Here is a 56,511-nt window from a genome sequence, read left to right as displayed (position 1 = left end):
GCCGTGCAGCGCGGCGTCGAAGTACTCGCATCGCTGCGCAAGCCGCTGCAGGATGACAAGGCGCGCGAAATGCTGTTCGGTGCGACGCAATACGCGAAGCACTGACGAACCACGCACCAAGCGACGCGGCGGCATCCGTCGATGCCGCCGCGCGCATCAGAAATAGTGCAGCGTAATGAATTCCGCCGCGCAAACGAGCAACGGCACGTCCGGACGCTCGACCTGCATCGACACCGACCACGTCACCTGCACACCGCCCTGAGCCGCCTCTGCGGCTTCCTTCACCGCGAACAGCGCGCGCACGCGTGCGCCGACCGGCACCGGCTTCAGGAATCGCACGCGGTTCAGTCCGTAGTTCACACCCATCTTCTGCTCGAAGCGCATCGCTTCGATCATCAGCGCGGGAATCAGCGACAGCGTCAGGAATCCGTGCGTGATCGGGCCGCCGAATGGCGACTCGCGCCGCGCCCGCTCGGGATCGACGTGAATCCACTGATGATCGCCGGTGGCGTCGGCAAAACCATCGACGCGACGCTGGTCGATCTCGACCCAGCCGCTCGCGAGCGGCTCCGCACCGACCCGCTCGTGCAGCGCTTGCGCCGACGCGATAAGCGGCACTGTCACGTCGGTCATACGCCGACTCCTTGCGGATGACGCAGTCCGAAGATCACCTTGGTATGCACGCTGATCACCGTGTCGCCGGCACCGTTGACGCCGATCCACTCCGTCGACACGATGCCGCGATCGGGCTTGCTCGCCGACACGCGCTTGTCGTGGACCTTCTGGTACATCGTGATCGTGTCGCCGGCACGCACGGGCTTGAGCCAGCGGATCGAGTCGATGCCGGGCGAGCCCATGCTGGTCGAATCCGGCCCCAGCTTCTTGACGAGCAGGCTCATGAACACCGAGCACGTATGCCAGCCGCTCGCAACCAGTCCACCGAACGGCGATGCCTTGCCGGCCGCTTCGTCGAGGTGGAACGGTTGCGGATCGTAGCGTTGCGCGAATGCCTTGATATCGTCCGATTCGAACGTATAGCGGCCGATTTCGGTCGTACTGCCGACTTCCAGATCTTCGTAACTGATACCCACTGTCTATCTCCTCTGGCGCGCGCACGCGCCGCCGTCATGCCGCTTCGGTTTGCGCGAAATCCGGCAGGGCCGCAATGCGCGCAAGATGATGATCGGTGTCGCCGAGTGTCGTCTCGATGATCGACAGCCGCTTGAACAGGTGTGCGGCGGCAACCTCATTGGTCACGCCCATGCCGCCGTGCAGCTGCACCGCTTGCTGCCCGACGAAGCGCGCGGCCGCGCCGACCCGCGCCTTCGCGGCCGACACCGCCTTGCGACGCGCATCGGCATCGCCGCCCGCGTAACGCACCGCAGCCAGGTAAGTCAGCGAGCGCGCCTGTTCCGCATGAATCAGCATGTCGACCATTCGGTGCTGCAGTGCCTGGAAACGTGCAATCGGTACGCCGAACTGTTCGCGCGTCTTCGTGTATTCGACCGTCGCGCGGTTCAGCTCGTCGAGTGCGCCGACCGCTTCGGCGCAAAGCAGGAAGGTCGCGTAATCGGCAATCTGCTCGAGTGCGGCCGCATCGCGTGCGCCGCCCGTCAGCTGCCGCGCAGGCGTGTCACGCAGTTCGATCGTCGCGGCGCGCTGGCCGTCGATCGTCCGGTAGTCGACGAGTTTCGCCCCTGCGGCATCGCGCTCGACGACGAACAGGCCGATGCCGCCGCCGTCGACCCGAGCGGGTACGATCCACGCATGCGCCTGCGCGCCGTGCTGAACGACCGACTTGGTTCCGGTCAGTCGGTACGTGCCGCCCTGCTCACGCGCGTGTGTATCGAGTGCGTACAGGTCGTAGCGCGCCCGCGGTTCGTGGAATGCAACGGCCACGCGCTTCTGCCCTTGTGCGACCGCTTCCAGCAGCGCGGCATCGTCGCCCGTGCCGGACCCGGCGACACGCAGCGCCTCGATGCCGACCGCCGTCGCCCAGTACGGCTCGACCACGAGTGCACGGCCGAGCTCCTGCATCGCGACCAGCATGTCGACCGGGCCGCCGCCGAAACCGCCCTGTGCATCCGGCACGGGCAGCGCGGTCAGGCCCAGCTCCGCGAATGCGCTCCATTGCGCGTCCGACACGCCGGCATCGCTTCGCACGATGGCCTGGCGCGCGTCGAAACCGTATTGCTCGCCGAGATAACGGCGCAGCGCGTCGGCAAACTGTTGCTGCTCATCGGTAAAGCTGAAATCCATGGTTGTCTCCGTTCCCTGATCACAGCCCCAGGATCATCTGCGCGATGATGTTCTTCTGAATCTCGTTCGAACCGCCGTAGATCGACGTCTTGCGGTAATTGAAGTAGTAGGCGGCGAGCGGCGCGGCATCGTCGTCGCCCGCGCTGCTGTGTTCGCGTTCGCCCTCGAGGAACGGGACGTCGAACGGCGCGGCGAGCGGCCCGATCGCTTCGAACATCAGCTCGGTAAGCGCCTGCTGCACCTCGGTGCCCTTGATCTTCAACATCGATGCCTCGGGGCCCGGCCCCTTGCCGCTCGTCTCGCGGCTCACGACACGCAGCACCGTCACCTCTAGCGCTATCAGCTCAACTTCGAGCGCGGCGACCTTCGCGGCAAACACGGGATCGGCGAGCAACGGCTTGCCGTTCTTGCGCTGGTTCGACGCCACGCGTTTCAGGAATGCGAGCTCGCGCTTCGACGCGCCGACGCGTGCGATGCCGGTGCGCTCGTGGCCCAACAGGTATTTCGCGTAAGTCCAGCCGCGGTTTTCATCGCCGACGAGATTCTCGACGGGCACCTTCACGTCCTCGAAGAACACCTCGTTGACTTCGTGATCCTCGTCGAGCGTGATGATCGGACGCACCGTGATGCCGGGCGTCTTCATGTCGATCAGCAGGAACGAGATGCCCTCCTGTTTCTTCGCCGCCGGATCGGTGCGCACGAGACAGAACATCATGTCCGCGTACTGACCCAGCGTCGTCCACGTCTTCTGGCCGTTGACGACGTAGTGGTCGCCGTGACGTTCGGCACGCGTGCGCAGCGATGCGAGATCCGACCCGGAGCCCGGCTCCGAATAACCCTGGCACCACCAGTCGGTGCCGTCGAGAATGCGCGGCAGATAGTGGCGCTTCTGCGCTTCGCTGCCGTATTTCATCAGCACCGGCGCGACCATCGATACGCCGAACGGCAGCACGGTCGGCGCGCCGATGCGTGCGCACTCCTCATCCCAGATGTGGCGCTGCGTCGCGTTCCATTCCGGACCGCCATATTCGGCCGGCCACGCGGGCGCGGACCAGCCGCGCTGGCCGAGAATCCGGTGCCAGCTCGCGAAATCCTCGCGGTCTAGTCGTTTGTGATTGAGTACCTTGGCGCGCAGTGCATGAGGCAGGTTGGCCTCGAGCCAGACGCGGACGTCGACGCGGAACGCGTCGTCGGCGGGGGAGTAATCCAGATCCATGCGCAGTGTCTCCTGGCCGCGGCCGTCCGGCCCGGCAAGGACACACTGCGTACGTCATTGCAGCGGTTCTTTCAGCGCGGCAGGAATCGGTAGCGGCATCACGTCGATGCCTTCTTCGACCAAGGATTGCGCATCCTCCGGCGTCGTGACGCCACGAATGCTGCGCGCCGGCGCCTCGTTGTAATGAATGCGCCGCGCTTCCTCGGCGAAGCGCTCGCCCACGTTCTCGGTCTTCTCCAGCACCTCGCGCAGTGCGCGCATCACCTGCGCCTGCAACGCACGCGGATCGGCCGGCGGCGCCTGCGTCGCGCCCGACAGGTTCAGGCGCGGCGCCGACGGCATCCGGTTGATCTCGGTCGTCCCGCATACCGGACATTCGACCAGCTTGCGGGACAACTGCGCTTCGAACTCATCGGCGGAAGCGAACCAGCCTTCGAACCGATGACCGTGCGGGCACTGTAAATCGAGGACCTTCATGCTGAATCAGGGCGTGTGGCGAGTGTAGCGCAAAACGCGCTTTTGTGAACGATCGTGCTAAACGAGGATCGCGCGGCCGGACAGCGGCCGCATCACAGAATTGTAACGCGGCGCCCCACTCGCCGCTGACGCGCCGTCAGGGCTTCTCGACCGGGCCGAGCGGCCAGGTGCCGGACAGCACCTTGTCGAGCCACATCGCGCCGATGATCGTCTTCACGTCAGTGATCTGGCCTGTGCGCACCCACTCCTGCAGGTCGGGCAGCGTCGCCGTGAAGGTTTCGAGGAATTCGCCTTCGTCGAGCTTACGCTCGCCGGCCGTCAGGCCGCGCGCGAGATACAGGTCGATGAATTCGGTCGAATACGAAATGATCGGGTGAATCCGGGCCAGGAACACGTATTCGTGCGCCGTGTAGCCCGTTTCCTCGCGCAGTTCGCGCACCGCGCAGGCGAGCGCGCCCTCGTTCGGATCAAGTTTGCCGGCGGGGAATTCGGCCATGACCTTGCCGATCGGATAGCGATACTGGCTTTCCATCAGCACGCGGCCGTCGTCGAACAGCGGGATCACCATCACCGCGCCGGGGTGCTGGACGTATTCGCGGGTGGCCTGCTTGCCGTCGGGCAAACGAACGGTATCGCGCTTCAGCTTGAGGAACGAGCCGTCGAAAATCGCCTCGCTCTCGAGGCATGTTTCGGTCAGTGCGGCGTCGTGATTGGGTAGTTCGGCCATCGGCGGGCTCCGGAGGAATGAGCACGCGACGGCCGAAGCCGTCAGCGTCGTTTGACGAGATACTGGAACGTGAAGCCGGGAAACGCGAATACAACGAAGAGACTGAACGTGATCGCGTAGAACTGCCAGCCCTGTTCGAAGCGGTTGCCGGCGCGCGACTCGAGCCAGAAGCCGAGCGCACCGACGACGAAATACAGCACGATCAGTTCGCCGATCCGAACCCACGCGTTCTTCTTCGTCGCACCGATCGGCACGACGGCGAAAAGGCGTTGGTTCAGGAACGGTACGTTGGCGCATACGAGCGCCAACAGCACGATGAACCAGCCGGCTGCCGACATTACAGCGGCAGCGTGTGACGGATCGCCTGCAGGCAGGCGGTCAGCAGCGGGCTCGGGATCAGGCCGAGCACCACGACTGCAATACCGTTCAGCACGAGGATCGTGCGCTTGCAGAAATCGCCGGTGACCGGGGTCGCGTCCTGCGGTGCATCGAAGTACATCAGCTTGACAATGCGCAGGTAGTAGAACGCGCCGAACAGCGACGTGATCACGGCCAGCACGGCCAGCCACGTGAGACCCGCGTTGACGGTCGCCTCGAGCACCGCGAGCTTCGCGTAGAAGCCGACGGTCGGCGGGATACCGGCCAGCGAGAACATCATGACCATCATCACGAACGCGAACACCGGGCTGCGCTTGTTCAGGCCCTTGAAGTCGTCGATCGTTTCCGCTTCGAAATCGCGGCGTGCGAGCAGCATCACCACGCCGAACGAGCCGAGCGTCGTGATCAGGTAGACGATCGCGTAGAACATCGCCGAGCTGTACGCGTTCGCCGGCGCGGCCGCGTCGCCCTTCACGATGCCGGCGAGCAGGCCGAGCAGCACGAAGCCCATGTTCGAGATCGCCGAGTACGCGAGCATCCGCTTGATGTTGCGCTGGACGATACCGGTGATGTTACCGACGATCAGCGACAGCGCGGCGAGGATCACGAGCGCGGTCTGCCAGTTCTGAGCGAGCGGCAGCAGGCCCATCACCAGGAAGCGCAGGCCCCACGCGAACGCGGCAACCTTCGGGCCGCCGCCGACGAACAGCGTCATCGCGGTCGGTGCGCCCTGGTAGACATCCGGCACCCACATGTGGAACGGCACGGCGCCGAGCTTGAACGCGATACCGGCGACGATGAAGACCACGCCGAACATCAGCACGGCCGCGTCGGTGTTGCCGCCGACCGCCTTGTACACCTCGCCCAGCTCGAGCGAGCCGGTCGCGCCGTAGAGCATCGAAATGCCGTACAGCACGAAGCCCGACGCGAGCGCGCCCAGCACGTAGTACTTCATCGCGGCTTCGCTCGACTGAGCGGCATCGCGGCGCAGCGCGATGACGGCGTACAGCGACAGCGACATCAGTTCGAGGCCGAGGTACAGCGTCAGGAAGTTGTTGCCCGACACCATCACCAGTTGACCGAGCAGCGAGAACATGCCCAGCAGGAACACGTCGCCGCGGAACATGTCGCGGTCTTCGAGGTACTTGCGCGAATAGACGAGCGAGACCGCGAAGCCGAACGACACGACGGCCTTCATCATGCTCGCGAACGAGTCGACGACGACCATCCGCGAGAAGAAGTAATACTGCTGCGGGTCCAGCGCCTGAACCGCGAACCACACGCCGGCAACGACCGACGAAACCACCGCGATCAGATAGGTCAGGCGGCGGCCAGCAGCACCGGTAAAGGTGTCGTTCAGCCATGCGACGACGATGGCGACCATCACCAGCGCGTCAGGCAACAGGACATTCATAGGAGCGTTCATGATCTTGATTTCCTCCGCTCGCGATTACTGGGCCAGCGGCAGCTTGGACTGCGCGACGTGGGAGAGGAGGTTTTCCACGGAAACGTGCATCACGTCGGTGAAAGGCTTCGGATACAGACCCATCAGCAGCGTGAACGCGGCGAGCACGGCCAGCATCACGAATTCGCGACGGCCGATGTCCTTCAGCTTTGCAACGTGATCGTTCGCGACCGCGCCGAAGTACACGCGCTTGTACATCCACAGCGTGTAGGCGGCGCCGAGGATCAGCGTGAATGCCGCGCCGAATGCGATCCAGAAGTTGTACTGGACAGCCGCGAGAATCACCATGAACTCACCGACGAAACCGGAGGTACCCGGCAGGCCGCAGTTGGCCATCGAGAACAGCATCGCAAATGCCGCGAACTTCGGCATCACGTTCACGACGCCGCCGTAATCGGCGATCTGGCGCGAGTGCACGCGGTCGTACAGCACGCCGATGCACAGGAACATCGCGCCCGACACGAAGCCGTGCGAGATCATCTGGACGATCGCGCCTTCGACGCCGAGCTGATTGAAGATGAAGAAGCCGAGCGTGACGAAGCCCATGTGCGCGATCGACGAATACGCGACCAGCTTCTTCATGTCGGCCTGCACCATCGCGACGAGGCCGATGTAGATCACCGCGATCAGCGACAACGTGATCACGACCGGTGCCAGGAAGTGGCTTGCGTCAGGCGTGATAGGCAGCGAGAAACGCAGGAAACCGTACGCGCCGAGCTTCAGCATGATTGCCGCCAGCACGACCGAACCGCCCGTCGGCGCTTCCACGTGTGCGTCCGGCAGCCAGGTGTGCACCGGCCACATCGGCACCTTCACCGCGAACGCGAGGAAGAACGCGATGAACAGCAGGATCTGCGGCGTCATCGCGATCTTGGCGTTCTGCCACGTCGCGAGGTCGAACGAATGCGTTTCCGTGTACAGGTAGATCAGCGCGACCAGCATCAACAGCGAGCCGGCCAGCGTGTACAGGAAGAACTTGAACGCCGCGTACACGCGGTTCGGGCCACCCCATACGCCGATGATGATGTACATCGGAATCAGGGTCGCTTCGAAGAACACGTAGAACAGCAGGCCATCGGCTGCCGAGAATACGCCGATCATGATCCCGGACAGGATCAGGAACGCCGCGAGATACTGCGCGACGTTCTCGGTGATCACTTCCCATGCGGCGATCACGACGATCACCGTGATCAGCGCGGTCAGCACGACGAACCACATCGAGATGCCGTCGACGCCGAGGTGATACGCGATGTCGAAGCGCTCGATCCAGGTCGACTTCTCGACGAACTGCAGCGCAGCCGTACTCGAGTCGAAGCCCGTGATCAGCGGAATCGTGACCGCGAGACCGAGCAGCGAACCAATCAGCGCGACCCAGCGGGCCATCCCCGGATTTTTGTCGTTACCCACCGCGAGCACGAGGAGGCCGAAAACGATCGGCAACCAGATCGCGGTACTGAGAATCGGAAAAGCGTGCATTAGTGTTGTCCCCCCGCCTTATTTGCCGCCGAGCGTTACAAACAGGGTCAGGAGCCCCAGCATGCCGATGATCATGGCGAACGCGTAGTGATAGATGTAACCGGATTGGAGGAAGCGGATCACGCCGGCGAACCAGCCGATGAACCGCGCGCTGCCGTTGACGAGACCGTCGATCACGACGACGTCGCCTTCCTTCCACAGGCCGCGGCCGATCGCCACCGAACCACGGGCGAACACCACTTCGTTGATCTTGTCCATGTAGTACTTGTTGTCCAGCAGCGTGTAGATCGGACCGAACGCGCGGCGGATCGACGCCGGCAACTCCGGACGCTTCAGGTACAGGAACCACGCGACGACGACACCGGTGAGCGCCAGCCAAACCGGCAGGCCCGACACCGAGTGCAGGCCCATGCCCACCCAGCCGTGGAACTCTTCGGCCATCTCGGCCAGGGCCGGATGGTTTTCACCGATGAAGATCACCTTGTCGAACGCGACGCCGTGCTGGAAGAAGTCGCCGAACAGCATCGGGCCGATCGCGATCGCACCGATGATCACCGACGGAATTGCCAGCAGGACCAGCGGCACCCACACGACCCACGGGGTCTCGTGCGGCTCGTGCGCGTGGTCGTCATGACCGTGGCCATGGCCGTGATCGTCGTGGCCATGCGCTGCCGCCATGCCCATCGGCGATTCCGGATGCTTCGGCTTGCGGAAGCGCTCTTCGCCGTGGAACACCAGGAAGTACATGCGGAACGAGTAGAGCGCCGTGACGAACACGCTCGCGACGACCGCGAAGTATGCGAAGCCCGAACCCGGCAGGTGCGACAGCTTCACCGCGTCGATGATCGAGTCTTTCGAGTAGAAGCCCGAGAAGAACGGCGTACCGATCAGCGCCAGCGAACCGACGAGCGACGTGATCCACGTGATCGGCATGTACTTGCGCAGGCCGCCCATGTTGCGCATGTCCTGGTCGTGGTGCATGCCCATGATCACCGAACCGGCGCCAAGGAACAGCAGCGCCTTGAAGAACGCGTGCGTCATCAGGTGGAACACGGCGACCGGGTAAGCGGACACGCCGAGCGCGACGGTCATGTAGCCGAGCTGCGACAGCGTCGAGTACGCGACGACACGCTTGATGTCGTTCTGGACGATCCCGAGAAAGCCCATGAACAGTGCCGTGATCGCGCCGATCACCGTGATGAACGACAGCGCGGTATCCGACAGTTCGAACAGCGGCGACATGCGCGACACCATGAAGATGCCGGCCGTCACCATCGTCGCCGCGTGAATCAGCGCGGAGATCGGGGTCGGGCCTTCCATCGAGTCGGGCAGCCAAACGTGCAGCGGGAACTGCGCCGATTTACCCATCGCGCCGATGAACAGGCAGATGCAGGCGACGGTCAGCAGGCCCCAGTCGGTGCCTGGGAAGTGCAGGCTTGCGAGCTCGGCACGCTTCGCGAACACTTCGCCGTAGTTCATCGAACCCGCGAACGCTAGCAGCAGGCCGATACCCAGCAGGAAGCCGAAGTCGCCCACGCGGTTCACGAGGAACGCCTTCATGTTCGCGTAGATCGCGCTCTCACGCGTGAAGTAGAAGCCGATCAGCAGGTACGACACCAGACCCACCGCTTCCCAGCCGAAGAACAGCTGCAGGAAGTTGTTGCTCATCACGAGCATCAGCATCGAGAACGTGAACAGCGAGATGTACGAGAAGAAGCGCTGGTAGCCGTCTTCTTCCGACATGTAGCCGATCGTGTACACGTGCACCATCAGCGAGACGAAGGTCACGACGACGATCATCATCGCGGTCAGCGAATCGACGAGGAAGCCGACTTCGAGTTTCAGCGAACCGACGTTCATCCATTCGTAGACGGTCGCGTTGAAGCTCGCGCCGCCCATTACGTCGAGGAAGACTTTCGCCGACAGGAGGAACGCGATCAATACGCCGAGGATCGTGATCCGGTGTGCGCCCTTGCGCCCGACTGCGTTCCCGAACAGCCCCGCAATCAGCGAGCCGGCCAGCGGAGCGAGCGGAATCGCCAGCAGCAGGTTTTCATTGAGTGTCGTTGACATAACAGCGTTGCCTGAAATTAACCTTTGAGCTGATCGAGATCCTCGACATTGATCGTGTCGAGCTTACGGAACAGGGTCACCAGAATCGCGAGACCGATCGCGGCTTCCGCTGCGGCGACGGTCAGCACGAAGAACACGAATATCTGGCCGTGCACATCGCCGAGGTAGTGCGAAAACGCGACGAAGTTGGTGTTCACCGCCAGCAGCATCAGTTCGATCGCCATCAGGATGATGATGATGTTGCGGCGGTTCAGGAAGATCCCGACGATCGCGATCGCAAAGAGGATCGCGCCGAGCACAAGGTAATGAGCAAGAGTCAGCATGGTTTTCTTTTCCTCCGCTTAGCCGTTGGTGCTCGTACCGGCTTCGCTCTGCGCCGTTTCCGGCTGCGGCTTGTCCGCTTCCATCTTCACGAGGCGCACGCGGTCGTCGCGGCGCACCTTGACCTGATCCGACACGCGCTGCCGCTTGCTGTCCTTGCCCTTGCGCTCGGTCAGCCCGATCGCGGCGATGATCGCGACCAGCAGCACCAGGCCTGCGATTTCAAACGCGAAGATGTAGTCGGTGTAGATCACCTTGCCGATCAGGCGCGTGTTCGACCAGTCGGCCATCGCGCCCGTCGCCATCGCGTGCACCGTGTGCGTGTCGCCGTAGCCGCGCCACAGGATCAGCGCGGTCTCGACCACGATGATCGCGCCGACGACGGTCGCCATCGGCACGAAGCGCTTGAAGTCGCGGCGCAGGTAATCGATGTTGATGTCCAGCATCATCACGACGAACAGGAACAGCACCATCACGGCGCCCACGTACACCAGCACCAGCAGGATCGCGAGGAACTCCGCTTCCAGCAGCATCCAGATCGCGGCGGCGTTGAAGAACGCCAGCACAAGGAAAAGCGCAGACGCCACCGGGTTGCGCGAAGTGATCACCTTCAGCCCTGATACCACCAGGAGCAGCGCGAAGATGTAGAACAGTACGGTCGTGAATTCCATGATTACCGGTTCATCGTTAGGCCATAGTCAGGCGCGGCTTGCGGGACGCTCTCGCGTGCCGCACCCGTCGCGGCGGCTCGGCCCGTTCCTGCCGGGCCGGCACTGCAAACACAATCAACGATACGGCGCGTCGGCGGCCTTCGCCGCAGCGATGTCCTTCTCGTAGCGATCGCCCACCGCGAGCAGCATTTCCTTCGTGAAATACAGGTCGCCGCGCTTTTCGCCGTGGTACTCGAGAATCTGCGTCTCGACGATCGAATCGACCGGGCAGCTTTCCTCGCAGAAACCACAGAAGATGCACTTCGTCAGGTCGATGTCGTAGCGCGTCGTGCGGCGCGTGTTGTCCGCGCGCGTTTCCGATTCGATCGTGATCGCCATCGCGGGGCACACTGCCTCGCAGAGTTTGCACGCGATGCAGCGCTCTTCGCCGTTTTCATAGCGGCGCAGCGCATGCAGCCCGCGAAAACGCGGCGAAATCGGAGTCTTTTCTTCCGGGAACTGCACGGTGAACTTGCGCTTGAACGTGTAACGACCGGTCAGCGCGAGCCCCTTCAGCAGCTCCGTCAGGAAGAAGGTCTTAAAGAAGTGTTGGATTGCCGTCATGATTTCGTCCGATTACTTCACCCAGATGTTGAGCGGCGACATCATCCAGAAGCCGACCACGACCACCCAGATCACCGTGACAGGCAGGAACACCTTCCAGCCCAGACGCATGATCTGGTCGTAACGGTAGCGCGGGAACGTCGCGCGCACCCAGATGAACACCGACAGCAGCGCGAATACCTTCAGCACCAGCCAGAAGATGCCCGGAATGAACGACAGGAATTCGAACGGTGCGTCCCAGCCGCCGAGGAACAGCGTCGAGGCCAGCGCCGAGATCACGATCATGTTGATGTACTCGGCGAGGAAGAACAGCGCGAACGCCATGCCCGAGTAATCGATCATGTGACCTGCGACAATCTCCGACTCCCCTTCCACCACGTCGAACGGGTGGCGGTTCGTTTCGGCGATGCCGGACACGAAGTAGACGACGAAGGCCGGCAGCAACGGCAGCCAGTTCCACGACAGGAAGTTCACGCCGTGGCCGGCGAAGAAGCCGTGCTGTTGCGAGCCGACGATTTCCGACAGGTTCAGGCTGCCGGCCGTCATCAGCACGAGCACCAGCGCGAAGCCCATCGAGATTTCGTACGACACCATCTGCGCAGCGGCGCGCATCGCGCCGAGGAACGCGTACTTCGAGTTCGACGCCCAGCCGGCGAGAATCACCGCGTACACGCCGATCGACGAGATCGCCATCGCATACAGCAGGCCTGCGTTCACGTTCGCGAGCACGGCTTCGGCCTGGAACGGGATCACCGCCCACACGGCGAACGCCGGCACGACGGTCATGACCGGTGCGATCAGGTACAGCCAACGGCTGGCGGCGCTCGGCTGAATCACTTCCTTGAGCAGCAGCTTCAGCACGTCGGCGATCGGCTGCAGCAGGCCGCCGGGGCCGACGCGGTTCGGGCCGAGACGCACGTGCATCCAGCCGATCAGCTTGCGTTCCCACAGAATCAGGTACGCGACGCACAGCAGGATCACGACGGCGACGACGAGGATGCGCACAACGGCCCACACCGTCGGCCACGCGACGCCGAGAAGCTGGGCTCCGCCCGCGTTGATCGTATCGAACAAGCTCATTTACGCCTTCTCCACCACCAGTTCACCGGACAGGCTGCCGAGCGCTGCGCCGGCAGGCGTCGCCGCCGACACGCGAACGACCGTCTCCGCAAGATTCGCGTCGCGCACGGCCGGCAACTGCACCGCACGCTCGCCCTGGCGCACGCGCACTGCGTCGCCTTCCTTCAAGCCCAGCTTGTCGAACAGCGCGGCCGGCAGGGCTGCGGCATTCGCTGCCTTCGCGGCAGCCGTCAGATGCAGCGCACCTGCGCGGCGCACCAGCGCGTCGGCGTGATAGATCGGCACATCGGCCAGGCGCTCGAAGCCGCCGTTCGCGGCATTCGCCGCGGCGCGCGCCGGAGCGACCGACGTCTGGTTCGACAGGCGGCCCGCGACGCCTGCGTCGCCGAGCGCCGCGAGACGCACTTCTTCCGCCGTCTCGTATTCGAAGTTCGGCAGGCCAAGCAGGCTGCCGAGCACGCGCAGCACCTTCCACGCCGGACGCGTGTCGCCGAGCGGGCGCACGACGCCGTTGAAGCTTTGCACGGTGCCTTCCGCGTTGACGAACGTGCCGGACGTTTCCGTGAACGGCGCGATCGGCAGCAGCACGTCGGCGTAATCGAGGCCGTGCTTGAACGGCGACATCACGACGACCATCTCCGCCTGGTTCAGCGCGGCAAGCGCCTGCGCCGGATCGGCGGTGTCGAATTCCGGTTCGACGTTCAGCAGCACGTAACCCTTGCGCGGCTGTGCGAACGCTTCGCGTGCATTCAGGCCGCCTTCGCCCGGCAGCGCGCCGACGACGTGCGCACCGACCGTGTTCGCCGCTTCCGTCAGGAAGCCGAACGTCGCGCCGGTGTTGTCGGCGATCCACTGGGCGACCGCGTGCAGCTTCGCGAATTCCGGATGGCGGACCGCGACGTTGCCGAGCAGCACGGCGCGGCGTTCGCCGTTCGCGAGCGACTGCGCGACCGCCTGTGCGGCCGGCGATGCCGTGACGCCCGCGAGCGTGTCGGGCAGCGCGACGCCGCGCAGTTGCGCGACGGCCGCGGCAATGCCGGCCAGCTCGTCGAGCCATGCCGACGGCGCGGCGACGATGCGCTGCGCGGTCGGGATCAGCGAGTCGTCGGCGGTCGCGTGCAGGAAGTGCAGCTTCGCGCCGTTCTTCGCGGCCTGGCGCAGGCGCGCGGCGAGCAGCGGGTGGTCGCGGCGCAGGAACGAACCGACGACGAACGCGGCATCCACGCTCGACAGGTCGGCGATCGGCATGCCGAGCCACGGTGCGCCCTGGACCGGCGCCGAGAAATCCTGCTGCCGCAGACGGAAGTCGACGTTCGGCGTTTTCAGTTCGCTGGCGAGCTGCTTAACGAGGAACAACTCTTCAGCGGTGCTGTGCGCGCTCGCGAGCATTGCCAGCGCGTTCGCGCCGTGATCCGCGGCGATGCCCTTCAGGCCCTTCGCGACATACTCGAGCGCGGTCTGCCAGTCGGTCTCGATCCACTGGCCGCCCTGCTTCAGCATCGGCTTCGTCAGGCGCTCTTCACTGTTCAGGCCTTCGTACGAGAATCGATCCTTGTCCGAGATCCAGCATTCGTTGATCGCTTCGTTCTCGAACGGCAACACGCGCATCACGCGGTTGTTCTTGACCTGCACGACGAGGTTCGCACCGACTGAATCGTGCGGACTCACCGACTTGCGGCGCGACAGTTCCCACGTACGGGCGCTGTAGCGGAACGGCTTGCTGGTCAGCGCGCCGACCGGGCACAGGTCGATCATGTTGCCCGACAGTTCGGAGTCGACCGTCTTGCCGACGAACGTCGTGATTTCCGAGTGCTCGCCGCGACCCAGCATGCCGAGCTCCATCACGCCGGCGATTTCCTGGCCGAAGCGGACGCAGCGCGTGCAGTGGATGCAGCGCGACATTTCTTCCATCGAGATCAGCGGGCCCACGTTCTTGTGGAACACCACGCGCTTTTCTTCCGAGTAGCGCGACGACGACTTGCCGTAGCCGACCGCCAGATCCTGCAGCTGGCATTCGCCGCCCTGATCGCAGATCGGGCAGTCGAGCGGGTGGTTGATGAGGAGGAATTCCATCACCGACTGCTGCGCCTTCACGGCCTTGTCGGACTGCGTGCGCACGATCATGCCGGCCGACACGGGCGTCGCGCAGGCAGGTACGGCCTTCGGCATCTTCTCGACTTCGACGAGACACATCCGGCAGTTGGCCGCGACCGACAGTTTCTTGTGATAGCAGAAGTGAGGAATGTACGTATCCGCCTTGTGCGCAGCCTGGATCACCATGCTGCCTTCGGGCACCTCGACCTTCTTGCCGTCTATTTCAAGTTCAACCATGATGGTGAATGGTCCTTAACCTATTTCCGCCCGTTCGCGCCTTCGCCCGACCGTGCGCTCAAATTCCGCAACCGGTGCTTCGCTTCAGGCTGCCGCCGCGTGCGCGTGGCCGCCGACCATGCAGTGCTTATGCTCGACGTGGTACGCGAATTCGTCCCAGTAATGCTTGAGCATCCCGCGTACCGGCATCGCCGCCGCATCGCCGAGCGCGCAGATCGTGCGGCCCATGATGTTCTCGGCAACCGAGTTCAGCAGGTCCAGATCTTCCTGGCGGCCTTCGCCGTGCTCGATACGATTCACGACGCGATACAGCCAGCCGGTGCCTTCACGGCACGGCGTGCACTGGCCGCACGATTCCTCGTAGTAGAAGTACGACAGGCGCAACAGCGAACGCACCATGCAACGCGTCTCGTCCATCACGATCACCGCGCCGGAGCCGAGCATCGAGCCCGCCTTCGCGATCGAGTCGTAATCGAGATCGGTCTGCATCATGATGTCGCCCGGGATCACCGGTGCCGACGAACCGCCCGGAATCACGGCCTTGATCTTCTTGCCACCGCGCATCCCGCCGGCCAGCTCCATCAGCGTCGCGAACGGCGTGCCGAGCGGCACTTCGTAGTTGCCCGGACGCTCGACGTCGCCCGACACCGAGAAGATCTTCGTGCCGCCGTTGTTCGGCTTGCCGATCTCGAGGTAATTCTGCGGCCCGATGGACAGCAGGAACGGCACCGCGGCAAACGTCTCGGTGTTGTTGATCGTGGTCGGCTTGCCGTACACACCGAAGCTCGCCGGGAACGGCGGCTTGAAGCGCGGCTGGCCCTTCTTGCCTTCGAGCGACTCGAGCAGCGCCGTTTCCTCGCCGCAGATGTACGCGCCGTAACCATGGTGCGCGTGCAGCTGGAACGAGAATTCCGAGCCCATGATGTTATCGCCGAGGAAACCCGCGGCACGCGCTTCATCGAGCGCGGCCTCGAAGCGTCGATACACTTCGAAGATTTCCCCGTGGATGTAGTTGTAGCCGACGGTGATGCCCATCGCGTACGCGCCGATGGCCATGCCTTCGATCAGTGCATGCGGGTTCCAGCGCAGGATGTCGCGATCCTTGAACGTGCCCGGCTCGCCTTCGTCCGAGTTGCAGACGAGGTACTTCTGCCCCGGGAACTGGCGCGGCATGAAGCTCCACTTCAGGCCGGTCGGGAAGCCCGCACCGCCACGGCCACGCAGGCCCGACGCCTTCACGTCGGCGATCACCTGCTCCGGCGGAATCTTTTCTTCGAGAATGCGGCGCAGCTGCTTGTAGCCGCCGCGCGCGACGTAGTCTTCGAGATGCCAGTTCTCGCCGTTCAGACCAGCGAGGATCAGCGGTTTGATGTGACGGTCGTGGAGGGACGTCATTTCGAGAGCTCCTCAAGCAGCTGGTCGATCTTCTCGCGGCTCATGAAGCTGCACATTCTGTGATTGTTCACCAGCAGCACCGGCGCATCGCCGCACGAGCCCATGCATTCGCCTTCCTTCAGCGTGAACTTGCCGTCGGGCGTGGTCTCGCCGAAGCCGATGCCCAGCTTCTGTTTCAGGTAGTCGGCAGTCGCTTCCGCGCCGCCGTGCGGGCCAAGCTGGCACGGCAGGTTCGTGCAGAGCGTGATCTTGTGCTTGCCGACCGGTTTGAGCTCGTACATCGTGTAGAACGTCGCGACTTCCTGCACGGCGACGGCCGGCATGCCGAGATAGTCCGCAACGAACTGCATCAGTTCGGGCGACAGCCAGCCGTGCTCTTCCTGAGCAACGGCCAACGCCGACATCACGGCGGACTGTTTCTGATCGGCGGGATACTTCGTCAACGCTCGATCGATTTCCTTCAGGCCTTCAGCTGAGATCATTTTCAGACACGACTCTTTCAATTCCTACCGAACGAACAACCTGCCGCACTGCTGTGCAAGGACGGCAGACCTGGCGCTCACTGTTGACAGCTTGCGAAGCCGCGCCGGTTCAGCGCGCATCGCGTGTGACTGACTGCTCGCCGCCCGCTCGCGCGGGCGGCGCAACCATTAGCGATCGATTTCGCCGAACACGATGTCCTGCGTACCGATGATCGTGACGGCGTCGGCAATCATGTGGCCGCGCGCCATTTCGTCGAGCGACGCGAGGTGCGCGAAGCCCGGTGCGCGGATCTTGAGACGATACGGCTTGTTGGCACCGTCCGACACGAGGTAGATGCCGAATTCACCCTTCGGATGCTCGACCGCCGCGTACGCTTCGCCTTCCGGCACATGGAAACCTTCGGTGAAGAGCTTGAAGTGGTGAATCAAGTCTTCCATGTTGGTCTTCATGCCGACGCGCGACGGCGGTGCAACCTTGTGATTGTCCGTCATCACCGGGCCCGGATTCTTGCGGAGCCACTCAATACACTGTTTCGCGATGCGGACCGACTGGCGCATTTCTTCGACACGCACCAGATAGCGGTCGTAGCAATCGCCGTTCACGCCGACCGGCACGTCGAAATCCATGCGGTCGTACACTTCGTACGGCTGCTTCTTGCGCAGGTCCCACGCGATACCCGAACCGCGCAGCATCGGGCCCGTCAGGCCCATCTGCAGCGCACGCTCCGGGCTCACCACGCCGATCCCGACCAGACGCTGTTTCCAGATCCGGTTGTCGGTCAGCAGCGTTTCGTATTCGTCGACGCACTTCGGGAAGCGCGTGAAGAAGTCGTCGATGAAGTCGAGCACCGAGCCGCTGCGCGCTTCGTTCATCTTCGCGAGCGCCTTCTCGTTGCGAATCTTCGACGCCTTGTATTGCGGCATTGCGTCAGGCAGGTCGCGGTAGACGCCGCCCGGACGATAGTACGCCGCGTGCATCCGGGCACCGGACACCGCTTCGTACACGTCCATCAGGTCTTCGCGCTCGCGGAATGCGTACAGGAACACGGCCATCGCGCCGACGTCGAGCGCGTGCGCGCCGATCCACATCAGGTGGTTCAGCACACGCGTGATTTCGTCGAACAGCACGCGGATGTACTGCGCGCGCTCCGGCACGTCGATGCCGAGCAGCTTTTCGATCGCGAGCACGTAGCCGTGCTCGTTGACCATCATCGACACGTAGTCGAGACGGTCCATGTACGGCACGGACTGGATGAAGGTCTTGCTTTCCGCGAGCTTTTCAGTCGCGCGATGCAGCAGGCCGATATGCGGATCGGCGCGCTGGATGACTTCGCCGTCGAGCTCGAGCACGAGACGCAGCACGCCGTGCGCTGCCGGGTGCTGCGGGCCGAAGTTGAGGGTGTAGTTCTTGATTTCTGCCATGACGCCCCCTTAATGTTTCAGACCGCCATAGCGATCCTCGCGGATCACGCGCGGCGTGATTTCGCGCGGCTCGATCGTCACCGGCTGGTAGACGACCCGCTTCTCTTCCGGGTCGTAACGCATTTCGACATAACCCGACACCGGGAAGTCCTTTCGGAACGGGTGGCCGATGAAGCCGTAGTCGGTGAGGATGCGGCGCAGATCGGGGTGACCCTCGAACACGAGGCCGTACAGGTCGAACGCCTCGCGCTCGTACCAGTTTGCGGAGGCCCAGATGTCGACGAGCGATGCCACGATCGGCAGATCGTCGTCCGGAGCGAACACGCGCAGGCGCAGGCGCCAGTTGTTCGTGACCGACAGCAACTGCGACACGGCCGCGAAACGCGGGCCGTCGTAGGCACCGTCGCCGTAGGTCTGGTAGTCGATGCCGCAGAGGTCGATCAGTTGCTCGAAACGGAGCTTCGGATCGTCGCGCAGCATCTTTGCGACTTCGAGGTAATCGCTTGCCTTCACGACGAGCGTCAGTTCACCGATCGCTTCGGTGAGGCTCACCACGCGCGCGCCGAGCGCTGCTTCGAGGTTTGCCTTGAGGGTCTCGATTTTGCTTGCCATATTGAGGGGACGCTCGGGACTTTATTGACGGGCGATGGTGTTGGTGCGGCGGATCTTCGCCTGCAGCTGGATCACGCCGTAGACCAGCGCCTCGGCCGTGGGCGGACAGCCCGGCACGTAGACGTCAACGGGCACGATCCGGTCGCAACCGCGAACCACCGAGTACGAGTAGTGGTAGTAACCGCCACCGTTCGCGCACGACCCCATCGAGATCACCCAGCGCGGCTCGGCCATCTGGTCGTACACGCGGCGCAGTGCGGGCGCCATCTTGTTGCACAGCGTGCCGGCGACGATCATCACGTCCGACTGACGCGGGCTCGGACGGAACACGACCCCGAACCGGTCCAGGTCATAACGGGCCGCGCCCGCATGCATCATCTCGACGGCGCAACACGCGAGCCCGAACGTCATCGGCCACAGCGAGCCGGTACGCGTCCAGTTGATCAGCTTGTCAGCCGTCGTGGTGACAAACCCTTCCTTCAAGACCCCTTCGATACTCATTTGCTTTCCACTCCAGACGAGCGACCCAGCGTGGCCGCCCATGCAAACCGGCGATTAACCCATCACTCCCAATCGAGGCCGCCTTTCTTCCAGATATAGGCAAAGCCCAGCAGGAATTCGAGCAGAAAAATCATCATTGCGATGAAACCCGGCCAGCCGATGTCCCGGAGCGCGACGCCCCACGGAAACAGGAATGCGGTTTCGAGATCGAAGATGATGAACAGGATGGCGACGAGGTAGTACCGGACGTCGAATTTCATCCGGGCGTCTTCAAAGGCTTCGAAGCCGCACTCGTACGGTGCGTTCTTCTCGACGTCCGGCTTGTTGGGACCAAGGAGCTTGCCGATGCTGACCAGCGCTATACCTAAACCAGTGCCCACGAGGAGGAACAACAAGACGGGGTAATAGGCTGCGAGGTTCAAGGCAATCCTCTATCGGTTGGTTCTGAGCGTCCGGAGAATACCACTTCCGGCGGAAGGAATCATTTCGGAGTGCATGCGATCACAAGACAATCGCAAGGCACACCCCAGAAATGAAAAATGCCAGCCACTAGAAGCGGCTGGCATTGAGTAACTTTGGTGCCGACGGCGAGACTCGAACTCGCACAGCTTTCGCCACTACCCCCTCAAGATAGCGTGTCTACCAATTTCACCACGTCGGCACTGCATGCAACTCGGGTTGTGCTGCTTGTTTCCCGCGAATCGCTTCAAGAATTAAATTCTAACCCGAGTTCCAGATTTGTTCAACGCACAAACGCAAAAATTTTGACTTTTTATTTCGGGACATCCTGGCCAGGCGCGCTCGCTGCCGAACCCGCGGCAGCGGACACCGCGACGGCCGGCGCCGACGCTGCGGGCGCCGATGCCGGCGCGGTCGCGGCGCCGCCGAGCACGCCTGCCGACGGCGTCGACTTGTACGAACCGAGGTACGTCAGCGCGAGCGTCGCAACGAAGAAAATCGTCGCGAGAATGCCCGTCGTGCGCGACAGGAAGTTGGCGGAGCCCGTTGCACCGAACAGGCTGCCCGACGCGCCGCTGCCGAATGCAGCGCCCATGTCCGCCCCCTTGCCGTGCTGCAGCAGCACGAGTCCGATCACACCGAGTGCAGACAGCACCTGCACGACAATAATCAGCGTCTTGAATAACAGCATCACACCCACCCGATTGGATCAGGCAACCGGACCAACCGGCCGCCATCATGGTTCAATTCGATCCCGGACCGCTCAACGTGCGGCCCGGCAGATCGCCAGGAAATCTTCCGCCTTCAGCGACGCGCCGCCGATCAGGCCGCCGTCGATGTCGGGCTGCGCGAACAGCTCTTCCGCGTTGTCCGGCTTCACGCTGCCGCCGTACAGCACCGATACGTCCGCCGCCCCCTTCGCCGCCAGACGCGCCCGCAGGAATGCGTGCACGTCCTGCGCCTGCGCCGACGTCGCGCTCTTGCCCGTGCCGATCGCCCAGACCGGCTCGTATGCGACGACGATGCGGGCGGCCTCGTCAGCCGTCAGCACGGCCAGCACGGCGTCGAGCTGCGCACCGACTACCTGCTCGGTCGCGCCCGCTTCGCGCTCGTCGAGCGTTTCACCGACGCACACGACGGGCGTGAGGCCCGCCGCGAGCGCGCGCTGCGTCTTCGCGGCAACGGTTTCGTTGCGCTCGCCGTGATACGCGCGACGCTCCGAGTGACCGACGATCGCATACTGCGCGCCGAACTCCGCCACCATCGCGGCCGCCACTTCACCGGTGAACGCGCCCTGCTCGTGCGCGGACACGTCCTGCGCGCCGAACGCGACACGGCCACCGCCGAGCTGCGCCTGAACCTGCGCGAGGTACGGGAACGGCACGCACACGCCGACCGACGTCTCGGCCGGCACCGCGCCCGCGCCCTGCATCACTTCGTTCAGCAATGCCTGGTTGCCGGCCAGCCGGCCGTGCATCTTCCAGTTGCCGATCACTCGCTTCGTTCGTTGTTTCGACATCGTGTCTGTCTCGTCACTATCTTGTCATTAACGCACCGGAAACCGGCCCGTCAGGTTGGATCTGGCGAAGCAAACCCGCGATTTTACTGCGCGCGGCTTGAACCGGTCAAACCACACATGTCAAGCCCGTCGCACGGGCCGTCACGCGTTCGCGCCCCAATCGAGCACGATCTTGCCGATGTGCTCGCCGCTTTCCATCAGCGCATGCGCCTGCGCGGCCTCCCCTGCCGGCAGCACGCGGTAGATGACGGGCTTGATGCGACCGTCCGCGAGCAGTGGCCAGACACGCGCCTTCAGTTGCGCGGCGATGCGCGCCTTGAACTCGACCGGCCGCGGACGCAGCGTCGAGCCCGTCACCGTCAACCGGCGGCGCAGGATTTCATTCAGGTTGACCTCGGCCTTCGCGCCGCCGAGCAGCGCGATCAGCACGAGGCGGCCGCCGTCCGCGAGCGCGGACAGTTCGCGCGGCACGTACGAGCCCGCGACCATGTCGAGGATCACGTCGACGCCGCGATCGTGCGTCAGCGACTTGACGACCTCGACGAAGTCTTCGGTCTTGTAGTTGATCGCACGCTCGGCGCCGAGCGCCTCGCATGCACGGCATTTATCGGCACTCCCGGCCGTCGCGAAGACACGAAAGCCGAGCGCGTGCGCGATCTGGATCGCCGTCACGCCGATCCCGCTCGAGCCGCCCTGCACGAGCAGCGTTTCCTGCTCGCCGCCCTCGCCCGCGCCGAGCAGCGCGCGGTCGAACACGTTGCTCCACACCGTGAAGAAGGTTTCGGGCAGCGATGCGACCTCGATGTCAGTCAGCCCGTCGGGCACCGGCAGGCATTGCGGCAGCGGCGCGACCGCATATTCGGCGTAACCGCCGCCCGCGAGCAGCGCGCAGACGCGATCGCCCATCTTCAGGCCGAACGGGTTCAGTGCCGCATCCGACAGGTCGCCGCCGACAATCTCGCCCGCGACCTCGAGGCCCGGCAGATCCGACGCACCCGGCGGCGGCGCATACGCGCCCTTGCGCTGAAATACGTCCGGCCGGTTCACGCCGGAAGCCGCCACCTTGATCAGCACTTCGCCGCGCTTCGGTTCGGGGCGCGGACGCTCCGCGAGCTTCAGCACGTCGGGGGCGCCGAATTCGGTGATTTCGATGGCTTTCATGGTGGTCGCTCCTGGATCTGTCGGGGGCACACCCGCGCACGGCACGGGCGCCTCGCCGGCGCTGCTGCGCCGCACAACGATGCTACAGAAAAAACGGCCGGCACGCTTTCGCACTGCCGGCCGCTCTCACGCCTGTCCGCTTACTGCTGCGGCGGCGTATCCGACTGCGACGCTGCCGCTGCTTCGTTCAGCAGCGCCTTCGCCGACAGACGCACGCGACCCTTCTCGTCCGTCTGGATCACCTTGACCTTCACCTGCTGACCTTCCTTCAGGTAGTCGTTGATGTCCTTCACGCGCTCGTTGACGATTTCCGAGATGTGCAGCAGGCCGTCCTTGCCCGGCAGCAGGTTCACGATCGCGCCGAAATCGAGCAGCTTGAGCACCGTGCCTTCGTACACCTGGCCGACTTCGATCTCGGCCGTGATGTTCTCGATGCGCTTCTTCGCTTCGGCCATGCCTTCGCTGCTCGTGCTCGCGATCGTCACGACGCCGTCATCCGAGATGTCGATGGTCGTGCCGGTTTCTTCCGTCAGCGCGCGGATCACCGAACCGCCCTTGCCGATCACGTCGCGGATCTTTTCCGGGTTGATCTTGATCGTGATCATGCGCGGCGCGAATTCCGACAGTTGCGTGTTCGCACCCGAGACTGCCGACGTCATCTTGCCGAGGATGTGCATGCGGCCTTCCTTCGCCTGCGCGAGCGCGACCTGCATGATTTCCTTCGTGATGCCCTGGATCTTGATGTCCATCTGCAGCGCCGTCACGCCTTGCTCCGTGCCGGCCACCTTGAAGTCCATGTCGCCGAGGTGATCCTCGTCGCCGAGGATGTCGGTCAGCACCGCGAACTTGTTGCCTTCGAGGATCAGGCCCATCGCGATACCCGCGACGTGCGCCTTCATCGGCACGCCGGCGTCCATCAGCGCGAGGCAGCCGCCGCACACCGACGCCATCGACGACGAACCGTTCGATTCGGTGATTTCCGACACGACGCGGATCGAGTAGCCGAATTCGTCGGCGCTCGGCAGGCACTTGACCAGCGCACGCTTCGCGAGACGGCCGTGGCCGATTTCACGACGCTTCGGCGAGCCGACGCGCCCCGTTTCGCCGGTCGCGAACGGAGGCATGTTGTAGTGGAGCATGAAGCGCTCGCGGTATTCGCCTTCGAGCGCGTCGATGATCTGCTCGTCACCCTTCGTGCCGAGCGTCGCGACGACGAGCGCCTGCGTTTCGCCACGGGTGAACAACGCCGAACCGTGGGTGCGCGGCAGCACACCGGTGCGGATCTCGATCGGACGCACGGTGCGCGTGTCGCGACCGTCGATGCGCGGCTCGCCGTTCAGGATCTGCGAACGGACGATCTTCGCTTCGATGTCGAACAGGATGTTGCCGACGGTAGCCTTGTCGGCCGCGACCGTGCCGGCCGCCAGCGCGTCTTCCTCGAGCTTCGCCGACGTCGCCGCGTAGACTTCCTTCAGCTTCGTCGAACGCGCCTGCTTGTCGCGCAGCTGGTAAGCGGCGAGCAGATCGCCGTGCGCCAGTTCCGTCACACGCGCGATCAGCGCCTCGTTCTTCGGTGCCGGCTGCCAGTCCCACTCGGGCTTGCCGCCTTCGCGCACGAGTTCGTGGATCGCGTCGATCGCCGTCTGCATCTGCTCGTGACCGAACACGACCGCGCCCAGCATCACGTCTTCCGGCAGCTGGTCGGCTTCCGATTCGACCATCAGCACCGCGCGCTCCGTACCGGCGACGACGAGATCGAGGCTCGATGCCTTGATCTGGTCACGCGTCGGGTTCAGCACGTATGCGTTGTCGATGTACGCGACGCGCGCGGCACCGACCGGACCGTTGAACGGCAGGCCCGACACGGCGAGCGCAGCCGATGCACCGATCAGCGCGGGGATGTCCGCCGGGATTTCCGGGTTCACGGACAGCACGTGGATCACGACCTGCACTTCGTTGTAGAAGCCTTCCGGGAACAGCGGGCGCAGCGGACGGTCGATCAGGCGCGACGTCAGCGTCTCGTGTTCCGACGGACGGCCTTCGCGGCGGAAGAAGCCGCCCGGGATCTTGCCGGCCGAGTAGGTCTTTTCGAGGTAGTCGACGGTCAGCGGGAAGAAATCCTGGCCCGGCTTTGCCGACTTCGCGCCGACGACGGTCGCCAGCACGACGGTGTCTTCCACGTCGACGATCACGGCACCGCTCGCCTGGCGAGCGACTTCACCGGTTTCGAGGCGCACCTTGTGCTGGCCCCACTGGAATTCCTTCACGACCTTGTTGAACATGGACATGGTTGCTCCTTTGAATTCATTCATTTCATTCGCCGCCCGGGTCATCCCGTGCGGCGGCGTCGCGACCGAATCACCCGGAGCAAGGTGTGTTTTTTATGCCATTCCAGCGCGGCGCTCGTCGAGCGACGCGCTGGAATGACACAAATCCCGACCCCGGTATCAGCCGTTCCGGCAGCCGGCACTCACGTGCCGGACAACCTGCGGTGCGCGTGACGCTACGCACCGCGCAAAAACAAAATGCCTGCATCAGCGGACTGACACAGGCATCTTGCTGGCGGCAATCGCCTCGATTACTTACGCAGACCCAGCTTCTCGATCAGCGCGCGGTAACGGTCGGCATCCTTGCCCTTGAGGTAGTCGAGCAGCTTGCGGCGGCGGCTCACCATGCGCAGCAGGCCGCGGCGGCTGTGGTGGTCCTTCGCGTGGGTCTTGAAGTGACCCGTCAGTTCGACGATACGTGCGGTCAGCAGTGCGACCTGGACTTCGGGCGAACCCGTGTCGTTGGTACCGCGGGCGAACTGAGCAACGACTTCCGACTTCTTGATATCTGCAACAGACATGTGATTTCCTTTCTAACTGAACAGGCGGACACGGAAGAATGGCCGTGCCGTGACTTACAACCGGCGGGCATTGTAGCACAACTCCCCGCCGTTCTTACCGCCTCCTGTCACGGACGCGTCATGGAGCACGCCGACGGCATCTCCGTGCGCTGCGCCGGCACCGCCAGCACCGTCCGGAAGCCATAGCCCGACCCCTCGTTGTCGAAGCGCACGCCAGGCGTGCCGGCCTTGTCCATCTCCATCACGTAAAGGGGCTGGATCAGCTGGTGATCCTGCGCGCGCATCCGCGACGCATGGAAACCGTCGTCGAACGACAGGCCCTCGAGCGAGCGCGCGACCGCCACGGGGTCCGCCGACCCCGCTCGGTTCATCGCTGCGGCCAGCATCTCGATCATCAGGCTCATCCGCCGCACCGGATAGTCGTCCTGCGCGGCCGGGAAACGGGTCCGGAACGCGCGGTAGAACGCGTCGGATTTCGCACCGCCCGCGTTCGGGTGCCAGTCGGCCACGGCCACGACGCGCCCGACCCCGGCATCGCCCAGGGCGGCCGGCGCGCCGAGGCTGTTGCCGTAGAACGTATAGAACTTCGCGTTCAGCCCCTGCTCGCGCGCCGCCTTCACGAGCAGCGTGAGGTCGTTGCCCCAGTTGCCGGTCACGACGGCATCCGCGCCGCTCGCGCGGATTTTCGCGATGTACGGCGAGAAATCCTTGATCCGGCCGATCGGGTGAAATTCGTCGCCAGCGATCGCCACGTCCGGGCGCCGCGCGGCCAGCGCCTGCCGCGCGAGCGTGCTGACGTCGTGACCAAAGCTATAGTCCTGGTTCAGCAGATAGACCTTGCGCAGCGCGCGGTCACGCGCCATCACGTCCGCGAGCGCGGCCATCCGCATGCCCGCGTGCGCGTCGAAGCGGAAATGCCAGAAGCTGCAGCGCGCGCCGGTGAGCGCGGGATCGTCGGCCGAATAGTTCAGGAACAGCATCCGGTTGTCCGGGTCGCGCGCGTTCAGCTTGTCGAGCGCCGCGACGAGCGCGGCCGCGACGGCCGAACTGTTGCCCTGCGTAACGATGCCGATACGGCGGTCCGCGGCCGCGCGCAGTTGCACGAGCGCCTCCTCCGGGCTGCCTTTGCTGTCGAGCACGACGAGTTCGAGCGGGTGCGCACCGTCGCGCAGCTTCACGCCGCCCGCCGCGTTGACCTGCTCGACGCCGAAGCGCAGGTTGCGCTCGACCGCCGCGCCCGCGTTCGCGAACGGGCCCGACATCCCCTCGATCAGCGCGATCCGCACCGGCTCGCTGCCGGCAAACGCGGACGACACCAGCATCCATCCTGCGCTCAACGCGAGCGCGCACCGTTTCCACCCCTGCATCGGCCACCTGCCCTTCGATCTGCCCGAGAAGCGCGGATCATAGGCCGGCGCGCCCACCGCCCGCAAGCGCAGCCACGCCGCCGATCCGCACCGATTTTTTCCGCGCGATGCACTGGCGCGCGCCGTCCGTGATACAACGGGGCCTGTTTCCGTGTTCTGGAGGATCCCATGCGCATTCGTATTCCCGCGCGCCTGCCGGTGCTGGTCGCCGGCGCCGCCGCACTGCTGGCCGGTTGTGCACAACCGTGGCAGCAATACCAGGCCGGCCAGGACGAGTCGGCGATCGTCGCGCGCATGGGTCCGCCGCGCGAAATCTACGACCTTCCCGGCGGCGGCAAGCGGCTGATGTGGCCGACCCAGCCGATGGGCGAAATCACGATCGCGGCCGACGTCGACGCAGCCCACCGGATCGTCAACGTGCGCCAGGTGCTGCAGCCGAGCGAGTTCTATCGCGCGGAGATCGGCCAGTGGACGAAGACCGACGTGCTCGTCAATTTCGGCCGCCCGGTCGAGACGTCCTACTTCCCGCTGATGAAGCGCGAGGTGTGGACGTACCGGTATCTCGAGGACAACGTCTGGTACATGATGTACAGCTTCTATTTCGATCCGCAGGGCATCCTGCGCACCACGCAGAAAACACCGGACCCGCTGCACGATCCCGATCGCCGCAATCTGTTCTGACCGATTGCGCATTTACGCGCAATTTTCACAATGGCCATTCACGAATTATTGCGTGAATGGCCATTTCGTTTTTTCCGCTACGTTATTCAATGAACGGGATATGGTGGGAAACTTTTCCGATCGATGACATCCCGATGGCCATCCGCTGAACGCCCCGTCATGCGGCCCTCTGCGCGGAAACCGGTATGCGCGATGCATGTCATGCGTCGGGTTGGTGCGCGCAATGCACTGCGCCAAATCAATTTGAAACAATTTGTTTCAATGCCCCCGGAGTGCTAGGGCATACCCCTAATATCAGTCGAAATCCAACCTTTCAATTTAGAAAGAATGGAGCCACGTCATTTCGTCGATATTTATTTGCTTTTATCAGAAAGGAGTCCTCATGAATCGCCCCAAGAGCATGCTGGTTGCCAACATTGCCTGGGCCCGCGAGACGCGTGAACACACGCCCGGCTTCTTCGACGCGCTCGCGCGTGGCCAGAACCCGCGCGTGCTGTGGATCGGCTGCGCCGACAGCCGTGTGCCGGCCGAAACCATCACGCACTGCGCGCCCGGCGAACTGTTCGTCCATCGCAACATCGCGAACCTGTTCCATCCCGACGACGACAATTCCGCCAGCGTGCTCGAGTACGCGGTGCGCGTGCTGAAGGTCGACCACGTGATCGTGTGCGGCCACTACGGCTGCGGCGGCGTGCGCGCGTCGCTGCTGCCGCCGCCGGCCGACCTGCCGCACGTCGCGCGCCGCATCGCGCCGCTCTGCGCGCTCGCGCGGCGCCATCGCGACACGCTCGACGGACTCGACGACACGGCCGCCGCCGACCGCCTCGCCGAACTCAACGTGCTCGAGCAGGTGCGACTGCTGCGCGCATCGCCGATCGTGCGCGACCGCGAACGGCCGCCGCTCGTGCACGGCTGGATCTTCTCGCTCGCCGACGGTCGCCTGCTGGAGCTCGATTCCGGCTACGCGGCACCGCCCGTCGACGTCGAACCCGCGCTGGCCACGACCGCCGCCGCGCTCGGCTGATTCATCCGCCCGCCCCAACGCCCACGAAACCGCCCCAAACATGAAACTGAACGAGCGCCTGTCCACCCTGCCGCGCGACATCGTCGCCGGCATCGTCGTTTTCCTCGTCGCGCTGCCGCTCTGTCTCGGCATCGCCAACGCCTCCGGCGTCGAACCGTTCGCCGGGCTCGTGTCTGGCATCGTCGGCGGCATCGTCGTCGCGCTGCTGAGCGGCTCGTCGCTGTCCGTCAGCGGGCCGGCCGCCGGCCTCGTCGTGATCGTCGTCGAAGGAATCGCGCAACTCGGCAGCTTCTCCGCGTTCCTGCTCGCGGTGCTGCTGTCCGGCGTGCTGCAGTTCGGGTTCGGCATGCTGCGCGCCGGCCGCTTCGCCGCCTACGTGCCGTCGCCCGTCATCAAGGGCATGCTCGCCGCGATCGGCCTGCTGCTGATCGTGAAGCAGATTCCGTTCGCGTTCGGCATCGGCGGCTCGGCCACGCAATCGTTTGCGAACTGGCCGGGCCTGCCGGTCGCATGGGCTGCCACGGCCATCGCGCTCGCATCGGTCGCGCTGCTGATCGCATGGGACACGCCCGCGCTGCGCCGCTTCGCGCTAGTGCGCTCGGTGCCCGCGCCGCTCGCGGTCGTCGTGCTCGGCATCGGCGCGACGCTCGTGCTGGGCTTCGTCGCGCCGGCCGTTGCGCCGGGCGCGGCCCATCGCGTGACGCTGCCCGAGCTCGGATCGTTCGCGGCGTTCGCGGCCTCGCTCAAGCATGCGGAGCTCGGCCCGAACTTCGCGCAGCTCGTCAATCCGGACGTGTGGCGCGTCGCGATCACGCTCGCGGTCGTCGCGAGCCTCGAGACGCTGCTGAGCCTGGAGGCGGTCGAGCAGATCGACCCGAAGCGCCGGCCGACGCAGCCCGATCGCGAACTGAAGGCCCAGGGCGTCGGCAATCTCGTCGCGGGTGCGTTCGGCGGGCTGCCGATCACGTCGGTGATCGTGCGCAGCTCGGTGAACGTGCACGCGGGCGCGCAAAGCCGGATGTCGGCGATCGTGCACGGGATCCTGCTGCTTGCCAGCGTGTTCGCGCTCACCGGGCTCATCAACCTGATCCCGCTCGCGAGTCTGGCCGCGATCCTGATCCATACGGGCTTCAAGCTCGCGAAACCGGCGCTGTTCCGCTCGGTGCTGAAGCAGGGCCCGGCCGCATTCGTGCCGTTCGCCGCGACGATCGCGGGCGTGCTCGCGGTCGACCTGCTGTTCGGCATCGCCGTCGGCCTCGCGTGCAGCGTGCTGGCGGTCGCCGTCGCGAACCTGAAGAGCCCCGTCACGCTCGCGCAGCACGACGACCACTTCCTGCTGTCGTTCCGCAAGGACGTGTCGTTCCTCGGCAAGGTGCAGGTCAAGCATCACCTGCGGCACATTCCCGACCGCGCGGCCGTGATCATCGACGCGACGCGCGCCGACTACATCGATCACGACGTGCTCGAACTGCTCGACGCGTTCGTCGCCGATGCGCCGCGGCGTGGGATCACGATCGAATTCCGCCGCCGCAGCCCGGCGCCTCGCCCTGCCGCGCGCCGCTGGCTGTTCCGCGCGCCGGCGGCCGAATGATTGGCGCATGAAAAAACGCCCCGGGCGGCGCAAGGCCGCACGGGGCGTTTCGTGTGCGTCGAGTGCTCGACGCGCAGCGCTTACGAGCGCTGCGGGTTGACCTTGTCGTCCTTCGAATGCAGCTTGTTCAGCGCCGAAATGTACGCCTTCGCGGACGCCGCGACGATGTCCGGATCGGTGCCAACGCCGTTGACGATCCGCCCACTCTTCGACAGCCGGACGGTCACTTCGCCCTGCGCCTGCGTGCCGGTCGTGATCGCGTTCACCGAATACAGGAGCAGTTCGGAACCACTGCCGACTTCGCCCTCGATCGCGTTGAACGTCGCATCGACCGGCCCGTTGCCGCGCGCCTCGCCGGTCACTTCCTTGCCCTCGACCGCGAACACGATCTTCGCCTGCGGCTGCTCGCCCGTCTCGGAACGTTGCGACAGCGACACGAACTTGAAGTGCTCCTGCTCCTGCGCGAGCGCCGATTCTTCGGAGACGATCGCGATGATGTCTTCGTCGAAGATCTCGGCCTTGCGATCGGCGAGGTCCTTGAAGCGCATGAATGCGGCGTTCAGCTCGGCTTCGCTGTCGAGCGACACGCCGAGCTCCTGCAGGCGCTGCTTGAACGCGTTGCGGCCCGACAGCTTGCCGAGCACGATCTTGTTCGCGGTCCAACCCACGTCTTCCGCGCGCATGATCTCGTAGGTGTCGCGCGCCTTCAGCACGCCGTCCTGGTGGATGCCCGACGCGTGCGCGAATGCGTTCGCGCCGACCACGGCCTTGTTCGGCTGCACGACGAAACCGGTGATCTGCGACACGAGCTTCGAAGTCGGCACGATCTGCGTCGTGTCGATGCCGACGTCGAGGCCGAAGTAGTCCTTGCGGGTCTTCACGGCCATCACGATTTCCTCGAGCGACGTGTTGCCCGCGCGCTCGCCGAGACCGTTGATCGTGCACTCGACCTGCCGCGCACCGCCGATCTTCACGCCGGCGAGCGAGTTCGCCACCGCCATCCCGAGGTCGTTGTGGCAGTGCACGGAGAAGATCGCCTTGTCCGAGTTCGGAATGCGTTCGCGCAGCGTCTTCACGAGGTTACCGTAGAGTTCCGGCACGCCGTAGCCGACCGTGTCGGCGATGTTGATCGTCGTCGCCCCTTCGGCGATCACGGCTTCCAGCACGCGGCACAGGAAGTCGAGATCCGAACGGCTGCCGTCTTCCGGCGAGAATTCGACGTTGTCGGTGAACTTGCGCGCGAAGCGCACCGCGAGACGCGCCTGCTCGAACACCTGGTCCGGCGTCATCCGCAGCTTCTTCTCCATGTGCAGCGGCGACGTCGCGATGAACGTGTGGATCCGCGAGCTATTGGCGGGCTTCAGTGCGTCGGCCGCGCGCTGGATGTCCTTGTCGTTGGCGCGCGCCAGCGAGCAGATCGTGCTCTCCTTCACCAGGCCGGCGATCGTGTGGATCGCGTCGAAATCGCCGTTCGAGCTGGCCGCGAAGCCGGCCTCGATCACGTCGACCTTCATCCGCTCGAGATGCTTCGCGATGCGGACTTTCTCTTCCTTCGTCATCGACGCGCCGGGCGATTGTTCACCGTCACGCAACGTCGTATCGAAAATGATCAGCTTGTCTGTCATGGGGGGCTCCAAGGCTCTTTATGCGGGAATCAAACGTAATGAGATCGCGCCACCGCTGGCGACGCTCAACAACAGACGAGGCTTGACGGAGGGCGAGAACGGTCAGCGCGGCAGGCGCGCCAAAGCTAGCGCGCGTAGCGGCGCACCGGCTAGAAGGAGGGAGAGGCGGGAAAATGCAGTCATGCCGAAGACTATAGCGGCATTCCGCTGGGTGCGCAATCGGACGGCACCCGGGATGCCAGACCGCGCCGCGCGAAAAAGGGGCAAATGAAAACGGCGGCCTCGTGGCCGCCGTTGCCGGACAGGTTGCGCGTCAGTGATCGCGCTGCGACGAGCGCGCGGGGTTCGCCCGCCCGCGCACGGCCATGTAGGCCCAGAACACGTAGCCGGACAGCCCGTACAGCACGAACAGGCAGAACAGCATCAACGGCGGATCGGACGACACGAGCACGAACGCGACGACGACCAGCAGGATCGCAGCGAACGGCACGCGGTGCCGTACGTCGAGCGCCTTGCCGCTGTAGAACGGCGCGTTCGACACCATCGTCACGCCTGCATAGATCGTCAGTACAAACGCGACCCAGGGCAGCCAGCCGAGCTTCATCGGCACGCGGTTGTCGGTCGCGAGCCAGACGAAGCCGGCGATCAGCGCGGCGGCGGCCGGGCTCGGCAGCCCCTGGAAGAAGCGCTTGTCGACGACGCCGATGTTCGTGTTGAAGCGCGCGAGACGCAGCGCGGCGCCCGAACAGTAGACGAATGCAGCAAGCCAGCCCCAGCGGCCAAGATCCTTCAGCACCCACTCGTACATCACGAGCGCCGGCGCGACGCCGAACGACACCATGTCCGACAGGCTGTCGAACTGTTCGCCGAACGCGCTTTGGGTATGCGTCATCCGCGCGACTCGCCCGTCCATCCCGTCGAGCACCATTGCGACGAAGATCGCGATCGCCGCGATCTCGAAGCGCACGTTCATCGCCTGCACGACCGCGAAGAAGCCGCAGAACAGCGCGGCGGTCGTGAACGCGTTCGGCAGCAGGTAGATGCCGCGCGTCTTCAGGAACCGCTGGCGCGCGGCGCGGCGGCTCTCGATGGGCGCCTGATCCGGCGCCATCACCTTGTTGCGGCGGAACGGGCGTGGCGTCTGGCCGGAGCCGTTGCGCGGACGACGCGGTTTGAATGCGGCCATCGTGCGTCCCGCCGCTTACTGTTCGAGCTCGGCGAGGATCGTCGACGACGCGTAGACCTTCTCGCCGATCGACACCTTCGCGCGGCTGCCGAGCGGCAGATACACGTCGACGCGCGAACCGAAGCGGATGAAGCCGTAGCGCTGACCGCGCGACAGCGGCTCGCCGGCACGCACGTAGCACAGGATCCGGCGGGCGACGAGGCCTGCGATCTGCACGGCGGTGACGGTCTTGCCGCTCGCCGTCTGGATCACGACCGCATTGCGCTCGTTCTCGGTCGACGCCTTGTCGATCGCCGCGTTCAGGAACGCGCCCGGGAAGTATTCGACCTTGGTGACCGCGCCGTCGACCGGCGAACGCTGCGAATGGACGTTGAAGACATTCATGAACACGCTGATCTTCAGCGCTTCGCGATTCGCGTACGGATCCTGGGTGGTCTCAACCGCGACGATGCGGCCGTCCGCCGGGCACAGCACCGCGTTCGGCTGCGCCGGGATCGGGCGCTGCGGATCGCGGAAGAACTGGACGACGAAGACGAGCAGCAGCCAGAACGGCCACGCGAAGCCGAAGCCCCCGACGGCGTGGATCAACAACGCGATGACGGCTGCAATCGCGATGAACGGCCAGCCTTCGCGCGCGATGATCGGATGAGGATAGTTCATGGGTTCGTTCGGTGTTCGGTGAATTGCAAAGCCCGTAGGATAGCAAAAGCCGCCCGGGGCACTGCTGCCTTCGGACGGCTTTTTGATACCGACCCTCCACTCGAAGGGCCGGAACAGCACGTGGTGCTTAGTTCTTCGTCTGGTCGACGAGCTTGTTCTTCGCGATCCACGGCATCATCGCGCGCAGCTTCGAGCCGACCTGCTCGATCTGGTGCTCGGCCGTCAGGCGGCGGCGCGACTGCAGCGTCGGCGCACCTGCCTTGTTCTCGAGAATGAAGCTCTTCGCGTATTCGCCCGTCTGGATGTCGGTCAGGCACTGCTTCATCGCCTTCTTCGTCTCTTCCGTGACGACGCGCGGGCCCGTCACATACTCGCCGTACTCGGCGTTGTTCGAGATCGAGTAGTTCATGTTCGCGATGCCGCCTTCGTAGATCAGGTCGACGATCAGCTTCAGTTCGTGCAGGCACTCGAAGTACGCCATTTCCGGCGCGTAGCCTGCTTCGACCAGCGTCTCGAAGCCTGCCTTGATCAGCTCGACGGTACCGCCGCACAGCACGGCCTGCTCGCCGAACAGGTCGGTTTCGGTCTCTTCACGGAAGTTCGTCTCGATGATGCCGGCACGGCCGCCGCCGTTCGCTGCCGCATACGACAGCGCGATGTCGCGTGCCGCGCCCGACTTGTTCTGCGCAACCGCGATCAGGTGCGGCACGCCGCCGCCTTGCGAGTACGTGCCGCGCACGGTGTGGCCCGGAGCCTTCGGCGCGATCATGATCACGTCGAGGTCGGCGCGCGGGATCACCTGGCCGTAGTGGACGTTGAAGCCGTGTGCGAACGCCAGTGCGGCGCCCTGCTTGATGTTTGCGTGCACTTCCTTCGCGTACACGTCGGCGATCTGCTCGTCCGGCAGCAGCATCATGACGACGTCCGCGCCCTTCACCGCTTCCGCGACTTCCTTGACCGACAGGCCTGCATTTTCGGCCTTGCTCCACGACGCGCCGCCCTTGCGAAGGCCGACCGTCACGTTCACGCCGCTGTCCTTCAGGTTCAGTGCGTGTGCATGGCCTTGCGAGCCGTAGCCGATGATCGTGACTTGCTTGCCCTTGATGAGGGAGAGGTCAGCGTCTTTATCGTAGAAAACGTTCATGATGGTTCCTTCGCCAATTCAAAAATTCAACAATTCGTTCAAATGGAGTACTGCGGGCCGGGACATGACGGCGCACCCGGCGTGCCTGTCTGGCATCACACCTTCAGGATGCGCTCGCCGCGTCCGATGCCGGAGCTGCCGGTGCGCACGGTCTCTAGGATCGCGGTCGCGTCCAGCCCCTGGATGAATGCGTCGAGCTTGTCGCTCGCGCCCGTCAATTCGATCGTGTAGGTCTTTTCGGTCACGTCGATGATGCGGCCGCGGAAAATATCCGACATCCGCTTCATTTCTTCGCGCTCCTTGCCCACTGCTCGTACCTTGATCAGCATCAGCTCGCGTTCGATGTGTGCACCGTCGGTCAGGTCCACCACTTTCACCACCTCGATCAGGCGGTTCAGATGCTTCGTGATCTGTTCGATCACGTCGTCAGAGCCAATGGAAACGATGGTCAGCCGCGACAGCGATTGGTCTTCGGTCGGCGCCACCGTCAAGGTTTCGATGTTGTAGCCGCGTGCGGAAAACAGACCGACCACGCGCGACAGCGCGCCCGGTTCGTTTTCCAGCAGGACGGAAATGATGTGTCTCATGTTCGCTTCTTCCAGAATGTGTCCGTGTCGATTCACTCGCGCCGCGCGCCGCCCGGTGCCGCACCGCCCTTCGTGAAGGCGGCCGCCTCGGACCCGACGCGCGTCGCGCCGTTACAGATCTTCCGATCCGAGCAGCATCTCGGTGATGCCCTTGCCGGCCTGTACCATCGGCCAGACGTTTTCGGTCGGATCGGTCTGGAAGTCGAGAAACACGGTGCGGTCCTTCAGGCGCAGCGCTTCCTTCAGCGCCGGCTCCACATCCGAGGTCTTTTCGATCCGCATGCCGACATGGCCGTACGCTTCGGCGAGCTTCACGAAATCGGGCAGCGCATCCATGTACGAATGCGAATAGCGCTTGCTGTATTCGATCTGCTGCCACTGGCGGACCATGCCGAGATAGCGGTTGTTCAGCGAAATGATCTTCACGGGCGTGTCGTACTGCAGGCAGGTCGACAGTTCCTGGATGCACATCTGGATCGAGCCTTCGCCCGTGATGCACAGCACGTCGTCGTCCGGGTGCGCCATCTTGACGCCCATCGCTGCCGGCAGGCCGAAGCCCATCGTGCCGAGGCCGCCGGAGTTGATCCAGCGACGCGGCTTGTTGAAACGGTAGAACTGCGCGGCCCACATCTGGTGCTGACCGACGTCCGAGCACACGAACGCATTGCCGTCCGTCAGCTCCCACGCCTTCTCCACCACGTACTGCGGCTTGATGATCTCGCTTTCGCGGTCGTACTTCAGGCAGTCCTTCGCGCGCCAGCCCTCGATGTCCTTCCACCATTGCGCGAGCGCCTCGGTGTCGGGGCCATGCTCGGCCGTTTGAAGTTGCTCGATCAGCTCCTTCAGCACTTCCTTCACGTCGCCGACGATCGGGATGTCGACCTTCACGCGCTTCGAGATCGACGACGGGTCGATGTCGATGTGGATGATCTTGCGCGGACGCGACGCGAAGTGCGCCGGATCGCCGATCACGCGGTCGTCGAAGCGGGCGCCGATCGCGATCAGCACGTCGCAGTGCTGCATCGCCATGTTCGCTTCGTACGTGCCGTGCATGCCGAGCATGCCGAGGAATTTCTTGTCCGATGCGCGATAGCCGCCGAGGCCCATCAGCGTGTTCGTGACCGGGTAGCCGAGCAGGTCGGCGAACTGGTTCAGTTCGCGCGACGCGTCAGCGAGGATGATGCCGCCGCCCGTGTAGATATAGGGACGCTTCGCCGACAGCAACAGCGACACGGCCTTGCGGATCTGGCCCGAATGGCCCTTCGTGACGGGGTTGTACGAGCGCAGCGACACGCTCTTGACCGGCTCGTACTGGCACGGCGTCTTCGAGATGTCCTTCGGGATGTCGATCAGCACCGGGCCCGGACGGCCGGTGCGGGCGATGTAGAACGCCTTCTTGACGGTTTCCGCGAGGTCGCGCACGTCCTTCACGAGGAAGTTGTGCTTCACGCAGGGACGCGTGATGCCGACCGTATCGCATTCCTGGAACGCGTCCTGGCCGATCGCGGCAGTCGGCACCTGGCCGCTGATCACGACCATCGGGATCGAATCCATGTAGGCCGTTGCAATGCCGGTCACCGCATTGGTGACACCGGGGCCGGACGTCACGAGACAGACGCCGACGTTGCCGGTGGAACGCGCATACGCATCGGCTGCGTGCACGGCCGCCTGTTCGTGGCGCACCAGCACGTGCTGAATCTTGTCCTGCTTGTAAAGCTCGTCGTAGATGTAGAGTACCGAGCCGCCGGGATAGCCCCAGATGAATTCGACGTTCTCGTCGGCCAGTGCCTTCATGAGCACGGTGGCGCCGATGGAGTCGCTATCGGGAGGGGAAAGGGGTTCCGACGTGGAGAATTCCGCGCTGGGCATGTTCATTTTGACCTTTCGAATTTTCGGCAAAAAATTGATCGGGTGCTCTCTGCCGGGCTTGTGGCTCGGGTTCAAGCGGCGCGTCCAGTTTGAAGGGCGGGCTTCTTGGGCCAGCCTCAAAAGAGACCATCACTTCATGTTGCGAATCGTTGACGATAGCGGGTCATGATTGGGTCGTCAAGCAAAATATCCCGCAGCGCATCATGCGCCCCGCCCGGCGGCCCGCGGACGCTGCTCGCGCGCAACGTACCGAGCCGTCACCGGTGCCAAGTCGCGCGAAAATTTGTTAGCATCCGCGGGTTTTACGAAATTTTTTCGACCTTTCACACGCCGCAGTCCGCAGCGCATACCTTTACGGAATGGCATCAGACAAGGAACTCGCCGACTTTCTGGCGGGCGTCGAAAGGCGCGCGTTCAAGCAGGCTGCGTACGCCGTGCGCGACGACGATGCGTCGCTCGACATCGTGCAGGACGCGATGATCAAGCTGGCGGAGAAGTACGGCGACCGGCCGGCGGCCGAACTGCCGCTGCTGTTCCAGCGGATCCTGCAGAATGCGATCCATGACTGGTTCCGCCGGCAAAAGGTCCGCAATACCTGGGTCACGCTCTTTTCGTCGCTCAACAATACGGACGACGAGGACTTCGATCCGCTGGAAACGCTCGAGTCCGCGGACGACAACGCGGGCGTCGAGAGCACCGAGCATCGCCTCGAGCGGGAGCAGGTTCTGGCCCTGATCGACGAAGAAATCCAGAAACTTCCGACGCGTCAACGGGAAGCGTTCCTGATGCGTTATTGGGAAGATATGGATGTCGCCGAGACTGCCGCCGCAATGGGGTGCTCCGAAGGCAGCGTCAAGACGCACTGCTCGCGAGCCACCCACACCCTGGCGCAAGCGCTCAAGGCCAAAGGAATCACGCTATGAGCTCCGCTCCCGTAAATCGAGAACACGAATTCGCGCTGAAGGTCCGCCGCGCGCTGGACGAACGTGCCGCGGCGCTGCCTGCCGCGACCACTGACCGTCTGGCCGCCGCGCGCCGGGCCGCGCTCGCGCGCAAGAAGCCGGAAGCCGCGACCGCGCCGGTGTTCGTGCCCGCCTTCGCCGGTGCCGCCGCCGCATACGGCACGCCGCCCGCGAGTCGCCCGCAGACGTCGTTCGCGCGCCGCCTGCTGCGCGCCTGGCCGCTCGCGCTGCTGCTCGCGGGGCTCGTCGGCATCGCGTACTGGGAAGACATGCAGCGCACCGCCGAACTCGCCGACATCGACGCGGCGATGCTCAGCGACGACCTGCCGCTCAACGCGTATCTCGATCACGGGTTCAACGCGTATCTTTCGCACGCACGCTAACAGAGAATAACGAGGGGATCGCACGGGTGAATCAGAAACGCGGCCTGGCCGTATTTTTCGGATGCGTGATCGCGATCGCCGTTTCCTACGTCGCCACCTATTCCCGATTCAACCCGCCCGCCGCGACGGTCTCCGCCGCGGCCAGCAGTGCGCCCGCGCCGACCTCGGCCGCCGCCGGGCTGACCACCGAACTCGCACCGCTGCCCCTGCCGCTGCCGGCCGCCAACGGCCCGCTGTCGTGGGCGCGCCTGACGCCTGCGCAACGCTCGGCACTCGCGCCGTTCGCCGACCAGTGGGACGGCTTCAGCGACGCTCGCAAGCGCAAATGGCTGAAGATCGCATCACGTTTCGCGAAATTGACGCCCGATGAGCAGAAGCACCTGCAGGACAGGATGTCCGAGTGGGCGCGGATGACGCCCGAGCAGCGCCGCGTCGCGCGTGAGAATTACCAGAGCGCGAAGGAGCTGTCCGCTCAGGCGCGCGAGCGTGCGTGGAAGGCTTACCAGCAACTTCCCGAAGAACAGAAACAGCGCCTGGCCGCGACCGAGCGCCGCCGCCGACCGAGCGTCGTCAGTGCGCCGCCGTCGGTCGCCGACCGCGATGTGCGCCGCCTCGTCAATTCGCACGAACACCCGGCGAGCAACCCCGCGGCGGCATCGGCGCCCGCTACGGCCGGCGCCGGCGCACCGCCCGTGGCGGCATCATCCACGTCCGGCACCGCACCCGCGCCTGCGACCGTCACGCCCGTGTCGCCGGCCGACGCGCCGTCGATGTTCAAGGGTTCCTGACCCGACGTGGCGAGCGCCCCCGCACCCCAGGCCCAGGCCGTCTTCGCCGTGCCGTCCGTGCGGCGGCGCCTCGCCGCGATGCTGTACGAAGCGGTGCTGCTGTTCGGCATCGTGTTCTTCGCCGGCCTCGCATTCGGCCTCGCGACGCAGCAGCGCAACGGCCTCGTTCACCACAACCTCCTCGCCGCGTGGATCGCGCTCGTCGTCGGCGCGTACTTCGTCTGGTTCTGGACCCACGGCGGCCAGACGCTGCCGATGAAGACCTGGCGGCTGCGGCTCGAATCGTCGAGCGGCCAGCCGCTGAACGCCGGCCATGCGCTCGTCCGCTACGCGCTCGGGTGGCTGTGGTTCTTGCCGCCGCTCGCGCTGCATCCGCTCCTCGGCCTGTCGGTGCCCGTTACGCTCGCGCTGGCTGCCGCGTGGGTCGTCGCATGGGCCGGCGCCGCCCGCCTGCACGCCGATCGTCAATTCCCGCATGACCGCATCGCCCGCACGCGCGTCGTCGCGATTCCGCGCTGACGCGCCGCGCGGTCCGCGCGAGCGCGACCGGTTCCGCGCGTCGGCGCATCCGTCAGACGAAACCCCTTGAAGGCGCCTTCGCGGCCCCCCGCTCGGCCTGCCCGATCATCGCAAAGGCGGTCGGTTCGGCAGATTACGCAACGCCGCCGCGTTCACTGCTAAACACGCCAGAACGACAGTAATAAGAACGTCTCGTGACTGTCACGGCATGGTCACGCCCGCATGGCGCAATGCCGGTAATGTCAACCGGCGCGAGTCATGCATGGGCCAGAAAACGTCCGCGACCTCCCTGTTCCGTCAACCCATCGGCGCCCGCGCCGTCACCGCATTCCTGTCCGGCTCGGCCGCAACCGATGCCCTTTCGTCGAACGAGCCGACGGCCGCGCACGCCAGGCAGCATGACGACCCCGAGCCGTCCACCCATCGCTACCGCACGATCTGGCTGTCCGACATCCATCTCGGCTCGAGCGGATGCCAGGCGCCGTACCTGCTCGACTTTCTCCGTCACAACGACTCGGAATACCTGTACCTCGTCGGCGACATCATCGACGGCTGGCAGCTGAAGAAGGGCTGGTACTGGCCGCAGGCGCACAACGACGTCGTGCAGAAGGTCCTGCGCAAGGCGCGCAAGGGCACGCAGGTGGTCTACATTCCGGGCAACCACGACGAAGGCGCGCGGCAGTTCTGCGACCTCGCGTTCGGTGACATCCAGGTGCGTGGCGAGGCGTTTCATACGACGCTCGCGGGCAAGCGCCTGTGGATTGTCCACGGCGACCTGTTCGACGGCGTGATCCAGCACGCGAAATGGCTCGCGTATCTCGGCGATACGCTCTACACGCTGATCCTCGTGCTGAACCGCTGGTTCAACCGGATCCGCGGCCGGCTGGGCTTCCAGTACTGGTCGCTGTCGCAGTACCTGAAGCATCAGGTGAAGAACGCGGTGAACTTCATCTCGCAGTTCGAGACAGTGATGACCGACGAAGCGCGCCGCCGTGGCTGCGACGGCGTCGTGTGCGGGCACATCCACAAGGCGGAGATCCGCGACATCGACGGCGTGCTGTACTGCAACGACGGCGACTGGGTCGAAAGCCTGTCCGCGCTCGTCGAAACGATGGAAGGCGAACTGAAGATCATCTACTGGACGGCGATGCGCACCGCGCCGTCCGTTGCCCCGTCGCGCAAGGCCAAGGCCACCGCCTGACACAACATCCACTTACAGGACACATGCCGCGATGAAGATCATGATCGTCACCGACGCGTGGGAACCGCAGGTCAACGGCGTCGTGCGCACGCTGAAGAGCACCTCCCGCGAACTCACCGCGCTCGGCCACCGGGTCGAAATGCTGACGCCGCTGGAATTCCGCACCGTGCCCTGCCCGACCTACCCCGAGATCCGCCTGTCGATTCTGCCGTACCGCAAGCTGCGCGCCCGGATCGATGCGTTCGCGCCCGACGCGCTGCACATCGCGACCGAAGGCCCGCTCGGCCTCGCCGCGCGACGCTACGCGCGCTCGCGCAAGCTGCCGTACACGACCGCGTATCACACGCGCTTTCCTGAATACGTGCAGGCGCGCTTCGGCATTCCGCTGTCGGCGACCTACAAGTTCCTGCACTGGTTCCACGGGCCGTCGCTCGCGGTGATGGCGCCGACCCCGGTCGTGAAGCAGGACCTCGAGAAGTTCGGCTTCACGAACGTCGTGCTGTGGACGCGCGGCGTCGACCTCGACATCTTCCGGCCGATGGAGTCGAAGGTGCTCAATACCGCGCGGCCGATCTTCCTGTACGTGGGCCGCGTCGCGATCGAGAAGAACGTCGAGGCATTCCTGCGCCTCGACCTGCCCGGCTCGAAGTGGGTCGCGGGCGAAGGTCCGGCGCTCGCCGAGCTGAAATCGCGCTATCCGGAAGCGAACTATCTCGGCGTCCTGTCGCAAGCCGAGCTCGCCAAGGTGTATGCTGCGGCCGACGTGTTCGTGTTCCCGAGTCGCACCGACACGTTCGGCCTCGTGCTGCTGGAGGCGCTCGCATGTGGCACGCCGGTCGCCGCGTACCCGGTCACGGGCCCGATCGACGTGCTCGGCGGGGGCGATGCTGGCGCGATGCACGAAGACCTGCAGGAAGCCTGCCTCGAGGCGCTCAAGATCGAACGCGAGACTGCCCGCGCATGGGCCGAGCGCTTTTCGTGGCGCGCGGCGTCCGAGCAGTTCGCGTCGCATCTGAAGCCGCTGCCGAAGACTGCGTACTCGCCCGCCGAAGGTGCCGCCGTTTGAAACGAGACCTGAACGACAAGACCCCGCCCCCTGCCACGACGGCGCAACCACATCGTCCGTTCGACGAAGAAGAGCCGCACGCCGACGCGGACGTGCACCCGCACGAACCGCTCGGCCCCGACGATCGGCTCGCGCCGCTGCCGCCGAACCCGTACAAGCGCCACCGCGGCATCACGCGAGCGTGGTACGCGCTCAAGCATTCGCTGAACGGGTTTCGCGTCGCGATCCGCGAGGAGAGCGCGTTTCGCCAGGAACTCACGCTCGCCGCGGTGATGCTGCCGATCGGTGCGTTCTCGCCAGTCCCCGCCGCATCGCGCGCGCTGCTGATCGCGTCGGTACTGCTCGTGCTGATCGTCGAGCTGCTGAACTCGAGCGTCGAGGCCGCGATCGATCGCATCTCGCTCGAGCGCCATGAATTGTCGAAGCGCGCGAAGGATCTCGGCAGCGCGGCGGTCACGGTCGCGCTGTTCGCATGCGTGACGACGTGGGGCTTCGTGCTCGGCCCGGTGATCGCACGCTGGCTCGGCTTCTAGCCGGACCCGCGGCGCCGCCTGCGTGCGGCGCTGCACCATGCGCCGCACGCATCGCGATCACGAAATGCGCCCGTTGTAAGGAAACAGCGGTTTATAATCGTCCGCTAGACTTAGAACAGCAACCCGCGCCGGACGAATCTCGCAGCATCGATTGCAGCGCCCGCCAGTCCGGCACACACAGGGCCGGACGACATGGAAGCGAAACCTCCCCGCCGCACCCGCGAACGGATTCTCGAGTTGTCGTTGAAACTCTTCAACGAGATCGGCGAGCCGAACGTCACGACCACGACGATCGCCGAGGAAATGGAAATCAGTCCAGGCAACCTGTACTACCATTTCCGCAACAAGGACGACATCATCAACAGCATCTTCGCGCAGTTCGAGCAGCAGATCGAACGGCGGCTGCGCTTTCCCGAAGATCACCGTCCGACGATCGACGAAACCTGGTCGTACCTGCAGTACATGGCCGACTTCATGTGGACCTACCGGTTCCTGTATCGCGACCTCAACGACCTGCTCGCGCGTAACCGCACGCTCGAGACACACTTCAAGCAGATCATCAGCCACAAGGTACGCTTCGCGCACGACATGTGCGAGCTGCTCGTGTCCGACGCCGAAATGGTCGCGACGCCCGCCGAGATCGAGGTCATCGCCACCAACATGGCCGTGATCTCGACGTACTGGCTGTCGTATCAGTACGTGATGCACCCGCGCAAATACAACGACCAGGACGCGATCCGCGAAGAGCTGCACCAGGTGAGCATGCACGTGATCTCGGTCATGGCCCCGTACCTGCGCGGCCGTTCGCGCCAGCTGTTCGACGATCTCGTCTCCGGCAAGCTGCCCAAGCGCCAGTTCACCGACTACCTGCCGCCGCGCGACGGTTCGCCGCGCCCGGCGGGCAGCCCGGTCACCGCCAAGCCCGCCGCGAAGGATACGAAACAATGAAGGCAGTCTGTGTTTACTGCGGCTCGTCGTCCGGCGTGCGGCCCGTCTATGCGGACGCCGCGCGCGCGTTCGGCCGCGCGCTCGTCGATGCGGGCCTCACGCTCGTGTACGGCGGCGGCCGCGTCGGCCTGATGGGCGTGATCGCCGATGAAGTGATGGCGGCCGGCGGCCATGCGGTCGGCGTGATCCCCGAGTTGCTGGTCGACAAGGAAGTCGGCCATACCGGGCTGTCCGAGCTGCACGTCGTGCCCGACATGCACCACCGCAAGAAGATGATGGCCGACCTCGCGGATGCGTTCGTCGCGATGCCCGGCGGCGCCGGCACGCTCGAGGAATTCTTCGAGGTCTATACGTGGGCGCAGCTCGGCTATCACAGCAAGCCCGTCGCGCTGTACAACATCGATTCGTTCTACGATCCGCTGATCGCGCTGCTGCGCCATACGGTCGACGAAGGCTTCATGCGCCCGACCTACTTCGACGCGTTGTGCATCGACGCCGAGCCGGTCGCGCTGATCGAACAGCTGCGCCGCTACCAGCCGCCCGTCCGCGACAAGTGGGCGCCGGACGCGGCCAAGTAACGTTGATCGGGAGCCGCACGCGATGCCCGCACCGTCGTCCGAGCGCAAGGCCGTCCTCATCACCGGCGCGAGCCGCGGCATCGGCCGCGCGACCGCCGTGCTCGCGGCCGAGCGCGGCTGGGACGTCGGCATCAACTACGCACGCGACGCGGCGGCAGCCGAACTGACCGCGCAAGCCGTTCGCGACGCCGGCGCACGCGCGTGCGTCGTCGCCGGCGACGTCGCAAACGAAGCGGACGTCATCGCGATGTTCGACACCGTGGCGGCGGCATTCGGTCGCCTCGACGCGCTCGTCAACAATGCAGGGATCGTCGCGCCGTCGATGCCGCTCGCCGACATGCCGGTCGACCGGCTGCGGCGGATGTTCGATACCAACGTGCTCGGCGCCTACCTGTGCGCGCGCGAAGCCGCGCGCCGGCTGTCCACCGATCGCGGCGGGCACGGCGGCGCGATCGTCAACGTGTCGTCGATCGCATCGCGGCTCGGTTCGCCGAACGAGTACGTCGACTACGCGGGCTCGAAGGGCGCGGTCGATTCGCTCACGATCGGCCTCGCGAAGGAACTCGGGCCGCACGGCGTGCGCGTCAACGCGGTGCGCCCCGGCCTGATCGAGACGGATATCCATGCGAGCGGCGGCCAGCCGGGCCGCGCGGCACGCCTCGGCGCGCAGACCCCGCTCGGCCGTGCCGGCGAGGCGCAAGAGATCGCGGAAGCGATCGTCTGGCTGCTCGGCGACACGGCGTCATACACCACGGGCGCGCTGCTCGACGTCGGCGGCGGCCGATAATCGCGCCCCAAAAGCCGGAAAAACGGGCCGGATGAAGCGGTCCGTGGTCACGACACCACAAATCTCCACAATATCGTAACCCTTTCAGTAAACATCCGTAACAGTTCCGTGCTTTACTAGCGCCAAGCCAAAAACAGCCGGTCATCCGGTTGTCATCTCGCCTTGATGCGAACCTTACTGGGTCCGGCCCATGTCGCCGGACCAGCTTGACCCGACCGAGATCTTTTCCATGCCAGGAACCGCAGCGCCCGGCCGGCGACGCACGTCCGTGCCCGCTTCGGCCACGCACGCCCGATTAGCCGCCGACCCCGACCTCAGCGCGACACTCCATGCCGCCGGCACGCCTGCCGTGGCCGGCACCGCCGCGACGGACGCCGCCCGCGATCGCGTCCTCGGGCTCGGCTGGCGCGTCTGGCTGCTGGTTGCCGCGCTGGTCTGCGCGTACACGCTGCCGGGCGTGCTCGGCCACGATCCGTGGAAGCAGGACGAAACCTATACGTTCGGCATCATCCAGCACATGCTCGAGACGGGCGACTTCGTCGTGCCGACCAACGCCGGCCAGCCGTTCATGGAAAAGCCGCCGCTTTACGCGTGGGTCGCGACGAGCCTCGCGTGGCTGCTGCAGCGGGTGATGCCGCTGCACGACGCGGCACGGCTCGCAAGCGCGCTGTTCGCAGCGCTCGCGTTCGGCTTCATCGCACGTGCGGCACGCAGCGCCAGCCGGGCCGACAGCTGGCTCGACCTGCGCGTGATCGGCCCCGTCGTGCTGAGCGCGAGCACGCTCGTCGTCGTCAAGCACGTGCACGACATGATGACGGACGTCGCGCTGTTCGCGGGCACCGCGATGGGCTTCTGTGGCCTGCTCGAGCTCGTGATGCAGCACGTCGCGCGCGCGCGCCAGATGCGGCATGGGCTGCCGGTGCGGCCGTCCGGCCGCTGGGCCGCGCCGATCTTCGGCGCGGGCGTCGGCATCGCGCTGATGGCAAAGGGCCTGTTCGTGCCGCTCGTGTTCGCGGCCACGCTCACGGGCGCGCTGGCGCTCTACCCTGCCTGCCGTACACGTGCGTTCGCGCGCTCGCTCGGCGTCGCCGCGCTCGTGTTCGCACCGTTCGCGCTCATTTGGCCGACCGCGCTGTTCCTGCGTTCCGAGACGCTGTTCATGTCCTGGTTCTGGGACAACAACGTCGGCCGCTTCTTCGGTTTCTCGGTGCCGGAACTCGGCGCGGAAAACGACAAGCCGTTCTTCATCCTGCGTGCGTTCCTGCTGCTCGGCTTCCCGGTCGCGCCGCTCGCGATCGTCGCACTGGCACGCGGCGCATGGCGCGAGTGGCGCACGCCGCGCATCGCGCTGCCCGTGCTGTTCGCCGGGATTGGTCTCGCGGTGCTGCAAGTGTCCGCGACCTCGCGCCAGCTCTACATCCTGCCGTTCTTCGCGCCGCTCGCGCTGGTTGCCGCGCAGGCGATCGAGCGCCTGCCGCGCGGGCTGCATCTGGCATGGGATTACCTGAGCCGCCTGCTGTTCGGCACCGTCGTCGCGCTCGCGTGGGGGATCTGGGCAGCGATGGCCGATCCGGGCACATCGCGTGCAGGCCTCGCGCCGCTCGGCCGATGGCTGCCGCTCGACTGGACGATGCCGATCGTGCCCGGGCTCGTGGTCGGCGCGCTCGTGCTGACGGCCGGCTGGCTATGGCTGCTGCCGAAGCTGCGCACGACCGGCCTCTGGCGCGGCGCGCTGTCGTGGGGCGCGGGTGCGCTGGTTGCGTGGGGCCTCGTGTATACGCTGTTGCTGCCGTGGCTCGACGTCGCGAAGAGTTACCGGTCGGTGTTCGACGACCTGAACGCGCATATCGCCCTCGAATGGAGCGACGGCGACTGCATGGCGAGCCTGCACGGGCTCGGGGAATCGGAAGCGCCGATGCTGTATTACTTCTCCGGTATCCAGCACACGCCGATCGACGACGCGAAGACGACACGCTGCACGTGGATGATCGTCCAGGGCGTGCGGGCAGTCGATCCGGCGCCGGGCAGCGACTGGAAACTGTTCTGGACGGGCGCTCGCCCGGGCGACGACGAGGAACTGCTGCGCGTCTACGTGCGCACTCCCGAAGAGCACGAAACGCAGTAATGCAAGACGGCGCCGCGAAACGGCGCCGTCGTCATTTCCGGAAGGCCACGCAAGCGGCGCTCAAGCGCGCTTTCACGCCCGCCGCCCCACCGCCCCGCACGTCAGAACGACGAGCCCGGCTCGCGCAGGAATGCCGTCTCCGCATCGGTCGACGCACGGCCGAGAATCGCGTTCCGGTGCGGGAAACGACCGAAGCGTTCGACCACGGCCGCATGACGCAACGCGAAGTGGTGATAGCTCTCGCACCCGGCCTCGCCGCGAATGCCCGCGCACAGGCGCACTGCCTCGCGCTGGCTCTCGTCCGACTCGTCATGTTCGAACGGCAGGTACGCAAAGGCGCGATGATGGCCGCTCGGCAATTGCGCGTCCCACCCGGCCGCGACGACGCGCCGCGCGAGCGCCAGCGCCTTCGGATCGGCGGCGAACGCACGCGGCGTGCCGCGATGAATGTTGCGCGAGAACTGGTCGAGCACCACGATCAGCGCGAGCGCGCCGAGCGGCGTGTCGGCCCAGCGATCGTGGGCGCCGTCGCACGCGGCGTCGAGCAAGGCGCCGTAGCGCGTCCGCAGTACGTCGTCGAACGCCGCACCACCGTTGAACCACACCTTGCGCGCGTGGCCGAACTCGACCGAACCCGGCTCGCCGAACCAGAAATCGAGAATCTCGCGCGCTTGCGGATCGAGCGCCGCGGCACTGTCCGTCAGGTTTTCGACCGTCATGCAAACTCCAGTACGAGGCGCCGTGTCCGCGCGCTCTTCTTTTCGAGTTTGGCGACCCGCAGGTCGCCGATTTCCGACGTATTGCGCACATGCGTGCCGCCGCACGGCTGCAGATCGACGCCTTCGATGCGCAGCAGCCGCACGCGGCCCAGCCCCATCGGCGGCTTCACGCTCATCGTGCGCACGAGGTCGGGCCGCTCGGCCATCTCGGCGTCGGTGATCCATTCGGTGGTGACTGCATGCGCGCCGTGGACCAGCGCCGCAAGACGGCGCTCGACGTCGACGCGGTCGATCGCGTCCGACGTCGCGAAATCGAGCCGCACGTAGTCGGCGGTCACGCTGCAGCCGTCGACCGGGTACGGCAGCACCGCGCACATCAGGTGCGCGGCCGTATGCAGCCGCATGTGCCGGTAGCGGCGCAGCCAGTCGATGTCCGCGACCACGCGCGCGCCGGGAGCAAGCGCCGCGACGCGCGCTTCCTGGCCCTTCGCGGGCACGTGCACGGCATCGTCGGGCGTTGCGCCGTCGAACTTCGCCTTGCGCGTGTCGGCGATCGTGATCGCGCTGCCGTCGGGCAGCGTCAGCGTCCCGCTGTCGCCGGCCTGCCCGCCGCCAAGCGGATAGAACACGGTGCGGTCGAGGCGGATGCCGTCATCGTCGACGGCCGCGACGACGGCCTCGCATTGCGTCAGATAGGCATCTTCACGAAACAGTGCGTGGGTCGTCATCGGGCGAGCCTCGTATCGATGGGGAAGCGGTCAGTGTCGCGCCGCACGGGCGAGGCGCCCAGACGCAGATCGTCCGGCGGACGGACAGCGGCGTACCGGTCGATCAACCGGGCCGGTTACGCATCCAGTCGGCCGTGTCGTAGAACGAATGCATGAGCCGTTCGCGCAGCGGCTCGGCCAGCCCGATGTCCTCCATCGCCCACGCCATGCAGCGCAGCCACTGATCGCGCTCGACCGACGCGATCGGGAACGGCAGATGCCGCGCGCGCAGCCGCGGATGCCCGAACCGGCTGATGTAGTGATCGGGGCCGCCAAGCCAGCCGCACAGGAACCAGAACAGCTTGTCGCGCGAGCCGTCGAGCGACGCCGGATGCAGCGCGCGAATCTCCGCGAACTCGGGCTCGAGGTCCATCAGGTCGTAAAAGCGGTCCACCATTTCGCGCACGCGGGCTTCGCCGCCCACGAGCTCGAACGCCGTCGGTTGCGACGGCGCCTCATCATTCACATCGGTCATACGGATAATCGGAAACGGGATAGTCGGGGCCGCCGGCGACGCTCAGGCGTCGCGCAGCGACTGCAGCGCCGGGCGCCGCAACACATTATGCAGGCTCAGCCAGCCGGCCGCACCGGCGCACGCGACGCCGGCCGCGATGCCGGCCGGCACGAGCCACGGATCGACGGCGAGCCGGAAGTCGAACACGCGCGACGCGAGCACCCAGCCGACCGCGATCGCACCGGCCGACGCCAGCGCGCCGGCCAGCGCGCCGACGACGATGAATTCCGCGCGCTGCACGGCATTGATTTGCGCGCGCGACGCGCCGAGCGCGCGCAGCAGCGCAGCCTCGCGCACGCGCTCGTCGCGCGAGCCGGCGAGCGCCGTGTACAGCACGAGCACACCCGCCGCGAGCGTGAACGCAAACAGGAACTGCACCGCGCCGACCACCTGCAGCATCATCCGCTGCAGCTGAGCGAGGATCGGTGCAACGTCGATCGCGGTCAGGTTCGGATAGCGCGCGATCAGCGGATCGAGCAGCGCCGCCTGCTCGGCCGGCAGGTGGAAGCTCGTCAGGTAGACGGCCGGGAAATCCTTCAGCACGGGCGGCGGCATCAGCACGAAAAAGTTGACGCGGAACGAGCCCCAGTCGAGCTTGCGCACGCTGGTGATCGGCGCATCGACCGTCAGCCCCGTCACGTCGAAGCGCAGCGTGTCGCCCGGCTTCACGTTCAGCATCTTCGCGAGCCCGGCCTCGATCGAGATCTGCGGGCTGGCCGAGCGGCCGAACCAGTCGCCGGCGACGATCCGGTTGTCCGACGGCAGCTCGGTCGTATACGACAGGTTGAACTCGCGGTCGACGAGCCGGCGCGCCTCGTCCGACGGATACGCGTCCGGGTTCACCGGCTTGCCGTTGATCGCGACGAGCCGGCCGCGCACCATCGGCGCGGGCACCGCGTCGCGTACGCCGTGCGCGGCGAGCCATGCCGCGACGTCGTCGCGCTGGTCGGGCTGGATGTCGATCAGGAACTGGTTCGGCGCATCGGGCGGCGTCGACTGCCGCCAGCCGGCGACGAGGTCGTTGCGCGTGATCGCGATCAGCAGCAGGCACATCAGGCCCAGCGCGAGCGCGGTGATCTGCAGCGCGCTGGCCGTGCCGCGCCGGTGCAGCGACGCGAGCGCATAGCGCCAGCCGACGCCCGCTGCCACGCGCGCATCGCGCACCGCGCGCGCCGCCGCGTACAGCGCGAGGCGCGCGATCAGCGAGAAGCCGACCAAGGCGCCCGCGAACCCGCCCGCGACGATCAGCCCGAGCTTCAGGTTGCCTGCCGCGACGATCAGCAGCCCCGCGAACAGCACGACGCCGAGCGCGTACAGGGCCCAGGCCGTGCGCGACGCATCGCCCCAGTCACGCCGCAGCACGCGCACCGGCGGCACGCGGGTCAGCGGTGCAAGCGGCGGCAGCGCGAAGCCGAGCAGCAGCACGAGCGCGGCGCCGATCCCGACGAGCGCAGGCCAAGGCGTGGGCGGCGGCAGCACGACGTCGATCAGGCTGCCGAGCGCCGCGAGGAGCGCCCAGTGGCCGGCGTAGCCGAGCACCGCGCCGGCGACGCCCGAGACGATGCCGATGCCGGCGAATTCGAGCGCGAACAGCGCGCCGAGCGTGCGGCGGCTCACGCCGAGGCAGCGCATCGTCGCGCAGCCGTCCAGATGGCGCCGCATGTAGCGCTGCGCGGCCATCGCGATCGCGACCGCCGCGAGCAGCGCGGTGAGGAGCGCGACGAGCGTCAGGAAATGGCGCGCGCGATCGAGCGTCTGGCGCACCTGCGGCTGGCCTTCCTGCAACGATTCGAGACCGACGCCGCGCAGCTTGCCGGCGTCGACGCGCGCGTGCGCGTAGGCCTCGAAGCGCGCGACGGCCGGTGTGTCGCCGGCCACGAGCAGCCGATACGTGACGCGGCTGCCGTAACCGGTGAGCCCCGTCGCGGCAAGCTCGTCCGCGCGCATCATCAGCCGCGGCGAGAAATTGACGAACGAGAAACCGCGATCGAGTTCGCGGGCGATCGACGCGGCCACCGTGAACGTGCGCAGCCCGACACGCACGGTGTCCCCCGCCTTCAGATGCAATGCGTCGAGCAGCGAGGGATCGGCCCACACGGTACCGGGCGCGGGGATCGCGGTCGCCTTGTGCGCGGCGGTCGTGCCGGCCGGCACGATCTCGACCGCGCCGCGCAGCGGATACCCGGGCGACACGGCCTTCACGGCCGCGAGACGCGCCGGCGCCGCGTCGCTCGCCTGCCCGCCGGCGGCCGATGCGATCATGCTCGGAAAGATCGCGGTCGTCGCGGTACGCAGCCCGAGTGCGCGCGCCTCGCGGTCGAACGACGGATCGACGGGATGGTCGGCGCGCACGACGAAATCGGCGCCGAGCATCTGGCGCGCATCGCGCTCGAGCCCCTGGCGCAGCCGGTCGGCGAGGAAGCCGACGCTCGTCAGCGCGGCGACCGCGAGCACCAGCGCCAGCACGAGCAGCGTCAGTTCTCCGGCGCGCCAGTCGCGCGCGGTCATCCGCGCGGCCTGGCGAATCAGGTCGTGCCAGCCGAATCGGCCGACATGGCCGGGCCGCCCGGCCGGCGACGGGTCAGCGTACTGCCGCTCGACGGGTGACGGCGCCTTCAATCGCGCTTGCCCCCGATCGAGTTGAGCCGCGACACCATGTGGTTCGCCATCCCGCGAAAGCCGCCCGACACGCCGCGCCACAGACGCGGCAGCGCCCAAGCCGACGCCGCGATGAACGCCGCGAGCAGGACGAGGAACGCGAGCGGAACGAAGAACGCGAGTGCGAGGCCGCCGAACACGAGGCCGTCCTCGGTGGACGACGCGACCCAGTTCGAGATCGGCTCGGGAGACAGGTTAATCAGCGCGCGCGTGCCGGCCTTCGCGACGTGGGCGGCACCGGCGAGCGAACCGCCGGCCAGTCCGGCGACCGCGAGCACGGTCGGGTCGGCATGGCCGAGCGCACCAGCGGCCAGCACCGCGCCGGCCGGAATGCGGATGAAGGTGTGCACCGCGTCCCACAGCGAATCGAACGCGGGAATCTTGTCGGCAAGGAATTCGGTGACGGCGAGTACGGCGGCGGCGCCGATGACCCACGGCGACATCAGGACCGCGAGCGTGTCCGGCAGATGGAGCCAACCGACCCGCGCGAGCACGCCGGCGATCAGCACCGTCAGGTAAAGGCGCAGCCCGCTCGCCCACGCGAGCCCCGCGCCGAGCGAAATGGCTTCGATCATGGGCCTCCCCTTGCACTTTTCCGTGCGCTTTGCCGATTGATCGGATCGAGTCGGTACGACCGGCCGCGCGGCGCGTGGCGACCGGCGCCGCGTGCCGCGAGCGGCACGGCGACATTCAGGCCCGAATGCGTTCCATTATAGACAGGCTGGCAGGAGGGCCGCCGCAATTCCGCAGTGCGTCACGGCCGGGCGCGCACGCCGGCCGGCGCCCGGCGCGTCGGCGTCAGGCAGCCGACGACAGCTTCAGGCCGACCAGCCCGAGCACGATCAGCGACGCGCTCGCGACGCGGGCGGCGGTGAGCGCCTCGCCCATCATCACGATCCCGAACACGAACGCGCCGACCGCGCCGATGCCCGTCCACACCGCATACGCAGTGCCGAGCGGCAACTGGCGCATCGCGACCGCGAGCAGCCCGAAGCTGGCGAGCGCCGTCACGATCGTAAACACCGACGGTCCGAGCTTCGTGAAGCCCTCGGACGATTTCATGCCGGCCGCCCAGGCCACTTCCAGCAAACCGGCAATCAACAACAATACCCACGCCATCTCGACGTACTCCGGATCGGATGGGGCCGTCCCCGTTGAAGCGAATGACCCGGGGCCGTCCCCGGGCGGCGCCGAGTATAACAAGACGCTTACGGGCATGCCGGATGCAGCGGCCCCGGGGCGCGAACGGGGGCGGGCCGGCGCATGGCGCGGCCACGCCCGCCCTGCCGTCCCGGTCTCAGTTCGACACGCGCTTGGCGCTGCCACCGCCGATGCAGCGGTCGTCGCGATACAACGCCCATTCGTCGCACACGCGGCCGTCCTTGAACACGCACATGCCGACCTGCCCGCTCGGCAGGTTGCGGATCACGTGGCGGCCGCCGAGCTTTTCGCAATTGACTGACGCGGGATTGGCAAGCGCCTGCTGCGGGGCCGAAGGCTGCTGCCCGGGCGGCAGCGGCTGCGCGAACGCGCCGGGCGCGGCAAGCACCAGCGCACTGATGACGACGAGACGGACGGACATGGCACCCTCCTCGGTTTCGTTCGCGGAACGATCAGCATAGCGGGGAAACCGTGGCCGGTGTGCGCGGCCGGCGCATGCGGCCGCAATGTCGCGCCGATGCAACTTCGCCGGCGTGCGGCCTTGCATTCGGGCCGCATCGCGCGGCGTGCCGCGGACGTCACGCAGCGCCGACGAGCCGGTAGCCGACGCCCGTTTCGGTAATGATGTGCTCGGGCTGCGCGGGATCGCGCTCGAGCTTCTGGCGCAGATGCGCCATGTAGATCCGCAGATAGTGATGGCTCTCGACGTGCGACGGCCCCCATACGTCGCGCAACAGTTGACGGTGCGTGAGCACGCGCCCCGCATGCCGCACGAGCGTCGCGAGCAGCCGGTATTCGAGCGGCGTCAGGTGCACGATCTCGCCGTCGCGCCACACCTGGCGCAGCGCGAGATCGACGGTCACGCCGCCGAAGGCCACCTTCGGCGATTCGTTCGCACCGCCCTGGTTGCGCCGGCGCAGTTGCGCACGGATCCGCGCGCGCAGCTCGGACACGCCGAACGGCTTGGTCAGGTAGTCATCTGCGCCCGCGTCGAGCGCGGCGACCTTCTCCTCCTCCTGCGTGCGCGCGGACAGCACGATCACCGGCACCTCGGACCAGCCGCGCAGCTCGCGGATCACGTCGAGGCCATCGGCGTCGGGCAGGCCGAGATCGACGATCACGAGATCGGGCTTGCGGGTCGCCGCGTCGATCAGCCCCTGCTTGCCCGTCTCTGCCTCGAACACGGCGATGTCCTCCTCTTCGAGCGCGGCGCGCACGAAGCGGCGGATCTGTTTCTCGTCCTCGATCAGGACGACGGTCAGGCTCGGTTCACTCATGGTCTGGCAATGGCTCGGAGGGGGACGATGCGGCGGGCACGTCGATTTCGTCGTCGGGTACGGCAGGCACGGCCGGCGGCGTGTCGACCGGCAGCGTGAACCAGAAGCGCGCGCCCGTCACGCGGCCGTCGGGCGCGGTACGGTTGAGCGCGCCGATTTTACCGCCATGCGCCTCGACGATCGCGCGGCAGATCGCGAGGCCGAGCCCGATGCCCGGCGTCGCCGACTCCTTCTCGCCGCGCGTGAACTTGTCGAAGATCCGCGTTTCCATGCCGGCCGGCAGGCCCGGGCCGTGATCGTCGACGTGCACGCGCACGAACGGCTGGCCGTCGTCGGTCAGGCGCTCGGCGCCGATGTCGATCGACGTATCGGGCGGCGTGTACTTCGCCGCGTTCTCGAACAGGTTGGTGAACAGCCGCTCCATCAGCACCGCGTCCATCTGCAGGAGCGGCAGGTCGGCCGGCAGCGACACGCGCACGGGATGCCGCGCGAGCACGCGCTTGCACGCGGCGAGCGCGGCGCCGACGGTTTCCTCGAGCAGCGACCACTGGCGCTTGAGCTGCAGGCTGCCGGCCTGCAGCCGCGCCATGTCGAGCAGGTTCGTGACGATGCCCGTCATCCGCAGCGCCTCGTCGTGGATCGCGTCGACGAGTTCGCCCTCGCGCTGCGCGAAACGTTCGGCTGCCGCCGCGTCGCCGCCCTGCGCGGCCGCGCGCCCGTTCGCGAGCATCGACGAGAAGCCGACGATCGTCGTGAGCGGCGTGCGCAGGTCGTGCGAGATCGCCGACAGCAGCGAGTTGCGCAGCCGCTCGGACTCCATGTTGACGAGCGCGTCGCGCGCGATCTCGACGTAGTGCACGCGCTCGAGCGCGAGCGCGATCTGCGCGGCGAACGCGTCGAGCATCCGCAGCTGCTCGGGCACCTCGAGCTCCCGCGGGTCGCGCGACGCGACCGCGAGCACGCCGCGCGTGCGCATCGGTGCCTTCAGCGGCAGGTATAGCGCGACGGTCGCGGGCAGCGTGTCGGTGCCGCGGCCGGCCGGCTTCTGCTGGTCGTACACCCACTGGCCGACGTCGCTGTCGAGATCGGCGCCCGTCAGCGTGACGGCCGCATCGGGCTCCTCGATCTTCTGCCGCACCTTGTCCGCGCTGTCGGGGAGCAGGAACGCCACGCGCGCGCGGAACACCTCGCCCACGTGGCGGCTGCCGATCTCGACGATCTGCTCGGTCGTCAACGCCGCGCCGAGCTCGCGCGCCATCGCGTAGATCGCGCCGGTGCGGCGCTCGCGGCGCTGCGCGATGCTCGCCTGGCGCGTCAGCGTCGACGTCAGGTGGCTGATCACGAGCGACGTCAGCAGCATCCCGAAGAAGGTCAGCAGGTACTGCGTGTCGCTGACCGAGAACGACATGCGCGGCGGCACGAAGAAGAAATCGAACGCGGCGACCGACAGGAACGACTGCAGCACGCCGGGGCCACGCCCGAGCCGCACGGCTGAGAACACGACGCCGAGCAGGTACAGCATCACGAGGTTCGTCAGGTCGAGCCGCTCGGACACGATGCTCGCGACGCCGGTGATCGCCGCGCAGATCGCGGCCGCGTACAGGTAGTGACGCGGCGGCGAACGCCGCATGCCGAATTGCGCGAACGCGTCGCGCCAGTCGCGTGCGCGCGCGTCGAGCGGCGCCGCGCTCACTTCGTCGCTCGCCGACGCGCGGATCAGCATCAGGTCGACGTCGCCCGCGCGCTCGGCGAGCTTTTCGCCGAATGGCCGCGCGAAGCGGCGCGCGAGCCCGACCTTCGGCGAGCCGCCCGCGACGAGCTTCGACACGTTGCGCACCTTCGCATAGCCGATCAGCGCGGCCACCGCGTCGTCGCCGGCGAGCGTGGCCGTCTCCGCGCCGAGCTCGACCGCCAGCTTCAGCGCGTCGAGCGTGCGCTGCCGCCGCGCGTCGGGCAGCCGCTGCAGGCGCGGCGTCTCCACGTAGACGGCGATCCAGTCGGCCTTCAGGCTCGCGGCGAGCCGCGCGGCCGCGCGCACGAGCGTCGGCGCCTCGGGGCCGGGCCCGACGCACACGAGCAGCCGCTCGCGCGCCTGCCAGATGCGCTGAATCGAACGGTCGGCGCGGTATTCGCGCATCTGCGCGTCGACACGGTCAGCCGTGCGCCGTAGCGCCAGTTCGCGCAGCGCGATCAGGTTGCCCTTGCGGAAGAAATTGCGCACCGCGCGCTCGGCCTGCTGCGCGAGATACACCTTGCCGTCGCGCATCCGCGCGAGCAGTTCCTCGGCCGGCAGGTCGACCAGCGTGACCTCGTCG

Annotated in this window: 57 protein-coding genes and 1 tRNA gene (2 of these 58 cut by a window edge); 15 read left to right on the top strand and 43 right to left on the bottom strand. The window is 66.0% G+C overall.

The genetic code is table 11. The features are described 5' to 3' along the window. Nucleotides 1-105 carry the end of a glutathione binding-like protein gene (locus tag WS75_RS11785; protein WP_059680608.1) on the top strand. The gene continues 588 nt to the left of window position 1, outside the view, so only the last 105 of its 693 coding nucleotides appear in the window; its start codon lies off the left edge, out of view; the stop codon is at nt 103-105. 51 nt (nt 106-156) lie between these two features. Here WS75_RS11785 and WS75_RS11780 read toward each other — a convergent pair whose 3' ends face one another. The 28 genes from WS75_RS11780 to WS75_RS11645 form a co-directional block, all read right to left on the bottom strand. After that, nucleotides 157-633 (bottom strand): MaoC family dehydratase, encoded by a 477-nt coding sequence (locus tag WS75_RS11780; protein WP_059680607.1) that lies wholly within the window; start codon nt 631-633, stop codon nt 157-159. Next, nucleotides 630-1,091, bottom strand: coding sequence for a MaoC family dehydratase (locus tag WS75_RS11775; protein ID WP_059680606.1), 462 nt, complete (start codon nt 1,089-1,091; stop codon nt 630-632). Before WS75_RS11775 ends, WS75_RS11780 begins: the two co-directional genes overlap by 4 nt. Before the next feature lie 34 nt (nt 1,092-1,125). Next, nucleotides 1,126-2,259 (bottom strand): acyl-CoA dehydrogenase family protein, encoded by a 1,134-nt coding sequence (locus WS75_RS11770; RefSeq protein WP_059680605.1) that lies wholly within the window; start codon nt 2,257-2,259, stop codon nt 1,126-1,128. Nucleotides 2,260-2,278: 19 nt separating this feature from the next. Further along, nucleotides 2,279-3,475 (bottom strand): acyl-CoA dehydrogenase family protein, encoded by a 1,197-nt coding sequence (locus tag WS75_RS11765; RefSeq protein WP_059680604.1) that lies wholly within the window; start codon nt 3,473-3,475, stop codon nt 2,279-2,281. Between the two features lie 54 nt (nt 3,476-3,529). Next, a complete protein-coding gene (locus WS75_RS11760) occupies nt 3,530-3,952 on the bottom strand; it encodes a DUF1178 family protein (protein ID WP_059680603.1) in 423 nt (140 codons plus the stop codon). A gap of 136 nt (nt 3,953-4,088) precedes the next feature. After that, nucleotides 4,089-4,679, bottom strand: a complete 591-nt coding sequence (locus WS75_RS11755) for an NUDIX domain-containing protein (protein ID WP_059680602.1) — start codon at nt 4,677-4,679, stop codon at nt 4,089-4,091. A 41-nt stretch (nt 4,680-4,720) separates the two neighbouring features. After that, nucleotides 4,721-5,017: a DUF2818 family protein gene (locus tag WS75_RS11750; protein ID WP_059533192.1), complete on the bottom strand. Its 297-nt coding sequence runs from the start codon at nt 5,015-5,017 to the stop codon at nt 4,721-4,723. Continuing rightward, nucleotides 5,017-6,471: an NADH-quinone oxidoreductase subunit NuoN gene (gene nuoN, locus WS75_RS11745; protein ID WP_179948900.1), complete on the bottom strand. Its 1,455-nt coding sequence runs from the start codon at nt 6,469-6,471 to the stop codon at nt 5,017-5,019. The genes WS75_RS11750 and nuoN overlap by 1 nt, the downstream gene beginning before the upstream one ends. A gap of 36 nt (nt 6,472-6,507) precedes the next feature. After that, nucleotides 6,508-7,998: an NADH-quinone oxidoreductase subunit M gene (locus tag WS75_RS11740; protein ID WP_059680600.1), complete on the bottom strand. Its 1,491-nt coding sequence runs from the start codon at nt 7,996-7,998 to the stop codon at nt 6,508-6,510. A gap of 18 nt (nt 7,999-8,016) precedes the next feature. Then, nucleotides 8,017-10,071: an NADH-quinone oxidoreductase subunit L gene (gene nuoL, locus WS75_RS11735; protein WP_059680599.1), complete on the bottom strand. Its 2,055-nt coding sequence runs from the start codon at nt 10,069-10,071 to the stop codon at nt 8,017-8,019. Nucleotides 10,072-10,088: 17 nt separating this feature from the next. Next, nucleotides 10,089-10,394, bottom strand: coding sequence for an NADH-quinone oxidoreductase subunit NuoK (nuoK, locus tag WS75_RS11730; protein ID WP_004185739.1), 306 nt, complete (start codon nt 10,392-10,394; stop codon nt 10,089-10,091). Between the two features lie 18 nt (nt 10,395-10,412). After that, on the bottom strand, nt 10,413-11,063 hold the full coding sequence (locus tag WS75_RS11725; RefSeq protein WP_044844660.1) for an NADH-quinone oxidoreductase subunit J: 651 nt from the start codon (nt 11,061-11,063) through the stop codon (nt 10,413-10,415). Nucleotides 11,064-11,177: 114 nt separating this feature from the next. Continuing rightward, nucleotides 11,178-11,666: an NADH-quinone oxidoreductase subunit NuoI gene (nuoI, locus tag WS75_RS11720; RefSeq protein ID WP_009691265.1), complete on the bottom strand. Its 489-nt coding sequence runs from the start codon at nt 11,664-11,666 to the stop codon at nt 11,178-11,180. Nucleotides 11,667-11,678: 12 nt separating this feature from the next. Further along, on the bottom strand, nt 11,679-12,746 hold the full coding sequence (gene nuoH / locus WS75_RS11715) for an NADH-quinone oxidoreductase subunit NuoH (RefSeq protein ID WP_059680598.1): 1,068 nt from the start codon (nt 12,744-12,746) through the stop codon (nt 11,679-11,681). Continuing rightward, complete coding sequence (gene nuoG / locus WS75_RS11710; protein WP_059680597.1) at nt 12,747-15,077, bottom strand: NADH-quinone oxidoreductase subunit NuoG; 2,331 nt, start codon at nt 15,075-15,077, stop codon at nt 12,747-12,749. 84 nt (nt 15,078-15,161) lie between these two features. Then, nucleotides 15,162-16,472 carry an NADH-quinone oxidoreductase subunit NuoF gene (gene nuoF, locus WS75_RS11705; protein WP_006478267.1) on the bottom strand — a complete coding sequence of 437 codons (1,311 nt, stop codon included), beginning with the start codon at nt 16,470-16,472 and terminating at the stop codon, nt 15,162-15,164. Continuing rightward, complete coding sequence (gene nuoE / locus WS75_RS11700; protein ID WP_006478266.1) at nt 16,469-16,954, bottom strand: NADH-quinone oxidoreductase subunit NuoE; 486 nt, start codon at nt 16,952-16,954, stop codon at nt 16,469-16,471. Before nuoE ends, nuoF begins: the two co-directional genes overlap by 4 nt. 168 nt (nt 16,955-17,122) lie before the next feature. Continuing rightward, on the bottom strand, nt 17,123-18,376 hold the full coding sequence (locus tag WS75_RS11695; RefSeq protein ID WP_059583605.1) for an NADH-quinone oxidoreductase subunit D: 1,254 nt from the start codon (nt 18,374-18,376) through the stop codon (nt 17,123-17,125). A gap of 9 nt (nt 18,377-18,385) precedes the next feature. After that, nucleotides 18,386-18,988 carry an NADH-quinone oxidoreductase subunit C gene (locus WS75_RS11690; RefSeq protein ID WP_059680596.1) on the bottom strand — a complete coding sequence of 201 codons (603 nt, stop codon included), beginning with the start codon at nt 18,986-18,988 and terminating at the stop codon, nt 18,386-18,388. A gap of 21 nt (nt 18,989-19,009) precedes the next feature. Beyond that, entirely contained in the window at nt 19,010-19,489 is a 480-nt protein-coding gene (locus tag WS75_RS11685) for a NuoB/complex I 20 kDa subunit family protein (RefSeq protein WP_006398799.1), read from the bottom strand. 62 nt (nt 19,490-19,551) lie between these two features. Beyond that, the gene (locus tag WS75_RS11680) at nt 19,552-19,911 is read right to left on the bottom strand and encodes an NADH-quinone oxidoreductase subunit A (RefSeq protein ID WP_006398798.1); all 360 of its coding nucleotides are present in this window, start codon (nt 19,909-19,911) and stop codon (nt 19,552-19,554) included. 154 nt (nt 19,912-20,065) lie between these two features. Further along, a tRNA-Leu gene (locus WS75_RS11675) sits at nt 20,066-20,150 on the bottom strand. Nucleotides 20,151-20,261: 111 nt separating this feature from the next. Further along, a complete protein-coding gene (secG, locus tag WS75_RS11670; protein WP_059680595.1) occupies nt 20,262-20,639 on the bottom strand; it encodes a preprotein translocase subunit SecG in 378 nt (125 codons plus the stop codon). Nucleotides 20,640-20,711: 72 nt separating this feature from the next. Continuing rightward, a complete protein-coding gene (gene tpiA, locus WS75_RS11665; protein WP_059600429.1) occupies nt 20,712-21,467 on the bottom strand; it encodes a triose-phosphate isomerase in 756 nt (251 codons plus the stop codon). Between the two features lie 141 nt (nt 21,468-21,608). Then, a complete protein-coding gene (locus tag WS75_RS11660) occupies nt 21,609-22,628 on the bottom strand; it encodes an NAD(P)H-quinone oxidoreductase (protein ID WP_059680594.1) in 1,020 nt (339 codons plus the stop codon). 140 nt (nt 22,629-22,768) lie between these two features. Next, complete coding sequence (pnp, locus tag WS75_RS11655) at nt 22,769-24,916, bottom strand: polyribonucleotide nucleotidyltransferase (RefSeq protein WP_059600427.1); 2,148 nt, start codon at nt 24,914-24,916, stop codon at nt 22,769-22,771. 290 nt (nt 24,917-25,206) lie between these two features. Then, on the bottom strand, nt 25,207-25,476 hold the full coding sequence (gene rpsO, locus WS75_RS11650) for a 30S ribosomal protein S15 (protein WP_006398792.1): 270 nt from the start codon (nt 25,474-25,476) through the stop codon (nt 25,207-25,209). 107 nt (nt 25,477-25,583) lie between these two features. Further along, the gene (locus WS75_RS11645; RefSeq protein ID WP_059680593.1) at nt 25,584-26,843 is read right to left on the bottom strand and encodes a branched-chain amino acid ABC transporter substrate-binding protein; all 1,260 of its coding nucleotides are present in this window, start codon (nt 26,841-26,843) and stop codon (nt 25,584-25,586) included. A 168-nt stretch (nt 26,844-27,011) separates the two neighbouring features. Here WS75_RS11645 and WS75_RS11640 point away from each other — a divergent pair, with 168 nt between their 5' ends. The 3 genes from WS75_RS11640 (at nt 27,012) to WS75_RS11630 (ending at nt 30,139) form a co-directional block, all read left to right on the top strand. Beyond that, nucleotides 27,012-27,524, top strand: a complete 513-nt coding sequence (locus WS75_RS11640; protein WP_059680592.1) for a hypothetical protein — start codon at nt 27,012-27,014, stop codon at nt 27,522-27,524. 382 nt (nt 27,525-27,906) lie between these two features. Next, a complete protein-coding gene (locus tag WS75_RS11635; RefSeq protein ID WP_059600424.1) occupies nt 27,907-28,548 on the top strand; it encodes a carbonic anhydrase in 642 nt (213 codons plus the stop codon). A 40-nt stretch (nt 28,549-28,588) separates the two neighbouring features. Continuing rightward, nucleotides 28,589-30,139 (top strand): SulP family inorganic anion transporter, encoded by a 1,551-nt coding sequence (locus tag WS75_RS11630; protein ID WP_059680591.1) that lies wholly within the window; start codon nt 28,589-28,591, stop codon nt 30,137-30,139. Between the two features lie 80 nt (nt 30,140-30,219). Here the strand turns inward: WS75_RS11630 and WS75_RS11625 are convergent, their stop codons facing one another. From WS75_RS11625 to WS75_RS11600, 6 genes are all read right to left on the bottom strand, one after another. Continuing rightward, a complete protein-coding gene (locus WS75_RS11625) occupies nt 30,220-31,764 on the bottom strand; it encodes a 2-isopropylmalate synthase (RefSeq protein WP_059680590.1) in 1,545 nt (514 codons plus the stop codon). 313 nt (nt 31,765-32,077) lie between these two features. Further along, nucleotides 32,078-32,950: a CDP-diacylglycerol--serine O-phosphatidyltransferase gene (gene pssA / locus WS75_RS11620; protein WP_059680589.1), complete on the bottom strand. Its 873-nt coding sequence runs from the start codon at nt 32,948-32,950 to the stop codon at nt 32,078-32,080. A gap of 15 nt (nt 32,951-32,965) precedes the next feature. Continuing rightward, on the bottom strand, nt 32,966-33,610 hold the full coding sequence (locus WS75_RS11615; RefSeq protein WP_059468119.1) for a phosphatidylserine decarboxylase: 645 nt from the start codon (nt 33,608-33,610) through the stop codon (nt 32,966-32,968). A gap of 127 nt (nt 33,611-33,737) precedes the next feature. After that, nucleotides 33,738-34,754, bottom strand: coding sequence for a ketol-acid reductoisomerase (gene ilvC / locus WS75_RS11610; RefSeq protein ID WP_059533228.1), 1,017 nt, complete (start codon nt 34,752-34,754; stop codon nt 33,738-33,740). A gap of 95 nt (nt 34,755-34,849) precedes the next feature. Next, nucleotides 34,850-35,341 carry an acetolactate synthase small subunit gene (ilvN, locus tag WS75_RS11605; protein ID WP_034207977.1) on the bottom strand — a complete coding sequence of 164 codons (492 nt, stop codon included), beginning with the start codon at nt 35,339-35,341 and terminating at the stop codon, nt 34,850-34,852. A 111-nt stretch (nt 35,342-35,452) separates the two neighbouring features. After that, nucleotides 35,453-37,216, bottom strand: coding sequence for an acetolactate synthase 3 catalytic subunit (locus WS75_RS11600; protein WP_059680588.1), 1,764 nt, complete (start codon nt 37,214-37,216; stop codon nt 35,453-35,455). Nucleotides 37,217-37,569: 353 nt separating this feature from the next. On the opposite strand from WS75_RS11600, the gene WS75_RS11595 reads away from it, so the two are divergent. The 11 genes from WS75_RS11595 (at nt 37,570) to WS75_RS11545 (ending at nt 47,100) form a co-directional block, all read left to right on the top strand. Continuing rightward, complete coding sequence (locus WS75_RS11595) at nt 37,570-38,133, top strand: RNA polymerase sigma factor (protein ID WP_059468121.1); 564 nt, start codon at nt 37,570-37,572, stop codon at nt 38,131-38,133. After that, nucleotides 38,130-38,555 carry a DUF3619 family protein gene (locus WS75_RS11590; protein WP_059680587.1) on the top strand — a complete coding sequence of 142 codons (426 nt, stop codon included), beginning with the start codon at nt 38,130-38,132 and terminating at the stop codon, nt 38,553-38,555. Before WS75_RS11595 ends, WS75_RS11590 begins: the two co-directional genes overlap by 4 nt. A 26-nt stretch (nt 38,556-38,581) precedes the next feature. Further along, the gene (locus WS75_RS11585; protein ID WP_059680586.1) at nt 38,582-39,343 is read left to right on the top strand and encodes a DUF3106 domain-containing protein; all 762 of its coding nucleotides are present in this window, start codon (nt 38,582-38,584) and stop codon (nt 39,341-39,343) included. A 78-nt stretch (nt 39,344-39,421) separates the two neighbouring features. Next, nucleotides 39,422-39,862 (top strand): RDD family protein, encoded by a 441-nt coding sequence (locus tag WS75_RS11580; RefSeq protein ID WP_373558503.1) that lies wholly within the window; start codon nt 39,422-39,424, stop codon nt 39,860-39,862. Between the two features lie 262 nt (nt 39,863-40,124). Continuing rightward, nucleotides 40,125-41,063, top strand: a complete 939-nt coding sequence (locus WS75_RS11575) for a UDP-2,3-diacylglucosamine diphosphatase (protein ID WP_059680584.1) — start codon at nt 40,125-40,127, stop codon at nt 41,061-41,063. Between the two features lie 31 nt (nt 41,064-41,094). Continuing rightward, nucleotides 41,095-42,129: a glycosyltransferase family 4 protein gene (locus WS75_RS11570; RefSeq protein WP_059680583.1), complete on the top strand. Its 1,035-nt coding sequence runs from the start codon at nt 41,095-41,097 to the stop codon at nt 42,127-42,129. Next, entirely contained in the window at nt 42,126-42,662 is a 537-nt protein-coding gene (locus tag WS75_RS11565; RefSeq protein WP_059680582.1) for a diacylglycerol kinase, read from the top strand. The genes WS75_RS11570 and WS75_RS11565 overlap by 4 nt, the downstream gene beginning before the upstream one ends. A gap of 192 nt (nt 42,663-42,854) precedes the next feature. Next, nucleotides 42,855-43,610: a TetR/AcrR family transcriptional regulator gene (locus WS75_RS11560; protein WP_059680581.1), complete on the top strand. Its 756-nt coding sequence runs from the start codon at nt 42,855-42,857 to the stop codon at nt 43,608-43,610. After that, nucleotides 43,607-44,188: a TIGR00730 family Rossman fold protein gene (locus WS75_RS11555; RefSeq protein WP_059680580.1), complete on the top strand. Its 582-nt coding sequence runs from the start codon at nt 43,607-43,609 to the stop codon at nt 44,186-44,188. The genes WS75_RS11560 and WS75_RS11555 overlap by 4 nt, the downstream gene beginning before the upstream one ends. A 22-nt stretch (nt 44,189-44,210) precedes the next feature. After that, nucleotides 44,211-44,975, top strand: a complete 765-nt coding sequence (locus WS75_RS11550) for an SDR family oxidoreductase (protein ID WP_059680579.1) — start codon at nt 44,211-44,213, stop codon at nt 44,973-44,975. Nucleotides 44,976-45,204: 229 nt separating this feature from the next. Continuing rightward, entirely contained in the window at nt 45,205-47,100 is a 1,896-nt protein-coding gene (locus WS75_RS11545) for an ArnT family glycosyltransferase (RefSeq protein ID WP_059680638.1), read from the top strand. Between the two features lie 101 nt (nt 47,101-47,201). On the opposite strand, the gene WS75_RS11540 is transcribed toward WS75_RS11545, so the two are convergent. The 9 genes from WS75_RS11540 to WS75_RS11500 form a co-directional block, all read right to left on the bottom strand. After that, nucleotides 47,202-47,819 (bottom strand): DUF924 family protein, encoded by a 618-nt coding sequence (locus WS75_RS11540; RefSeq protein WP_059680578.1) that lies wholly within the window; start codon nt 47,817-47,819, stop codon nt 47,202-47,204. Further along, a complete protein-coding gene (locus WS75_RS11535) occupies nt 47,816-48,547 on the bottom strand; it encodes an alanyl-tRNA editing protein (protein WP_059680577.1) in 732 nt (243 codons plus the stop codon). The genes WS75_RS11540 and WS75_RS11535 overlap by 4 nt, the downstream gene beginning before the upstream one ends. Before the next feature lie 103 nt (nt 48,548-48,650). Further along, nucleotides 48,651-49,061, bottom strand: coding sequence for a group II truncated hemoglobin (locus tag WS75_RS11530; protein ID WP_059533253.1), 411 nt, complete (start codon nt 49,059-49,061; stop codon nt 48,651-48,653). Nucleotides 49,062-49,103: 42 nt separating this feature from the next. Further along, nucleotides 49,104-51,608 carry an ABC transporter permease gene (locus WS75_RS11525; protein WP_059680637.1) on the bottom strand — a complete coding sequence of 835 codons (2,505 nt, stop codon included), beginning with the start codon at nt 51,606-51,608 and terminating at the stop codon, nt 49,104-49,106. Nucleotides 51,609-51,715: 107 nt separating this feature from the next. Then, on the bottom strand, nt 51,716-52,333 hold the full coding sequence (locus WS75_RS11520; RefSeq protein ID WP_059600405.1) for a DUF4126 domain-containing protein: 618 nt from the start codon (nt 52,331-52,333) through the stop codon (nt 51,716-51,718). A 223-nt stretch (nt 52,334-52,556) separates the two neighbouring features. Then, nucleotides 52,557-52,877, bottom strand: coding sequence for a quaternary ammonium compound efflux SMR transporter SugE (sugE, locus tag WS75_RS11515; protein ID WP_059533257.1), 321 nt, complete (start codon nt 52,875-52,877; stop codon nt 52,557-52,559). A gap of 178 nt (nt 52,878-53,055) precedes the next feature. Continuing rightward, entirely contained in the window at nt 53,056-53,340 is a 285-nt protein-coding gene (locus WS75_RS11510; RefSeq protein WP_059680636.1) for a putative hemolysin, read from the bottom strand. Between the two features lie 157 nt (nt 53,341-53,497). Further along, nucleotides 53,498-54,196, bottom strand: coding sequence for a two-component system response regulator KdpE (gene kdpE, locus WS75_RS11505; protein WP_059680576.1), 699 nt, complete (start codon nt 54,194-54,196; stop codon nt 53,498-53,500). Beyond that, nucleotides 54,189-56,511: the 3' portion of a DUF4118 domain-containing protein gene (locus tag WS75_RS11500; protein WP_059680575.1), read on the bottom strand. It continues 521 nt past the right edge of the window; only the last 2,323 of its 2,844 coding nucleotides appear in the window; the start codon falls outside the window, past its right edge; it ends in the stop codon at nt 54,189-54,191. The genes kdpE and WS75_RS11500 overlap by 8 nt, the downstream gene beginning before the upstream one ends.

Source organism: Burkholderia sp. FL-7-2-10-S1-D7 (genome assembly GCF_001524185.1).
GTDB lineage: Bacteria > Pseudomonadota > Gammaproteobacteria > Burkholderiales > Burkholderiaceae > Burkholderia > Burkholderia diffusa.
This window is presented reverse-complemented; position numbering and strand designations above follow the sequence as displayed.

Coding starts and splice junctions, on each gene's coding strand:
- WS75_RS11695 (WP_059583605.1), bottom strand. CDS start 18,376: ATGGCAGAAATCAAGAACTACACCCTCAACTTCGGCCCGCAGCACCCG.
- WS75_RS11530 (WP_059533253.1), bottom strand. CDS start 49,061: ATGACCGATGTGAATGATGAGGCGCCGTCGCAACCGACGGCGTTCGAG.
- WS75_RS11645 (WP_059680593.1), bottom strand. CDS start 26,843: ATGCAGGGGTGGAAACGGTGCGCGCTCGCGTTGAGCGCAGGATGGATG.
- WS75_RS11640 (WP_059680592.1), top strand. CDS start 27,012: ATGCGCATTCGTATTCCCGCGCGCCTGCCGGTGCTGGTCGCCGGCGCC.
- WS75_RS11535 (WP_059680577.1), bottom strand. CDS start 48,547: ATGACGACCCACGCACTGTTTCGTGAAGATGCCTATCTGACGCAATGC.
- WS75_RS11755 (WP_059680602.1), bottom strand. CDS start 4,679: ATGGCCGAACTACCCAATCACGACGCCGCACTGACCGAAACATGCCTC.
- WS75_RS11520 (WP_059600405.1), bottom strand. CDS start 52,333: ATGATCGAAGCCATTTCGCTCGGCGCGGGGCTCGCGTGGGCGAGCGGG.
- WS75_RS11510 (WP_059680636.1), bottom strand. CDS start 53,340: ATGTCCGTCCGTCTCGTCGTCATCAGTGCGCTGGTGCTTGCCGCGCCC.
- WS75_RS11750 (WP_059533192.1), bottom strand. CDS start 5,017: ATGTCGGCAGCCGGCTGGTTCATCGTGCTGTTGGCGCTCGTATGCGCC.
- sugE (WP_059533257.1), bottom strand. CDS start 52,877: ATGGCGTGGGTATTGTTGTTGATTGCCGGTTTGCTGGAAGTGGCCTGG.
- WS75_RS11540 (WP_059680578.1), bottom strand. CDS start 47,819: ATGACGGTCGAAAACCTGACGGACAGTGCCGCGGCGCTCGATCCGCAA.
- WS75_RS11615 (WP_059468119.1), bottom strand. CDS start 33,610: ATGAACTATCCTCATCCGATCATCGCGCGCGAAGGCTGGCCGTTCATC.
- WS75_RS11550 (WP_059680579.1), top strand. CDS start 44,211: ATGCCCGCACCGTCGTCCGAGCGCAAGGCCGTCCTCATCACCGGCGCG.
- WS75_RS11575 (WP_059680584.1), top strand. CDS start 40,125: ATGGGCCAGAAAACGTCCGCGACCTCCCTGTTCCGTCAACCCATCGGC.
- WS75_RS11545 (WP_059680638.1), top strand. CDS start 45,205: ATGCCAGGAACCGCAGCGCCCGGCCGGCGACGCACGTCCGTGCCCGCT.
- WS75_RS11660 (WP_059680594.1), bottom strand. CDS start 22,628: ATGAAAGCCATCGAAATCACCGAATTCGGCGCCCCCGACGTGCTGAAG.
- WS75_RS11725 (WP_044844660.1), bottom strand. CDS start 11,063: ATGGAATTCACGACCGTACTGTTCTACATCTTCGCGCTGCTCCTGGTG.
- WS75_RS11685 (WP_006398799.1), bottom strand. CDS start 19,489: ATGAGTATCGAAGGGGTCTTGAAGGAAGGGTTTGTCACCACGACGGCT.
- WS75_RS11690 (WP_059680596.1), bottom strand. CDS start 18,988: ATGGCAAGCAAAATCGAGACCCTCAAGGCAAACCTCGAAGCAGCGCTC.
- kdpE (WP_059680576.1), bottom strand. CDS start 54,196: ATGAGTGAACCGAGCCTGACCGTCGTCCTGATCGAGGACGAGAAACAG.
- WS75_RS11525 (WP_059680637.1), bottom strand. CDS start 51,608: ATGACCGCGCGCGACTGGCGCGCCGGAGAACTGACGCTGCTCGTGCTG.
- WS75_RS11740 (WP_059680600.1), bottom strand. CDS start 7,998: ATGCACGCTTTTCCGATTCTCAGTACCGCGATCTGGTTGCCGATCGTT.
- nuoG (WP_059680597.1), bottom strand. CDS start 15,077: ATGGTTGAACTTGAAATAGACGGCAAGAAGGTCGAGGTGCCCGAAGGC.
- WS75_RS11590 (WP_059680587.1), top strand. CDS start 38,130: ATGAGCTCCGCTCCCGTAAATCGAGAACACGAATTCGCGCTGAAGGTC.
- secG (WP_059680595.1), bottom strand. CDS start 20,639: ATGCTGTTATTCAAGACGCTGATTATTGTCGTGCAGGTGCTGTCTGCA.
- WS75_RS11760 (WP_059680603.1), bottom strand. CDS start 3,952: ATGAAGGTCCTCGATTTACAGTGCCCGCACGGTCATCGGTTCGAAGGC.
- WS75_RS11570 (WP_059680583.1), top strand. CDS start 41,095: ATGAAGATCATGATCGTCACCGACGCGTGGGAACCGCAGGTCAACGGC.
- pnp (WP_059600427.1), bottom strand. CDS start 24,916: ATGTCCATGTTCAACAAGGTCGTGAAGGAATTCCAGTGGGGCCAGCAC.
- WS75_RS11560 (WP_059680581.1), top strand. CDS start 42,855: ATGGAAGCGAAACCTCCCCGCCGCACCCGCGAACGGATTCTCGAGTTG.
- rpsO (WP_006398792.1), bottom strand. CDS start 25,476: ATGTCTGTTGCAGATATCAAGAAGTCGGAAGTCGTTGCTCAGTTCGCC.
- nuoF (WP_006478267.1), bottom strand. CDS start 16,472: ATGACGTCCCTCCACGACCGTCACATCAAACCGCTGATCCTCGCTGGT.
- WS75_RS11635 (WP_059600424.1), top strand. CDS start 27,907: ATGAATCGCCCCAAGAGCATGCTGGTTGCCAACATTGCCTGGGCCCGC.
- nuoI (WP_009691265.1), bottom strand. CDS start 11,666: ATGACGGCAATCCAACACTTCTTTAAGACCTTCTTCCTGACGGAGCTG.
- WS75_RS11780 (WP_059680607.1), bottom strand. CDS start 633: ATGACCGACGTGACAGTGCCGCTTATCGCGTCGGCGCAAGCGCTGCAC.
- WS75_RS11770 (WP_059680605.1), bottom strand. CDS start 2,259: ATGGATTTCAGCTTTACCGATGAGCAGCAACAGTTTGCCGACGCGCTG.
- nuoN (WP_179948900.1), bottom strand. CDS start 6,471: ATGAATGTCCTGTTGCCTGACGCGCTGGTGATGGTCGCCATCGTCGTC.
- nuoE (WP_006478266.1), bottom strand. CDS start 16,954: ATGATCTCAGCTGAAGGCCTGAAGGAAATCGATCGAGCGTTGACGAAG.
- nuoH (WP_059680598.1), bottom strand. CDS start 12,746: ATGAGCTTGTTCGATACGATCAACGCGGGCGGAGCCCAGCTTCTCGGC.
- WS75_RS11625 (WP_059680590.1), bottom strand. CDS start 31,764: ATGACAGACAAGCTGATCATTTTCGATACGACGTTGCGTGACGGTGAA.
- WS75_RS11580 (WP_373558503.1), top strand. CDS start 39,422: ATGCTGTACGAAGCGGTGCTGCTGTTCGGCATCGTGTTCTTCGCCGGC.
- WS75_RS11765 (WP_059680604.1), bottom strand. CDS start 3,475: ATGGATCTGGATTACTCCCCCGCCGACGACGCGTTCCGCGTCGACGTC.
- WS75_RS11555 (WP_059680580.1), top strand. CDS start 43,607: ATGAAGGCAGTCTGTGTTTACTGCGGCTCGTCGTCCGGCGTGCGGCCC.
- WS75_RS11600 (WP_059680588.1), bottom strand. CDS start 37,216: ATGAACATGCCCAGCGCGGAATTCTCCACGTCGGAACCCCTTTCCCCT.
- pssA (WP_059680589.1), bottom strand. CDS start 32,950: ATGGCCGCATTCAAACCGCGTCGTCCGCGCAACGGCTCCGGCCAGACG.
- tpiA (WP_059600429.1), bottom strand. CDS start 21,467: ATGTCGAAACAACGAACGAAGCGAGTGATCGGCAACTGGAAGATGCAC.
- nuoK (WP_004185739.1), bottom strand. CDS start 10,394: ATGCTGACTCTTGCTCATTACCTTGTGCTCGGCGCGATCCTCTTTGCG.
- ilvN (WP_034207977.1), bottom strand. CDS start 35,341: ATGAGACACATCATTTCCGTCCTGCTGGAAAACGAACCGGGCGCGCTG.
- ilvC (WP_059533228.1), bottom strand. CDS start 34,754: ATGAACGTTTTCTACGATAAAGACGCTGACCTCTCCCTCATCAAGGGC.
- WS75_RS11630 (WP_059680591.1), top strand. CDS start 28,589: ATGAAACTGAACGAGCGCCTGTCCACCCTGCCGCGCGACATCGTCGCC.
- nuoL (WP_059680599.1), bottom strand. CDS start 10,071: ATGTCAACGACACTCAATGAAAACCTGCTGCTGGCGATTCCGCTCGCT.
- WS75_RS11595 (WP_059468121.1), top strand. CDS start 37,570: ATGGCATCAGACAAGGAACTCGCCGACTTTCTGGCGGGCGTCGAAAGG.